This window comes from Methylosinus trichosporium OB3b, assembly GCF_002752655.1.
GTDB classification, from domain to species: Bacteria; Pseudomonadota; Alphaproteobacteria; order Rhizobiales; family Beijerinckiaceae; genus Methylosinus; species Methylosinus trichosporium.
In genome coordinates this window covers 2,567,213-2,624,883 of the sequence record NZ_CP023737.1, presented here as the reverse complement: position 1 = coordinate 2,624,883, position 57,671 = coordinate 2,567,213, and the positions used below count along the sequence as shown (strand labels likewise).

The 57,671-nt window shown below is 67.2% G+C and carries 47 protein-coding genes and 1 tRNA gene (2 of these 48 running past the window's edge); 29 read left to right on the top strand and 19 right to left on the bottom strand.

Annotation, left to right across the window (positions count from 1 at the left end):
• A protein-coding gene (locus CQW49_RS12625) for an apolipoprotein A-IV repeat region-like domain-containing protein (protein WP_244441311.1) crosses the window boundary here: on the top strand, positions 1–5,674 show its 3' portion. Its footprint begins 1,940 nt before the window's first position; the window shows 5,674 of its 7,614 coding nt (coding positions 1,941–7,614); the start codon falls outside the window, past its left edge; it ends in the stop codon at positions 5,672–5,674.
• Positions 5,675–5,973: 299 nt separating this feature from the next.
• Entirely contained in the window at positions 5,974–7,338 is a 1,365-nt protein-coding gene (locus CQW49_RS12620) for an outer membrane beta-barrel protein (RefSeq protein WP_099831790.1), read from the top strand.
• Positions 7,339–7,567: 229 nt separating this feature from the next.
• Here CQW49_RS12620 and CQW49_RS12615 read toward each other — a convergent pair whose 3' ends face one another.
• From CQW49_RS12615 to CQW49_RS12605, 3 genes are all read right to left on the bottom strand, one after another.
• A complete protein-coding gene (locus tag CQW49_RS12615; protein ID WP_003609306.1) occupies positions 7,568–8,467 on the bottom strand; it encodes a hypothetical protein in 900 nt (299 codons plus the stop codon).
• 132 nt (positions 8,468–8,599) lie between these two features.
• Positions 8,600–11,041 (bottom strand): YfhO family protein, encoded by a 2,442-nt coding sequence (locus CQW49_RS12610; protein WP_003609307.1) that lies wholly within the window; start codon positions 11,039–11,041, stop codon positions 8,600–8,602.
• 135 nt (positions 11,042–11,176) lie between these two features.
• Positions 11,177–11,893 (bottom strand): aldolase/citrate lyase family protein, encoded by a 717-nt coding sequence (locus tag CQW49_RS12605; RefSeq protein ID WP_003609309.1) that lies wholly within the window; start codon positions 11,891–11,893, stop codon positions 11,177–11,179.
• A 149-nt stretch (positions 11,894–12,042) separates the two neighbouring features.
• On the opposite strand from CQW49_RS12605, the gene CQW49_RS12600 reads away from it, so the two are divergent.
• The 8 genes from CQW49_RS12600 (at position 12,043) to rplQ (ending at position 21,310) form a co-directional block, all read left to right on the top strand.
• Complete coding sequence (locus CQW49_RS12600) at positions 12,043–13,248, top strand: DUF2336 domain-containing protein (RefSeq protein WP_024749725.1); 1,206 nt, start codon at positions 12,043–12,045, stop codon at positions 13,246–13,248.
• Between the two features lie 97 nt (positions 13,249–13,345).
• Entirely contained in the window at positions 13,346–14,506 is a 1,161-nt protein-coding gene (locus tag CQW49_RS12595) for a patatin-like phospholipase family protein (protein ID WP_003609312.1), read from the top strand.
• On the top strand, positions 14,503–16,275 hold the full coding sequence (locus tag CQW49_RS12590) for a pyrroloquinoline quinone-dependent dehydrogenase (protein ID WP_003609313.1): 1,773 nt from the start codon (positions 14,503–14,505) through the stop codon (positions 16,273–16,275). The genes CQW49_RS12595 and CQW49_RS12590 overlap by 4 nt, the downstream gene beginning before the upstream one ends.
• A 104-nt stretch (positions 16,276–16,379) precedes the next feature.
• On the top strand, positions 16,380–18,539 hold the full coding sequence (scpA, locus tag CQW49_RS12585) for a methylmalonyl-CoA mutase (protein ID WP_003609314.1): 2,160 nt from the start codon (positions 16,380–16,382) through the stop codon (positions 18,537–18,539).
• A gap of 232 nt (positions 18,540–18,771) precedes the next feature.
• Entirely contained in the window at positions 18,772–19,140 is a 369-nt protein-coding gene (gene rpsM / locus CQW49_RS12580) for a 30S ribosomal protein S13 (protein ID WP_003609315.1), read from the top strand.
• A gap of 123 nt (positions 19,141–19,263) precedes the next feature.
• A complete protein-coding gene (rpsK, locus tag CQW49_RS12575; RefSeq protein WP_003609316.1) occupies positions 19,264–19,653 on the top strand; it encodes a 30S ribosomal protein S11 in 390 nt (129 codons plus the stop codon).
• Positions 19,654–19,759: 106 nt separating this feature from the next.
• On the top strand, positions 19,760–20,779 hold the full coding sequence (locus CQW49_RS12570; RefSeq protein WP_099831789.1) for a DNA-directed RNA polymerase subunit alpha: 1,020 nt from the start codon (positions 19,760–19,762) through the stop codon (positions 20,777–20,779).
• 117 nt (positions 20,780–20,896) lie between these two features.
• Positions 20,897–21,310, top strand: coding sequence for a 50S ribosomal protein L17 (gene rplQ / locus CQW49_RS12565; RefSeq protein ID WP_003609318.1), 414 nt, complete (start codon positions 20,897–20,899; stop codon positions 21,308–21,310).
• Positions 21,311–21,372: 62 nt separating this feature from the next.
• On the opposite strand, the gene CQW49_RS12560 is transcribed toward rplQ, so the two are convergent.
• Positions 21,373–22,146, bottom strand: a complete 774-nt coding sequence (locus CQW49_RS12560) for an FkbM family methyltransferase (RefSeq protein ID WP_003609319.1) — start codon at positions 22,144–22,146, stop codon at positions 21,373–21,375.
• A 242-nt stretch (positions 22,147–22,388) separates the two neighbouring features.
• Between CQW49_RS12560 and CQW49_RS12555 the strand changes: the two genes are divergently transcribed.
• The gene (locus tag CQW49_RS12555; RefSeq protein ID WP_003609320.1) at positions 22,389–23,531 is read left to right on the top strand and encodes a DNA cytosine methyltransferase; all 1,143 of its coding nucleotides are present in this window, start codon (positions 22,389–22,391) and stop codon (positions 23,529–23,531) included.
• 2 nt (positions 23,532–23,533) lie between these two features.
• Here CQW49_RS12555 and CQW49_RS12550 read toward each other — a convergent pair whose 3' ends face one another.
• Positions 23,534–23,950: a copper chaperone PCu(A)C gene (locus CQW49_RS12550; RefSeq protein ID WP_003609322.1), complete on the bottom strand. Its 417-nt coding sequence runs from the start codon at positions 23,948–23,950 to the stop codon at positions 23,534–23,536.
• A 76-nt stretch (positions 23,951–24,026) separates the two neighbouring features.
• On the opposite strand from CQW49_RS12550, the gene CQW49_RS24600 reads away from it, so the two are divergent.
• The 13 genes from CQW49_RS24600 to mmoC all read left to right on the top strand — a co-directional run bounded on the left by CQW49_RS24600 (position 24,027) and on the right by mmoC (position 36,697).
• A complete protein-coding gene (locus tag CQW49_RS24600; RefSeq protein WP_156747721.1) occupies positions 24,027–24,260 on the top strand; it encodes a hypothetical protein in 234 nt (77 codons plus the stop codon).
• Positions 24,261–24,382: 122 nt separating this feature from the next.
• A complete protein-coding gene (locus tag CQW49_RS12545; protein WP_003609323.1) occupies positions 24,383–25,483 on the top strand; it encodes an SCO family protein in 1,101 nt (366 codons plus the stop codon).
• Positions 25,484–25,669: 186 nt separating this feature from the next.
• On the top strand, positions 25,670–26,044 hold the full coding sequence (locus CQW49_RS12540; protein ID WP_003609325.1) for a hypothetical protein: 375 nt from the start codon (positions 25,670–25,672) through the stop codon (positions 26,042–26,044).
• Between the two features lie 111 nt (positions 26,045–26,155).
• The gene (locus tag CQW49_RS12535; protein ID WP_003609327.1) at positions 26,156–26,710 is read left to right on the top strand and encodes a DUF1097 family protein; all 555 of its coding nucleotides are present in this window, start codon (positions 26,156–26,158) and stop codon (positions 26,708–26,710) included.
• 132 nt (positions 26,711–26,842) lie between these two features.
• A complete protein-coding gene (locus tag CQW49_RS12530; RefSeq protein ID WP_051418895.1) occupies positions 26,843–28,897 on the top strand; it encodes a sigma-54-dependent Fis family transcriptional regulator in 2,055 nt (684 codons plus the stop codon).
• Between the two features lie 21 nt (positions 28,898–28,918).
• Entirely contained in the window at positions 28,919–29,254 is a 336-nt protein-coding gene (locus CQW49_RS12525; protein ID WP_003609331.1) for a hypothetical protein, read from the top strand.
• A 40-nt stretch (positions 29,255–29,294) separates the two neighbouring features.
• The gene (locus CQW49_RS12520) at positions 29,295–30,977 is read left to right on the top strand and encodes an Hsp60 family chaperonin (RefSeq protein ID WP_024749729.1); all 1,683 of its coding nucleotides are present in this window, start codon (positions 29,295–29,297) and stop codon (positions 30,975–30,977) included.
• 408 nt (positions 30,978–31,385) lie between these two features.
• On the top strand, positions 31,386–32,966 hold the full coding sequence (gene mmoX / locus CQW49_RS12515) for an aromatic/alkene monooxygenase hydroxylase subunit alpha (RefSeq protein ID WP_003609337.1): 1,581 nt from the start codon (positions 31,386–31,388) through the stop codon (positions 32,964–32,966).
• A 129-nt stretch (positions 32,967–33,095) separates the two neighbouring features.
• Positions 33,096–34,283 carry an aromatic/alkene monooxygenase hydroxylase subunit beta gene (gene mmoY, locus CQW49_RS12510; protein WP_003609340.1) on the top strand — a complete coding sequence of 396 codons (1,188 nt, stop codon included), beginning with the start codon at positions 33,096–33,098 and terminating at the stop codon, positions 34,281–34,283.
• A 15-nt stretch (positions 34,284–34,298) separates the two neighbouring features.
• Complete coding sequence (gene mmoB / locus CQW49_RS12505; RefSeq protein WP_003609343.1) at positions 34,299–34,715, top strand: methane monooxygenase regulator MmoB; 417 nt, start codon at positions 34,299–34,301, stop codon at positions 34,713–34,715.
• Between the two features lie 25 nt (positions 34,716–34,740).
• Positions 34,741–35,250: an aromatic/alkene monooxygenase hydroxylase subunit gamma gene (mmoZ, locus tag CQW49_RS12500; RefSeq protein WP_003609345.1), complete on the top strand. Its 510-nt coding sequence runs from the start codon at positions 34,741–34,743 to the stop codon at positions 35,248–35,250.
• A gap of 76 nt (positions 35,251–35,326) precedes the next feature.
• Positions 35,327–35,650, top strand: coding sequence for a soluble methane monooxygenase-binding protein MmoD (gene mmoD, locus CQW49_RS12495; RefSeq protein ID WP_003609346.1), 324 nt, complete (start codon positions 35,327–35,329; stop codon positions 35,648–35,650).
• Between the two features lie 12 nt (positions 35,651–35,662).
• A complete protein-coding gene (mmoC, locus tag CQW49_RS12490; RefSeq protein ID WP_003609349.1) occupies positions 35,663–36,697 on the top strand; it encodes an aromatic/alkene monooxygenase hydroxylase FAD-binding subunit MmoC in 1,035 nt (344 codons plus the stop codon).
• A 107-nt stretch (positions 36,698–36,804) separates the two neighbouring features.
• Here mmoC and CQW49_RS12485 read toward each other — a convergent pair whose 3' ends face one another.
• Positions 36,805–38,361, bottom strand: coding sequence for a L,D-transpeptidase family protein (locus tag CQW49_RS12485; RefSeq protein ID WP_003609351.1), 1,557 nt, complete (start codon positions 38,359–38,361; stop codon positions 36,805–36,807).
• Positions 38,362–38,488: 127 nt separating this feature from the next.
• Between CQW49_RS12485 and CQW49_RS24595 the strand changes: the two genes are divergently transcribed.
• Complete coding sequence (locus CQW49_RS24595) at positions 38,489–38,674, top strand: hypothetical protein (RefSeq protein WP_155931271.1); 186 nt, start codon at positions 38,489–38,491, stop codon at positions 38,672–38,674.
• Between the two features lie 297 nt (positions 38,675–38,971).
• Here CQW49_RS24595 and CQW49_RS12480 read toward each other — a convergent pair whose 3' ends face one another.
• The 7 genes from CQW49_RS12480 to CQW49_RS12450 form a co-directional block, all read right to left on the bottom strand.
• Entirely contained in the window at positions 38,972–39,577 is a 606-nt protein-coding gene (locus CQW49_RS12480; RefSeq protein WP_003609355.1) for a TPM domain-containing protein, read from the bottom strand.
• Positions 39,577–40,392 carry a TPM domain-containing protein gene (locus tag CQW49_RS12475; RefSeq protein WP_003609358.1) on the bottom strand — a complete coding sequence of 272 codons (816 nt, stop codon included), beginning with the start codon at positions 40,390–40,392 and terminating at the stop codon, positions 39,577–39,579. The genes CQW49_RS12480 and CQW49_RS12475 overlap by 1 nt, the downstream gene beginning before the upstream one ends.
• 49 nt (positions 40,393–40,441) lie before the next feature.
• A complete protein-coding gene (locus tag CQW49_RS12470) occupies positions 40,442–41,050 on the bottom strand; it encodes a LemA family protein (RefSeq protein WP_003609360.1) in 609 nt (202 codons plus the stop codon).
• A 203-nt stretch (positions 41,051–41,253) separates the two neighbouring features.
• Positions 41,254–43,026, bottom strand: a complete 1,773-nt coding sequence (locus CQW49_RS12465; RefSeq protein WP_003609362.1) for a phospholipase C — start codon at positions 43,024–43,026, stop codon at positions 41,254–41,256.
• A 207-nt stretch (positions 43,027–43,233) separates the two neighbouring features.
• Complete coding sequence (locus CQW49_RS12460) at positions 43,234–43,698, bottom strand: GNAT family N-acetyltransferase (RefSeq protein ID WP_003609364.1); 465 nt, start codon at positions 43,696–43,698, stop codon at positions 43,234–43,236.
• An 18-nt stretch (positions 43,699–43,716) separates the two neighbouring features.
• Complete coding sequence (locus tag CQW49_RS12455; RefSeq protein WP_003609366.1) at positions 43,717–44,766, bottom strand: NADP(H)-dependent aldo-keto reductase; 1,050 nt, start codon at positions 44,764–44,766, stop codon at positions 43,717–43,719.
• A 72-nt stretch (positions 44,767–44,838) separates the two neighbouring features.
• Positions 44,839–48,303 carry an acyl-[ACP]--phospholipid O-acyltransferase gene (locus tag CQW49_RS12450; protein ID WP_003609368.1) on the bottom strand — a complete coding sequence of 1,155 codons (3,465 nt, stop codon included), beginning with the start codon at positions 48,301–48,303 and terminating at the stop codon, positions 44,839–44,841.
• 254 nt (positions 48,304–48,557) lie between these two features.
• Between CQW49_RS12450 and CQW49_RS12445 the strand changes: the two genes are divergently transcribed.
• Positions 48,558–49,223, top strand: coding sequence for a TetR/AcrR family transcriptional regulator (locus tag CQW49_RS12445; protein ID WP_003609370.1), 666 nt, complete (start codon positions 48,558–48,560; stop codon positions 49,221–49,223).
• Here CQW49_RS12445 and cysE read toward each other — a convergent pair.
• Positions 49,184–50,035, bottom strand: coding sequence for a serine O-acetyltransferase (gene cysE, locus CQW49_RS12440; protein ID WP_003609373.1), 852 nt, complete (start codon positions 50,033–50,035; stop codon positions 49,184–49,186). The genes CQW49_RS12445 and cysE overlap by 40 nt on opposite strands.
• A 29-nt stretch (positions 50,036–50,064) precedes the next feature.
• Complete coding sequence (locus CQW49_RS12435) at positions 50,065–50,829, bottom strand: alpha/beta fold hydrolase (RefSeq protein WP_024749730.1); 765 nt, start codon at positions 50,827–50,829, stop codon at positions 50,065–50,067.
• Positions 50,830–51,019: 190 nt separating this feature from the next.
• On the opposite strand from CQW49_RS12435, the gene CQW49_RS12430 reads away from it, so the two are divergent.
• Both CQW49_RS12430 and CQW49_RS12420 read left to right on the top strand, forming a co-directional pair.
• Positions 51,020–51,096 (top strand) — tRNA-Arg (locus tag CQW49_RS12430).
• A gap of 550 nt (positions 51,097–51,646) precedes the next feature.
• Entirely contained in the window at positions 51,647–51,943 is a 297-nt protein-coding gene (locus CQW49_RS12420; RefSeq protein ID WP_003609377.1) for a hypothetical protein, read from the top strand.
• Between the two features lie 100 nt (positions 51,944–52,043).
• Here CQW49_RS12420 and CQW49_RS12415 read toward each other — a convergent pair whose 3' ends face one another.
• The 3 genes from CQW49_RS12415 to CQW49_RS12405 all read right to left on the bottom strand — a co-directional run bounded on the left by CQW49_RS12415 (position 52,044) and on the right by CQW49_RS12405 (position 54,385).
• Positions 52,044–52,865, bottom strand: coding sequence for a hypothetical protein (locus CQW49_RS12415; protein WP_003609379.1), 822 nt, complete (start codon positions 52,863–52,865; stop codon positions 52,044–52,046).
• 220 nt (positions 52,866–53,085) lie between these two features.
• On the bottom strand, positions 53,086–53,412 hold the full coding sequence (locus tag CQW49_RS12410; protein WP_003609381.1) for a hypothetical protein: 327 nt from the start codon (positions 53,410–53,412) through the stop codon (positions 53,086–53,088).
• 94 nt (positions 53,413–53,506) lie between these two features.
• Positions 53,507–54,385 carry a hypothetical protein gene (locus CQW49_RS12405; protein WP_003609383.1) on the bottom strand — a complete coding sequence of 293 codons (879 nt, stop codon included), beginning with the start codon at positions 54,383–54,385 and terminating at the stop codon, positions 53,507–53,509.
• Positions 54,386–54,566: 181 nt separating this feature from the next.
• On the opposite strand from CQW49_RS12405, the gene CQW49_RS12400 reads away from it, so the two are divergent.
• Positions 54,567–57,371, top strand: coding sequence for an AMP-binding protein (locus tag CQW49_RS12400; RefSeq protein WP_003609385.1), 2,805 nt, complete (start codon positions 54,567–54,569; stop codon positions 57,369–57,371).
• A gap of 15 nt (positions 57,372–57,386) precedes the next feature.
• Here CQW49_RS12400 and CQW49_RS12395 read toward each other — a convergent pair whose 3' ends face one another.
• On the bottom strand, positions 57,387–57,671 hold the final stretch of the coding sequence (locus CQW49_RS12395) for a homocysteine S-methyltransferase family protein (RefSeq protein WP_003609387.1). 663 nt of this gene lie beyond the right edge of the window; only the last 285 of its 948 coding nucleotides appear in the window; its start codon lies off the right edge, out of view; its stop codon occupies positions 57,387–57,389.

The following is a 57,671-nucleotide window of genomic DNA, read 5'->3' as shown; positions in this document are numbered from 1 at the left end:
CGAGGATATCGTGCTGCGTCTCGGCGAGGACGCCGCGGCGCGGCTCATCGAGCAGGGCGAGCGCATCGGCGCGGCGGTCTCCGACGGCGTCGCGAGCTTCGAGGAGCGCGTGGTCGCCCCGAGCGAGGAGGCCGCGAGCCGCCTTCGCCTCCAGGGTGAGGCGGTCGGCGCGGCGCTGGCGGATGGGCTCGCGGCTTTCGAGGAGCGCGTGGTCGGCCACAGCGACGAGGTGGCGAGTCGTCTCGTCGCCCATGGCGACGCCATCGGCGCCGGGCTCACGGATGGTTTCGTGGATTTCGAGAAGAATGTGATCGACCGCGGCGAGAAGGCGGTCTCCCGCCTCGTCGCTCAGGGCGAGGCGATCGGCGCGGCGGTGGCGAAAGGGCTCGAGAGCTTCGAGCGGCGCGTCCACGCCGAGGGCGAGCAGCTCGCCGCACGACTCGCGACGCAGGGCGAGACGGTCGGCGAAGCGGTCTCCGGCGGGCTCGCGGCTTTCGAGGAGCGCGTCGCGGGCCAGAGCGAGGAGGCGGCCAACCGTCTCGTCGCCCATGGCGAGGCGATCGGCGCGATGGTCGCCGAGGGGCTTTCGACATTCGAGGAGCGGGTCCTCGGCGAGAGCGAGGCCGCGGCCTCGCGGCTGCTCAAGCACGGCCAGACGATCGGCGCCTCGGTGGCCGAGGGGCTCGCGGCCTTCGAGCGGCGCGTCGTCTCGCAGAGCGAGCAGGTCTCCGCCCGGCTCACCGCCCATGGCGACGCCATCGGCGCGGCGCTGTCGGACGGGCTCGGCGCTTTCGAGGAGCGGGTGGTCGGCCACAGCGACGAGGTGGCCAATCGCCTCGTCGCCCATGGCGACGCCATCGGCTCCCTGGTCACGGACGGGTTCGTCGCCTTCGAGGAGCGCGTCGTCGCCCATAGCGAGGATATTGCGACGCGGATCGCCGCCCAGGCCGAATCGCTGGGCTCTCTCGTCGAGAACGGCTTCGCCAAATTCGAGGAGCGCGTCGCCGGCCGCGGCGAAGAGGCGACGGCGCGGCTCGCCGCGCAGGGAGAGGCGATCGGCGAGGCGGTGGCGCAAGGCCTCGCCGCCTTCCAGAGCCGCGTCTCCGACCAGAGCGAGGATATCGCCGAGAAGCTCGCCGCCCATGGCGAGATCATCGGCAAGGTCGTCTCGGAAGGCTTCGCCAAATTCGAGTCCCGCGTCTCCGAAAGCAGCGGCGAGGCGGCGGCCCGCCTCGCGGCGCGGGGCGATGCGATCGGCGCGCTGCTCTCGGACGGCCTCGCGGCCTTCGAGGAGCGCGTCGTCGTCCATGGCGACGAGGTGGCGGCGCGGCTCGTCGAGCATGGCGACGCGATCGGCTCCGCCGTGTCCGAGGGCCTCGCGGCATTCGAGACGCGCGTGCTCGACCACAGCGAGCGCGTCGTCGGGCAGATCGTCGCCCATGGCGATGCGCTCGGCGCGGCGGTGTCGGACGGCCTCGCCGCTTTCGAGGATCAAGTTCTGCGCCGCGGCGAGGATCTCGCGACGCGCCTCGTCGACGAGGGCGAGCGCGTCGGCGCCGCCGTCTCCGACGGGGTCGCGACTTTCGAGCGGCGGGTCGCGCAGCAGAGCGAGGCCGCGGTGGCGCGGCTCGCCGAGCATGGCGCGCGCCTCACCGTCTCGGTGGCCGGCGAGTTCGCGGCGCTCGGCGAGCAGATTTCCCGCCAGGGCGAGGAGACCGCTCAGCGGCTCGCCGAAGGCGGAGACCGGATCGGCGCCGCCATGTCCGAGGGCCTCACGGCCTTCGAGGAGCGCGTCGTGGCGCGCAGCGACGAGACCGTCACGCGCCTCGTCGAGCGCGGCGACGAGATCGGCGCCTTTCTCTCGCAGGGCCTCGCCGCTTTCGAGACGACGGTGGTGCGCCATGGCGACGAGGTGGCGACCCGCGTCGCCGAGCATTCGGACAAGATCGCCTCTGTGCTGTCCGAGCGGCTGACCGCCTTCGAGGAGCAGGTGTCGCGCCAGACCGGCGAGGTCACGGCGGCGGTGGCCGAGCAGGCCGAGAAGGTCGACGGCGCGCTGACCGTGCGGCTCGACGCGCTGGAGCGCGCCACCCAGGAGGCGTCGCGGTCGCTCTCCGAGGCGCAGAAGCGGGCGGAAGAGGTGTTCGCCTCGGGCGGCGCGGAGCTGCGCGCCGGCCTCGGCCAGGGCGTCGCCGATGTGGCGGATGCGCTCGCCGAGCAGTCCTCTGCTCTGCAGGAGCGGTTCGCCCTCACGGCCGGCGAGGCGGTGCTGGCCATCTCGACGCAGGGCGAACGGATCGAGGAGGCGCTCGCCGAGCGCATCGCCGCTTTCGAGAGCACGGTGATCGGGCATGGCGGGGAGGTCGCCGCGGCGCTGGCCGCCGGCGGCGATCAGATCGCGCGCGGCGTCTCCGATCAGATCGCGGCGTTCGAGACGGCCCTGCAGCAGGAGGGCGAGCAGATCGCCGCCCGCATCGGCGCGGAGTCGCAGCGGCTCACCGAGCAGCTCGGCAACAAGCTCATCGCGGTGGATCGCACCATCGTCGAAGGCGGCGGCGCGCTGGTGAGCCGTCTCGACGAGCGCTCGGAAGCGCTCGGCGCGCGGCTCGTCGAGCAGGCGCAGCGGCTTTCGGAAGATATTGAGCGGCAGCTCTCCGAGGTGGATCGGATGATCGTCGAAGGCGGCGGCGCGCTGGTGGCGCGTCTCGCCGAGCAATCGGAGACGCTGGCGGCGCGCCTCGTGGAACAGGCGCAGCGGCTCTCGGAAGAAATGGAGCGGCAGCTCGCCACGGCGGATCGGACGATCGGCGAGGGCGGCGGCGAGCTGGTCGCGCGCCTCGCCGAACAGTCGGAGGCGCTGGCGGCGCGCCTCGGCGAGCAGGCGCAGCGGCTCTCGGAAGAAGTGGAGCGGCAGCTCGCCACGGCGGATCGGACGATCGGCGAGGGCGGCGGCGCGCTGGTGGCGCGTCTCGCCGAGCAGTCGGAGGCGCTGGCGGCGCGGCTCGGCGAGCAGTCGCAGCGCCTCTCCGAGGATATCGAGCGACAGCTCGGCGCCGTGGAGCGGGCGGTGGGCGAGGGCGGCGGCGAGCTGGTCGCGCGTCTCGCCGAACAGTCCGAGACGCTCGCCGGACGGCTCGGCGAGCAGTCGCAGCGCCTCTCCGAAGAGGTGGAGCAGCGGTTCGCAACAGTGGAGCGGGCGCTCGGCGAAGGCGGCGGCGAGCTGGTCGGGCGCATCGCCGAGCAGGCCGATGCGGTCGCAGGGCGTCTCGCCGAACAGTCGAAGACCCTCACGGACCATGTCAAGCGGCAGCTCGTCGCCATCGATAAATCCGTGTCGAAGGACGGCGCTGCGCTCGTCGATCTCCTCGGCGCGCGCGCCGAGGAGATCGCCGGCGCCATGGCGTCCAAGATCGAGACCTTCGAAGCGGTGTCGAACGAGCGCACGCGCGAGGCGGTCGACCGCATGGACGGGCTGGTGGAGCGCATCGACGCCGGGCTCGGCTCGGCCAGCCAGAGCTTCCAGGAAACGCTCTCGCGCCATGCCGTCGAGGTCGCGCGCTCGATGGGCGACGGCGGCCGCGAGGTCATCCGCTCGCTCGACGAGAAGGTGAAGGAGATCGACGCTGTGCTGCTCGAGCGTTCGAGCCAGCTCTCCGAGACGCTGTCGACCAAGGCCGAGGAGATCAACGCCACGCTCGGCGGGCGGGCGGAAGAAATCGCCGGCACGCTCGACAATCGCATCGGCGTGTTCGAGAACAATGTGGTCGGCCGTCTCGACGCCGTCTCGAACGAGATCGGCGAGCGCTCGCGCCTCGTCGTCGAGACGATCGGCGCGCGCATCTCCGAGATCAACGCCACGCTCTCTTCCGCCAAACGCGAGCTCGACGCCACTCTGCATGCGCGCACCGGCGATCTCGGCGAGGCGCTGACGAAGCGCGTCGACGAGATCAGCGCGACGCTCGACGAGCGGCTGACGCAAATCGGGACGACGCTCGGCGAGCGCGGCGGCGAGGTGACGCGCGAGCTCGCCGATGTCGGCGAGCTCGTCGCCAAGACGATCGAGAGCCGCGGCTCCTCCATCGTCCAGCACCTCGGCGAGAAGCGCGCCGAGATCGCCGCCTCCATTGCAGAATCGGCGCAGGAGCTGAAGACCGCGCTGGAGTCGGGGTCGGAGGGATCGGTGCGCGCGCTGCTCTCGGTCAATGAGAAGCTGCGCAAGGAGCTGCCCGACGTGCTCGATCGGCTCGGCGCGACCAACGCCTCGCTGCAGACCATCATCGAGCATGCGGGCGCCAATCTCGAGGGGCTCGAAACGCAGCTCACCGGCCGGCTGCACGAGTTCCAGGGCGCGATTTCCGACGTGTCGTCGCAGATCGCCGAGCTCGGCAAATTGTCGGACGGAACCATCGGCGAGGCGCAGGAGATCGTCGGGGCGATGGAGAGCCATCGGCAGACGCTGACGCAGAGCGTCGACCGGCTCGCCGAAACTCAGGAGCAGCTCGATTCCGCGCTGGATGCGCGTCGGCGCTCGCTCGAGGGCCTCGTCGGCCTCGTCGAGGGCAAGCGCAAGGATTTCGAGGGCGCGGTCGCGGCCTTCTCGGGTCTGGTCGAGGACAGCTTCCGCCGCGTCGAGGAGCGGGCGCGCGCCGTCGGCGGACTGCTCGCCGAATCGACGCGGGACACCGCCGATCTCGTGGACGAGCGCTTCGCCGCCGTTCGCGGCGCCGCGCTGCGCGAAAGCGAGCAGACCTCGGCGGCGCTGCGCGCCGCCTGCGATCAGGCCAGCGGCGATCTCGACCGGATCTTCGGCGAGGCGACCGAGAAGTTCAACGCCGCCGCCGCCGAGATGCGCGGCATGTCGCTCGAGATCCAGCGCGAGCTGGAGGCGACGCGCGTCGAGGTGCGCCGCGGCGCTCAGGAGCTGCCGCGCGAGACCGCCGAGCAGGCCGCCGCGCTGCGGCGGGTCATCGGCGAGCAGGTGAAGGCGCTGAACGAGCTGACCGACATCGTCGCGCGCTCGGGCCGCGTCTATGACATCGCCGAGCCGGCCGCCGTCGCCGCGCCGCCTCCGCCCGCGCCGCCCCGCCGGACATTCGAGCCGGCGCCCGCGCCCACGCCGGCGCGTTCGCTCGAGCCGTCCTGGTCGGCTCCGCAGCGCCCGCGCGAGGAGCCGCGCGCGCGGGCGCCGCAGCAGCCCCCGGCCATGCCACCGCAGCCGGCGCCCTCCGCCCGCGATCCCGGCGAGAGCGGCTGGCTCTCCGATCTCCTGGCGCGCGCCTCGCGCGACGAGCCGCCGGCGCCGCGCGCCAACAATGTCCCCGGCCGCAACAAGCCGAGCGGCGCGCTGGACAGCCTGACGCTCGACATCGCCCGCATGGTCGATCAGGCGGCGGTGACGGATCTGTGGGAGCGGTTCCAACGCGGCGAGAAGGCGCCGTTCGGCCGCCGGCTCTACACGCAGCAAGGGCAGCAGACCTTCGAGGAGATCCGCCGGCGCTGCCGCGTCGACGCGGAATTCCGCGCGACCGTCGACCATTACATTCAGGAGTTCGAACGGCTGCTGATGGAGACGGGCCGCAACGATCGCGACGGCGCGCTGACGCGCGGCTATCTGATCTCCGATGCGGGCAAGGTGTACACCATGCTCGGACATGCTTCGGGCCGCTTCGAGTAGGGCGGCCCCGCGAGCTCATTGTCGGCGGGCGCCGCCGACAACCGATTGATTGCATGTGGCCGCCCGGGCGACTCCTCGAGAGCTGTCCGACAATTGTCGCGTTTCTGCGCCCGCTCTCCTGTCGAGATTGTCCGGAAGCCGCCAAGAATGTGACATTTTAGCCACTGTTTGGAAGAAAACACATTCGGAGCCCCGCTTTGCATACTCGATAGGCATTTGCTCCTCTGTTCGGCTTGAACTGCTCCGCTGGCGTCTGACACAATTCCTGTGAAGAATGATTCCACTTCGGGAGCCGAAACATGAAGTTGACACTTTTGACGGGAGTGGCGGCCGCCGCCCTGCTCGCCAATGTTGCATACGCGGCCGACGTCGCATCGATGAAGGCCGCGCCCGCCGCCCCGCCGCCGGATTGGTTCGACACGCTGACGATCGATGGATTTCTCGACGGCGGCATCGTGGTGACTCCGGCGTCGCCCTACAACGGGCTCAACTGGGGCCATCTGTTCACCGACCGCGCCAACACGCCGATCTTCAACCAGGCATTGTTCACGGTTCAGCGGCCTCTCGACCCGAAAGCCACGGGCATCGATTACGGCTTCAAATTCCAGACCTTTGTCGGCGAAGACGCGAGATATAGCCACTATCTCGGCCAGTTCGACTATCTGATGCACGACCGCACGCAATTCACGATCCTCGAGGCGCACGGCCTCGTTCATCTGCCGATCCTCACGGAAGGCGGCGTGGACGTGAAATTCGGCCAGTTCGTCACCTATAACGGCTTCGAGGTGATCCCGGCCAAGGATAATCTGTTCTACACCCACTCATACAACTTCAACTTCGGACCCTTCAAACACACCGGCGTGATGACCGTTACTCACGCGACCGAGTGGCTCGACATCTACGCCGGCGTCACCAGCGGCTTGAACACGAGCCTCGGCTGGGCGGGCGACAACAATAATTCGGCTTCCGCCTACGGCGGCTTCGGGTTGAATCTGCTCGATGGCGAGCTGACCATTTTGGGCTTCTCCCACTCCGGTCCCGAGAATCCCCGGCAGCTCGACCCGAATTACGTCGGCTGGCCTTGGGGCACGGTCGGAGGGATTCCGGCGCAATGCGCCTGCAATCCGAATAACACGTGGCGCTACTACAATAATCTCACGACGACGTGGAAGCCCACTGAAAACCTCATGTTCGTGACCGACATCTCCTATATGCGAGAGGACGGCTGGAACCCGGTCACCAACGCCGCGGGCGTTTCCCGGCCCCAGGGCGCGGACGCCTATGGCGTTTCGCAGAATGTGTCCTACAAGGTCAATGACGCGATCAAGATCAATGGCCGCCTCGAATATTTCCGCGACAACAAGAACTTCTTCGTGGTCGGCTATCCTGGCTATTTCGACACGGTGAACGTTGCTCACGGCTATCCGAACCAGTCGATCGCGCAGCCGGCCGGCCAAGGCACGAGCTATCTCGCTCTGACCCTCGGCGCGACCATCGCCCCGGAGTTCCCGAAGATGCCCTTTATCAACGGCATCATCTTCCGCCCCGAAGTTCGTTGGGACACGACGCTGAACGGCGCCGCGCCGTTCTTCGGCTGGAACGGCAACAAGAGAACGCAGGGAATGATCGCGATGGACGTCATCGTGCCGTTCACGATCCGCTGACCTCGTTCTCGCGAATGGCTCCTCGGTGTTCATGAGGGGAGCCGTGCCGCCAATGCCTCGACGCCGGTGACGATCTCTGGTCGGCCGGCGTCGATGGTTTTCGCCAAATCACAGAGCGGCCGATCTTTGCGGCAAACGCTCACATTCTGCGATTTCGAGCCGCACCCTCTCCTTTCCGGCCGTCTCTCGAGGCGCTGTCATGCGTCCGCGCGACACCCGCGGAGATTTCTCACGGATCGCGCGACGCTTCCGCACGCGCTGAAATCTCCACTTCGCGATCCTGCGTGCTCTGCACGCGAAACGTCTCCTGATAGGTCTTTCCGTCGTGCCGGGCGATGACGACATATTCGCCCTCCGCGAGCACGAGCGAGGGAAAGGCGCCGATCAATTCGCGAATGACGTCGCCGCCCGGGGTCAGCACCGAGAAGGACGTGTTGGCGAGCGCCTCGCCGCCTCGCTGATTGACGAGCTTCAGCGTCATGGTCGCGGCGCGATGGCGCAGCGTCGCCTCGATCAACTTGCCCGCGGCGACGCGCAGATCGGCGGTGATCACGGAATTGGTGGCGTTGTTGTCGCCCTGCGAGCCCTGCGTCGTGTCGAGCAGCGTCGAGACGATGTGATAGGCGCCCTCCGGCAGGCACAGGATCTCGCCCCCCTGCGCATTGGCCAGCACCAGCTTCGCCTCGGAGTTCCCGCGCTCCGGGACATAGATCGAGATCGCGAGGCGCTGGGCGGGGATGGGCGTGTCGCCCAGCATGTCGATGAGCTTCAGCCCGCCGGCGTTGAGCACCAGCCGCTCGCTGACATTGCCGCCCTCGATCACCACCCGCCGCGTCGCGCCGGCGAGGCCGAAGGCGGCGTGGACGATATAGACGCCGTCGGGCAGCTCCTGCGCCGGCGCCGCATCCTTCGTCTCGGCGACGAGACGGCGCGCGCCGTCGTCGCCCGGCGTCTCCTCGAAGATCCGCCAACGGATCCCGCCACGCACGGGCGCGGCGTCGGCGGGGGTGAGAACGGCGCTGAGGCGCAGAATCGCCGAAGAACGGGGCGTCCGCAGCGGCGTCTCGGCGAGCGCTAAGCCGGCGCCGGCGAGGAGCAGAGCGAAACCAGCGGGAATGGATTTGTTCATCGATTGCAAAAGCTCGCGTGACATGTCGCGGAGGGTTTCGCGCCTTTCCAGAGCGAGCCTGAAGGCTCGCGGCCCAAACCCGGCTTCTGGATCGCGAGTCCTTTGTCATATCCAATTGCGCCAGGAAGACCACTAATCTGCATCGCGCTCCACCAGCCCGACGGCGGCCGAGGTCAGATTGGTCGGCGAAAACGGCCGAAATAGGAATTCGACGCGATGTCGCCCCGCCGGCGTCGGCACGCCGCGGAACAGAATATTGGCCTTGACGATCGGCGCCGGCCGGCCGTCGATCCGCGCCTCCCAGCCGGGATAATAGAGATCGTGCAGCACCAGCAGCCCGTCGCGATCGCTCTCGACGTCGAGCGCGATCCGCTCGCCTTCATAGGAGACGATCGCGACCTTCGAACGGGCGGCAGGGCCCGGCGCGGTCAGCGCCGCATCGAGATGCGCATGGTCGGCCGCATCGACGAGAGCCTCCTGGGCGCCGTCGAAATCGGGGATCTCGTCCTCGGCGATGGCGTTGTCGGAATCGACCTCCTTCACCCGTGACGCGAAATAGGCGCGCGGCGCGGCGGTCCGGCCGAGCCGATAGATATAAAGTCGGTCGGAGACGAAGATCGGCGTCGCGCTGGGCCGCGGCATATGCCGCGGCATCGCCGCCAGCGGGCGTCCGAGCACGAGATAATCGAGCCCCAGCAGCCGCGCGAGCTTGCAGCGATAGCCGCGGAAGGTCGCCGGATAATGGCGCAGATCGGGATCGACGGCGTTGTCGCCGGGGCCGATCGCGCGCTCATATTCGGAGATGCGCAGCGGATTATAGCCGAGCGTGTCCTCGAGGCCGAGCATCATGGAGGCGTTCTGCCAGCCGCCCGCCAGCCCCAATATCTCCACACGCGGATGCTCGCCCCTGGCGGCGCGTTCGGAAATTTCCCGGCCGAGGGCGGCGACGCCGGCGCGCTCGGCCGCCGAAGGCTCGCCGAGGATCGAATAGCGCGCCGCCGGCTCGGCGTTGAGCGGATCGGCGGCGTTGCGCCACAGCAGCTCGCCGCAAGTGGCGGCGACGATGAGCGCCGCCGCGAGCGCGCGCTGGTTCCGCCTTTCACCGAAGACGAGGACGAGCGCGGCGCCGGCGCCGGCGGCGAGCGCGAGGCCGATGGCGTCGAGCGCCTCGCGTCCGTGGCGCGTCTCCATCGAGAAGGCGAGGCCGCCGAGCAGCAGCGCCAGCGCGACGCCGAAGGCGCAGGCCTGCAGCGCATGAGCGAGCGGGCGCGGCAGGGCCTCGAACGGCCGCGGCGAGCCGTGAACGATATAGCGGTGCAAGAGATAGCCGGCCGAGAGCGCGAAGCCGGCGTTGAGCAGAAAGGCGGCGTCCGCCGGCCGGCGATAGAGCGAGACGCCGGGGAAGAGGTCGTAGATCGGCTCGAACAGAGGCGTCCAGCGGCCGAGCGTGTAGATCAGCGCGCCAGCGAGCAGATAGAGGACGAAACGCGTCTCGCGCGCGAAGATGCGCCCCCCGGCGAGTCCGTGCCAGAGCCCGAGCGCCATGGGCGCCGTGCCGATGAAGAGATAGTCGATGGCGCGGTCGGTCCAGTCCGGCTCGCTCATCGTGTCATAGCCGGGGCCCCAATAGGAATAGCTCTTGGCCAGCGAGCCGAAAATATCGGGCGCGAGCATGGTGGCGAAATTGACCGGCGCCAGCGAGCCGGCGGCGGCGACCCCGAAGGCGATGGCCGGCCGGTTGGAGCTTGCCAGAAATTGCAGGGTGAGCAGCACGGGCGCCGCCAGAATGGCGCCGCCGGCGCCGCCGGCCGCCAGCAGCGCCGGCCAGCGCTCGTAGAGAAACGCCAGCGGCCGGCGCGAGGCCAGCGCCGCATGCGCCACGCGGCCGACCAGAGTGACGCAGAAGAGATAGGCGACCTGATCGCGCCCGAGCGCCATGAGGCTCGCGAGGAGGCCGAACAGCAGCCCGTTGCGCAGGCGTGGACGCTCCAGCAGGATCTCCAGCAGCCACCAGGCCAGCGGGAAGAAGCTGTAGGAGATAATCATTCCCGTATGCTGCAGCCGCGAGGCGGCGACCCCGCCGAACATGAAGATCGCGCCCGCGAGCACCGCCGCGACCGGGGCGAAGCCGAGGCGCCGGCACAGCGCCAGCACGCCGACGCCGCCCATCAGGAGATGCAGGAACACGAACAGATCGAAGCTCTGCATCGAGGCGGAGGGGAACAGCAGCGCCAGGATGAAGAAGGTCGGGGTGAAGATCAGCGACTGCGGGTCGGCGACCGCCGGATGTCCGGCGAAATGATAAGGATTCCAGAGCGGCAGCTCGCCTTTTTGCAGCGCTTGGCCGAGAAAGCGGAACATCGGATAGAAATGATTCTTCGAGTCCCAGGGCACGACCGCGCCGCTCGCCGCCCAGCATAGGACCGCGAGCCCCATGAAGCCGGCGAGCGCCGCAAGCGCCGCGAGCGTCTCGCGCCGCGTCCAGTCCTGCGCCTGCGCCTGCGATGCGCGCGTCGCGGCTTCGATCGCGTCCGCGCTCGCCGATTCGCCGGACAGGCAATCGCTGATCGTCATCTCGACTGTCTCTTTGAACGCTGCATGGCGGCCGGCGCGAGCGGATGGCCCGAGCCTTCGCCGCCGGGGGCTCCGATGGGACGCCCAAGCTGCGACCGCGTTCATGAACTCATGATGAACGTTTGGGCGCCATGACTATACCGTGGCCTTCGCCCCGTCGAAAGCCGCGTTTATCTCCCGAACTTGCCAGGAAGCTGCGGCCAGCTTGCCGGCAAATCCATCCCGCCGCGCGGCCCGGCATTCGGCGGCGAGGCCTGCCGGATCGCCCTGCGCGGGAAAAGGCCGGTCGATCGCCGCCACTTTCGCGGCCGCCGCCGCCAGCCGCAGGCCGGCGCGCGCATGGGCGAAGGGGGAGCCCGGCTCGCGCAGCGACGCATCGTCGGGCGCGGCGCCGAGCGCGCGGCGCAACTCCTCGGTGTCGAAGGCGAGCGCGTCGAGCCGCGTCGAGGCGCCGGCGTAATCGCCGAGCGCGAAGATCGCCGCCGGGGTCTGCGTGGCGAGCGCCAATATGCGCGTCGCCCCGTCGTCGCGGCCGGCCATGGCTTCGGCGACGGCGAGCTTGGCGGAGAGATGCTGCAGGCTCGCCCCGCCGCAGGCGCGCGGCAGCGCCACGCCATGCGCGGCGGCGGCGACGATCGCCGCGAGATCGTCGTCGATCTCGGCCCCGCCGAGCGCCGCGACCTTCACGAAGAGCGCCGGACCCGGCCGGCCCCGCGCACGAGCGAGAAAAGCGGCCGCGGCCGCCCGCGCGTCGCCGCGCCCGCCGAGGTCGAGGACGAGGGCGTCGGCTTCGCTCTCGAGGGCGGCGTCGAGCGCATCGGACTGGGCGGTGACGAGCAGAAAGGATCGCATGCGCGCGGTCTCCTCGGGGCGAGCGGTCGGGCGTTCATGCTTCGCGCGATCGTCCTGCCGTGATCTTAAGCGGGAATTTACCATAAATGGAGATTCTACCACCGCGGCAGCGCCGATCCGTTCCAGAACATAGGGCGTCGATGAGTCAAATGATCGCCAGAGATTTTCTGCACTGGGCGCAGACCGCCCCGACCGCGCGCCGTATCGACGGGGCCGAAGCCCTCGCGAAGGCCTATCTCCATTCCGATCTCGACGTCGCCGCGCGGCGCGAGACCGAGACCGCGCTGGCCTCCCTGCTCGACGATCCCTCGCCGCTGGTGCGGCGCAAGCTCGCCGAAGTCTTCGCCAATTCTCATGACGCGCCGCACGCCATCGTGGCGGCGCTCGCCAATGACCAGTCCGACATCGCCGCGCTGGTGCTGTCGCGCTCGCCGCTGCTCACCGAGAGCGAGCTCATCGATTGCGCTGCGATCGGCGACGTCTTTGCGCAGACGTCGATCGCGCTGCGCGCCCATGTGCCCAGCGGTCTCGCCGCGGCTCTCGCCGAAGTCGGCGCCTGCGAGGCCTCGATCGCTCTCGCCGTCAATCCGGGCGCCGAGGTCCCGGTGTTCTCGCTGCGCCGCATGATCGAGCGCTTCGGCGACGACTCCCAATTGCGCGAGGCTTTGCTGTCACGGCCGTTCCTGCCGGCGGCAGTGCGCAGCGATCTCGTCGACGCCACGGCGGCGAGCCTCGCCTCTTTCGTCATCGGTCGCGAATGGCTGTCACGCGAGCGCGCGGAGCGCGTCGTCGGCGAGGCGCGCGAGAAAGCCAATGTCGTCATCGTCGCCGAGGCGAATGAGACGGGCGGGAGCAATGGCGTGCGCGCGCTCGTCGCGCATCTGCGCCGGCGCGGGCGGCTGACGCCGAGCCTGGCGTTGCGCGCGTTGCTCTCGGGAAATTGCGGGCTGCTCGAGGCCGCGCTCGGCGAATTGTCGGGCGTCGACGCGCAGCGGGTCGCCGGGATGGTGCGCGATTTCCGCGGCCCGGGCTTCGCCGCGCTCTATGCGCGCGCCAAGATGCCGGCCAATCTGCTGCCGGCCTTCCGCGCCGCGCTCGAAGCGCAACAGGCCTTCGGCTATCGCGGCGGCGTCGGCGGCGGGGCGCGCCTGTCGCTGCTGATGGTGCAGCGCGCGCTCACCGCCTGCGAGCAGCTGAACGGCGGCGAGCTCGACCGCCTGTTGGCGCTGCTGCGCCGCTTCGAGGCCGAAGCGCTGCGCGAGGACGCGCGCGACGCCGCCGCGGCGCTGGAGCGTGATCTCGCGCCGGCGATCGACATGGCGGCGCTGGAGGCGGATGTGCTGCAGGCGGCGTGAGCCGGCTGCGATGACGAACGAGGGCTGTTCATTGGCCTCGATGTTCCCATCGCCCTAGTTACCTCGCCAACCGAACCGGTCGGTGGCGGGAGGCGATATGAGCGAAAGCGACGCCGAGCTCTCGGGGCTCGTGCTTCAGGGCGGCGGCGCGTTGGGCTCCTATCAGGCGGGAGCCTATGAGGCGCTGCACGCCGCCGGCCAGACGATCGACTGGGTCGCCGCCATCTCGATCGGCGCGATCAATGGCGCGATCATCTGCGGCAATCCGCCCGAGCGCCGGGTGGAGCGGCTGGCCCGGTTCTGGCGCGAGGCCTCCAGCCTGATCACGGCGGCGCCGATCAATGACGAGGAGCTGTTCGTCCAGCTCTTCGACGAGACCAGCGCGGCGATCACCGCGGGATGCGGCGCGCCGGGATTTTTTCGGCCGCGCGTGCCGCCGCCGCTTCCGGGCTTCCGCCACGCGCCGGAGAGCCTCAGCGTCTATGACACGGCGCCCCTGCGCGAGACGCTGCTGTCGCTCGTCGATTTCGACCTCCTCAACTCCGGCGCGACCCGCTACAGCATCGGCTCGGTCAATGTGCGGACCGGCAATTTTCATTATTTCGACACGGCGCGCGAGCGCATCGGCCCCGAGCATGTGATGGCGAGCGGCGCGCTGCCGCCGGGCCTGCCGATGATCGAGATCGCGGGCGAGCGCTATTGGGACGGCGGTCTCGTCTCGAACACGCCGCTGCAATATGTGCTCGACTATGAGCGGCCGCGGCGGGACCTGCTGCTGTTTCAGCTCGACCTCTTCAGCGCGCGCGGCGAGCTGCCGCGCACGATGCTCGAGGTCGCCAGCCGCGAGAAGGATATTCGCTATTCCTCGCGCACGCGCATGAACACCGATCTGATGCGCCGATTGCACGAGCTCTCCGCCGCCATCGCCCGGCTCGGCCCCAAAGCGCCGAAGGAGCTGCGAGAGGACCCGGACTGGCGCATTCTGCACGAGGCCGCCCGCGAATATACGACGACGATCGTGCATCTGATCCACCGCCCCGCGCCGAGCGAAGGGCCGGCGAAGGATTTCGAGTTCTCGCGCTATACGATGGAGCGCCATTGGGAGGACGGAAGGCGCGACGTGGAGACGACGCTGAGCCATCCCGATTGGCTCGGCCGCCCGCACCCGCCCGGAGGCATGGTGACGCTGGACTTGACCAAGGACGGAGTGCCGCGGTCGCGAGCCGATGTCGTCTCGGCGAGAGGAGCGGGCGCATGAGGAAGGCGACGATGATCGCGCTCGGCCTCGCCGCTGTCGTCGGGGTCGCGGTCGCAGGGGCGATTTATGTGAATTGGAACGCTTTCGTTCCGATCGTGGCCATGGGAATCAATTATTGGCGCTATCTCGACGCGCCGAAGGGCGAGCTGACGGTCGAGACCGCCGAGGGCTTCGACGCCGCGAGCACGGGAGACGCGCCTCGCTCGCCGCCGCCGGACGACGGCCAGTGGCCGAGCTACAACAAGACGCTGACCTCCGACCGCTTCTCCTCCCTGAAGGAGATCGACCGCGCCAATGTGGGCCGGCTTCGCGTCCTCTGCACCTATGACACGGGGCAATATACGGGCTTCAACTCGGGCCTCCTGATGGTGGATGGCGCGCTGCTGTTTTCCACCCAATACGACACTTTCTCCGTCGACCCGCTCACCTGCCGCGAGAACTGGCGCAAGCACGAGCGCTATGCGCCGGCCACGCCGCAGGACGTGAACCGCGGCGTCGCTTTTCTCGACGGGCGCGTGTTCCGCGGCACGCAGGACGGGCGCGTGCTCGCCTATGATTTCAAGACCGGCGAGCGCCTGTGGGAGACTGCGATCGCCGATCCGAAGAAGAGCGAGAGCGCGCCGGCGGCGCCGATCGCCTGGAACGGCCTCGTTTTCATCGGCAACGCCGGCGGCGATTTCAAAGGCGTGAAGGGCCGCATGTATGCGCTCGACGCCGCCACCGGCCGGATCGTCTGGGAGTTTTATCTCGTTCCGAGACAAGAGGGCGATCCGACCCGCGGACCGCAGGGCGAGACGCCGCTCGACGCATCGAGCTGGAAAATGGCCGCCGACGCGGCGATCTCGGGCGGCGCGACCTGGACGTCCTACACGCTCGATCCGCAAGCCGGGCTGCTCTATGTGCCGGGCGGCAATCCGGCCCCCGATTTCGACGTGATGCTGCGGGGCGGCGACAATCTCTATTCGAATTCGGTGATCGCGCTCGACGCGAGGACCGGAGCCTATCGGACCCATTTCAAAATCCTGGACAAGGATTGGCACGATTGGGACGTCTCCGCCGCGCCGGCGCTCGTCACCACCGCGGCGGGCCGGCGCATGATGCTCGTCGCGCCCAAGGACGGCCACCTCTACGGCTTCGACCTCGAGACGAAGGAGCGGCTCTATCGAGTCCCGATGACGAAGATCGAGAACGCCGATGTTCCGTTCTCGGCGGACAGGAGCGTGCATTTCTGCCCCGGCTCGGTCGGCGGCGCCGAATGGAACGGGCCCGCCTTCGATCCGCAGAACAATCTGGTGATGGTCGGCGAGGTGCAATGGTGTACGACCGTCCGAATCGAGCCCGAGAAGGAGATCGAGGGCGCCGCGAAGTTCACGCCCTGGTCCGGGGAGGATTCCATCAATCCCTTCAACATGTGGGGCCGGGCCGATCCGGTGTTCCAATGGGCGGGCTGGCTCCAGGCGGTGGATGCGGACAGCGGCCGCTGGCGCTGGCGCGCCAGGACCAATTATCCCGTGCAGAGCGGCGTGGCGCCGACGGCGGGCGGCCTCGTCTTCTTCGGCGACATGGGCGGCAATTTCTACGCGCTGGACGCGGACACGGGCGCAAAGCTCTGGGGCGCGAAGATCGGCGGCGCGGTCGGCGGCGGCGTCATCACTTTCTCGACCTCGAAAGGTCAGCGCGTCGCCGCCGCCACCGGCCTCACCGAGGTGCTGTGGCCGACCGAGATCACGACGGCCAAGGTCTCGATTCTCGGCCTCGGCGACGACTGACCGAGGAGGCTCGCCGGGGCGGCGCCGAAGTTGGCGGCGCGTCCCCCTTTGCTCCCCCGGCTCCTTTTGGCTATGACTCGACGAAAGCCATCAGAGAGCGCCAGATGTCCCGTATTCCCGATTTCGCGTCGATCCCCTTCGCTCCGACCGCGGTCGCCGCCCCCGAGGCCGACCGCCGCTGGCTGACGCCGGAAGGGATCGAGGTCAAGAATTCCTATGGGCCGCAGGACATAGAAGGCCTCTCCTTCATCGACGGCTTCCCCGGCGTCGCGCCCTATGTGCGCGGGCCGTACCCGACCATGTATGTCGCCCAGCCCTGGACCATCCGCCAATATGCCGGCTTCTCCACGGCGGAGGACAGCAACGCCTTCTATCGCCGCAATCTCGCCGCCGGGCAGAAGGGCCTCTCGGTCGCCTTCGATCTCGCCACCCATCGCGGCTATGACAGCGATCATCCGCGCGTCTCCGGCGATGTCGGCATGGCGGGCGTCGCCATCGACTCCATCTACGACATGCGCACTTTGTTCGACGGCATTCCGCTCGAGCAGATGAGCGTCTCCATGACGATGAACGGCGCCGTGCTGCCGGTGCTGGCGCTCTTCATCGTCGCCGGCGAGGAGCAGGGCTGTCCGCCCGAGAAGCTGACGGGCACGATCCAGAACGACATCCTCAAAGAATTCATGGTGCGCAACACCTATATCTATCCGCCGCTGCCCTCGATGCGCATCGTCTCGGATATTTTCGCCTATACCAGCAAGCATATGCCGAAGTTCAACTCGATCTCGATCTCCGGCTATCACATGCAGGAGGCGGGCGCCTCGGCCGATCTCGAATTGGGCTACACGCTCGCCGATGGCGTCGAATATGTGCGCGCCGGCGTCGCCGCGGGCCTCGATATCGACGCTTTCGCGCCGCGCCTCTCCTTCTTCTTCGCCATCGGCATGAATTTCTTCATGGAGGTGGCCAAGCTCCGCGCCGCGCGCCTGTTGTGGGCGCGCTTGATGAAGGATCTCGGCGCCAAATCCGAGAAGAGCCTGACTTTGCGCACCCATTGCCAGACCTCCGGCTGGTCGCTCACCGCGCAGGACGTCTATGTGAATTCGATCCGCACCAGCATCGAGGCGATGGCGGCGACGCAGGGCCATACGCAATCGCTGCACACCAATGCGCTCGACGAGGCGCTGGCGCTGCCGACCGACTTCTCCGCCCGCATCGCCCGTAATACGCAAATTGTCTTGCAGCAGGAGAGCGGCACGACGCGCATCATCGATCCCTGGGGCGGCTCCTATTATGTCGAGAAGCTGACCGCCGAGCTCGCGGAAGCGGCCTGGGCGCATATTCAGGAGATCGAGAGCATGGGCGGCATGGCCGCGGCGATCGCGAAGGGCCTGCCCAAGCAGCGCATCGAGGAGGTCGCCGCCAAGACGCAGGCGCGCATCGACACCGGCCAGCAGGTGGTGGTCGGCGTCAACAAATATCGGCCGGCCAATGACGTCGCGCCGGATGTTCTCAAGGTCGACAATTCCGCCGTGCGCGCCGCGCAGATCGAGAAGCTGAAGCGTCTGCGCGCCGAGCGCGACGAGGCGGCGACGCAAGCGGCGCTCGACGCGCTGACCGAAGGCGCGACCAGCGGCGCCAATCTGCTCGACCTCGCCGTGAAGGCGGCGCGGGCCAAGGCGAGCGTCGGCGAAATCTCCTTCGCGCTCGAAAAAGTGTTCGACCGCCATAAGCCCAAGGCCAATGTGATCTCCGGCGTCTATGCGCGGGAAGCGGGCGAGAATTTCGACAAGGTGGCGCGAGCGCGCGGCATGACCGCGGCCTTCGCCGAGAATGAGGGGCGCCGGCCGAAGATCCTCGTCGCCAAGCTCGGCCAGGACGGTCATGACCGCGGCCAGAAGGTGATCGCCTCGGCCTTCGCCGATCTCGGCTTCGAGGTCGTCATCGGCGATCTTTTCGCGACGCCGGAGGAGGTGGCCAAGCGCGCCGCCGAGGAGAAGGTGCATATCGTCGGCGTCAACACCATGACCGCGGGCCATCTGGCGCTGACGCCCGAGCTGCGCGACGCGCTGAAGGCGGAAGGGCGCGAGGACATCATGATGGTGGTCGGCGGCGTCATCCCCGAGCAGGATTTCCAGGCGCTCTACGACGCCGGCGCGGCGGCGATCTTCCCGCCCGGCACCAATATTCCCGAGGCGGCGGCGCAGGTGCTGGACGAGCTCAATGTGCGGCTCGGTTATGCGCAGCGGGAGCGCGCGAAAGCGTGAGGGCTGCGCAGGGGAGCGCTCACGATCGAAATTCGCGACGTTTGTGACTTGACGCGGCGCTTTCTTTCGCCTAGGAAGCGCGACTTCACGATCACGGCAGTGGGCTCCGTTTCGCGCCAGCGGGAACGGAGCCGTTGTCGTATCACGACCCGCAAGGGCCGGCCTCCACCGGACGCGGGCGCATCAACCGGGCGAGCTCCCCGCTCGCCCTCGACATGGAGAGACGAGAACCATGGCCCGTATTGCCGGCGTCAACATACCGACCAACAAGCGCGTCGTCATCGCGCTTCAATATATTCACGGGATCGGGGCCAAAAAGGCGCAGGAGATCATCGAGAAGGTGAACATCCCGCCGGAGCGCCGCGTCGCCCAGCTGACCGACGCCGAAGTCCTGCAGATCCGCGAGACGATCGACCGCGACTATCTCGTCGAAGGCGATCTGCGCCGCGAGGTGGCGATCAACATCAAGCGCCTGATGGATCTCGGCTGCTATCGCGGCCTGCGCCATCGCCGCCAGCTGCCGGTGCGCGGCCAGCGCACCCACACCAACGCCCGCACCCGCAAGGGCAAGGCGAAGCCGATCGCCGGCAAGAAGAAGTAACGCCTTTTCCGTGTCGCGGGCCTCGGCCCGCGACGATCACCTGGGCGAGGAGCGAGCCGCGCTCCCGCCCACATCGAGCCCTAGCGCCCGGCATTACGGGCGCGTTCGAAGGACGAGAGACCAATGGCAAAAGAGACCACGCGCGTTCGCCGCAGGGAGCGCAAGAACATCGTTTCCGGCGTCGCGCATGTGAATTCGACGTTCAACAACACGATGATCACCATCACCGACGCGCAGGGCAACACTGTGTCCTGGTCGTCCGCCGGCTCGATGGGCTTCAAGGGGTCGCGCAAATCGACGCCCTACGCCGCGCAGATGGCCGCCGAGGACGCGGCGCGCAAGGCCGGCGAGCATGGCGTGCGCACGCTCGAGGTCGAGGTCTCCGGCCCGGGCTCAGGTCGTGAGTCGGCGCTGCGCGCGCTGCAGGCGGCGGGCTTCACCGTCACCTCGATCCGCGATGTGACGCCCATTCCGCACAATGGCTGCCGTCCGCGCAAGCGTCGCCGCGTCTGACGCGTCTCGAGGCGACTTGTCGCCCGAGAGTTTTATCGGGACGAATTGCTAAGGGGCGTCGCGCGATGCGTGCGGAGCCCGGCCGAGCTGAAGGAAAGGCGCCACAGTGAGCATCCAGAAGAACTGGCAGGAACTCATCAAGCCCAGCAAGCTCGAGGTGACGGCCGGCGACGATCCGCGCCGCGTCGCCGTCGCGGTCGCCGAGCCGCTCGAGCGCGGCTTCGGCGTGACGCTCGGCAATGCGCTGCGCCGCATTCTGCTCTCCTCGCTGCAGGGCTCGGCCATCACCTCGATCCATATCGACGGCGTGCTGCACGAGTTCTCCTCGATCCCCGGCGTGCGTGAGGACGTGACCGACATCGTCCTCAACATCAAGGACATCGCGATCAAGAACCACGCCGAGGGCGTCAAGCGCATGACGCTGAAGAAGACCGGCCCCGGCCCGGTCACCGCCGGCGACATCCAGACGCCCGGCGACGTGCAGATCCTGAACCCCGACCTCGTCATCTGCACGCTCGACGAGGGCGCGGAGATCCGTGTCGAGTTCACGGTGGCGACCGGCAAGGGCTATGTGCCGGCCGACCGCAACCGCGCCGAGGATGCGCCGATCGGCCTCATCCCGATCGACAGCCTCTATTCGCCGGTCAAGAAGGTCAGCTACCGCGTCGAGAACACGCGCGCCGGCCAGGTGCTCGACTATGACAAGCTGACGCTGACCATCGAGACCAATGGCGCGATCTCGCCCGAGGACTCGCTCGCCTATGCGGCGCGCATCCTGCAGGATCAGCTCAGCGTCTTCGTGAACTTCGAGGAGCTGCGCCGCGAGGAGACCGCGCCGTCGATCCCGCAGCTCGCCTTCAATCCGGCGCTGCTCAAGAAGGTCGACGAGCTCGAGCTCTCGGTGCGCTCGGCCAACTGCCTGAAGAACGACAATATCGTCTATATCGGCGACCTCATCCAGAAGTCGGAGGCGGAGATGCTGCGCACCCCGAACTTCGGCCGCAAGTCGCTGAACGAGATCAAAGAGGTGCTCGCTCAGATGGGCCTGCATCTCGGCATGGAAGTCCCCGGCTGGCCGCCGGAGAATATCGACGATCTCGCCAAGAGATTCGAAGAGCATTATTGAGCGAATAGCGAAATAGCGAGTAGCGAATAGAAAATCTCTACTCGCTATTCGCTATGCCCTATTCGCTCTGGACGGCCGTTCCTTGGCACGGCGGCCGCATAAAACGGAGACCGCCAAATGTATCATGGTCGCGCGAAGCGCAGGTTCAACCGCACGCATGAGCACCGCAAGGCGATGTTCATGAATCTTTCTCAGGCGCTCATCAAGCATGAGCAGATCGTCACCACCCTGCCGAAGGCCAAGGATCTGCGTCCTGTGGTCGAGAAGCTGGTGACGCTCGGCAAGCGCGGCGACCTGCACGCCCGCCGTCAGGCGATCGCGCAGCTGCGTGACGTCGACCTCGTCAAGAAGCTCTTCGACGTGCTCGGCCCGCGCTACAAGGAGCGCAACGGCGGCTATACGCGCGTGCTCAAGGCGGGCTTCCGCTATGGCGACAACGCCGCGCTCGCCGTCATCGAATTCGTCGATCGCGACGTCGACGCCAAGGGCAAGGATTCAGGCCCCGTGCAGACGAAGGAAGAGGCCGCCTGAGGCCGCTTCGTCCGGGAGAATGCGAGGGCGGCGCCTTTCGGGCGGCCGCCCTTTTGTTGCCCTCACGCGCAGAGCCGCGCCTGCCGGTCGCGCTCCGCCGCGAGAACCGCAGCGTCGCGGCAGAACAGCGCATTGGCGTAGCGTAGCCGCGGCTCTCCGCTCCATTCGAGATTCTGCTCGTAAAAGCCGAGCAGGCGGAAACCATGCGGCGTCAGCTCGGCGCGCATATCGTCGAACAGAGGATGGCGCGGGTCGCCGGGGTTGAACCCGACCTCGACCAGAATGAAGCGAACGCGCCCGGCCGCGAGCGTGCGCGCGCCGCTGCGAATGACATCGAGATCGAAGCCCTCGGCGTCGATCTTCAGCAGATCGATCGCTTCGAGGCCATTGCGGACGACGAAGCCGTCGAGCGTCTCCACCTCGATCTCCTCGGCGCCGCGCAGTTCCTCCGCCGCAGGGCGCTTCAGCGAATTGGTGACCGACAGCTCGGTAAGATAGATGGTGGCGCGGCCCGCCTCCGGGCCGAGCGCCAGGCGCCGGCAATCCACGTCGAGATCGGCGGTGCGCCGTTGCAGCTCGGAGAAAGTCCCTGAGACCGGCTCGAGGCTGATGATGCGCGCCTTCGGGAAAGCGAGGCGAAAGCGCAACGCCGACTGGCCGATATTGGCGCCGACATCGAGGATCGTCCCCGGCTCGTCGCCGAAGCTCGCGATATCGGCGAGGTCATCGACGCCATGGCGAGGCGTCTGGAATAAAAACAGCTTGCGATTGCTGGCGCGGCCGACGCCGCCGAGCAGCCGACGCTTCACATGTTTCAATCGATCGATCAGAGTCATGAATTCAATTCCCGGATGAAAAAACGCAACAGCGCCGTTGAAATTCGCCGCGCTCGGCAATGACGAGGGGCGCGGCTCAGTATAGGCGCGGCCGAGCGCCGGGCAAGCGGAGCCGCCCTGCGGTCCCGCGTCCCGCGCGGCCCTCGTCCCGATCTTATCCTTCTCCCGACCCCCGATGTCCCGCCCGCTTCGACATGGCCATCCGCCGCCGAATCGACGATAGTGGCACGGCTGGAGCGGAAATGACGCCGACCTATTATGAATTCTTCGCTGGCGGCGGCATGGTCCGCGCCGGCCTGGGCGCCGGTTGGCGTTGCCTCCTCGCCAATGATTTCGACGCGCGCAAATGCGCGAGCTATCGCGCCAATTGGGGCGGGGAGACGCTCGTCGAGCGCGACGTGCGCGATTTGCAGGCGTCGCAGCTCCCCGGACTCGCCGATCTCGTCTGGGCCTCCTTTCCTTGCCAGGATCTCTCGCTCGCCGGCGTCGGCGCCGGCCTCGCGGGGGCGCGCTCCGGGGCCTTCTGGCCGTTCTGCGGCCTGATTGCGTCACTGCGCATGGAAGGGCGGCATCCGCCGCTGCTCGCGCTGGAAAATGTCTGCGGCGCGTTGACCTCGCATGGCGGACGCGACTTCGCGGCCATTTGCGCCGCGCTCGCCGAGCAAGGCTATCGCTTCGGCGCGCTCGTCGTCGATGCGGCGCTGTTCGCGCCGCAATCGCGGCCGCGGCTGTTCATCGTCGCGGCGCGCGCCGATCTGCCGCTCGCGCCCGCCCTGCTCGGCGATGCGCCGGCGCCGCTGTTTGGCACGCCGGCGCTGGACGCCGCCTTCGCCGCTCTGCCGGAGAGCCTGCGGTCGCAATGGCTGTGGTGGAAGCTGCCGGCGCCGCCGGCGCGCAATGCGACGCTCGCCGATCTCATCGAGGAGGCGCCGACCGGCGTCGATTGGCACGAGCCGGCCAAGACGCGCGCGCTGCTCGAGATGATGAGCCCCGTCAATCGCGCCAAGGTCGAGGCGGCGATGGCGACCGGCCGCCGGATGGTGGGCGCGCTCTACCGGCGCACGCGTTATGGAGCCGGCGGCGAGAAGCTCCAGCGCGCCGAGGCGCGCTTCGACGACATCGCCGGCTGTCTGCGCACGCCGGCCGGCGGCTCGAGCCGCCAGATCGTGCTCCTCATCGAGCAGGGGCGGCTACGCTCGCGGCTGATCTCCGCGCGCGAGACGGCGCGGCTGATGGGGTTGCCGGAGGATTATGCGCTGCCGCCCCGCTACGCCGACGCCTATCATCTCACCGGCGACGGCGTCGTCGTCGGCGTCGTGCGCCATCTCGCCGCGCATCTCTTCGAGCCGGCGCTGGCGGCGATGCGGGCGCGTCGCGCCGCCTGACCTCAGCGCTCCATGTCTTCGACGCGGAAGGCGACAGGCAGCGCCCCGGCGCGCTCGAAGAACAGATCGGCGTCGATGCTCCCTCCCGCCGTGAGCGGCTCTTTCAGATCGAGCAGCATCAAATGATAGCCGCGATCGTGGAAATCGACCGTCGCTCCGGCCGCGATCTCGACGCCCTGCGGGAGGCGACGCATCTGCATGACGCCATCCGCGACGCTCATCGAGTGAATCTCGACGCGATCGGCCGCGTCGGTCGCAATGGCGACGAGCCGATCCGCGCTGCGGCCCGGATTGCGCAGGACGAGCGTGCAGGACCCGACCTTGGCTCCCGCGAAGGTCGGAGCGCATCGGGCCGCTGCGACGACGATCGGCGAAGACGCTTCGCCGCGCGTGAGCGCCGCCGCGGCGATACAGATCATGCAAGCGAGGAGAAGCAGGAGAAGCCGATCGCGTCGCGACAGACGGAGCGCGGGCAAAAGCGAAAGCGAGCGATGCATGTTGTTCGAGCCGCAGCGAAGACGAGACCATGCAGCCACGGCAACTTCGGCGCCACGCGAGAAAAATGCGTTGCACGCAATGAAATCGCCCTATGCGCAGGCGCTCGCCATCTTGCGTCCAATTGTCGCTGCGGCTCGTTATCATACGTGTGACGAGATCGATGCGCTGCCGCTACGTTCGATTATTGGACGCGACGACCAGTCGCATGTGAAAGTGCAATGGTTCGATTGACGACGTCTCACTCACGTTCCTATCCTATGTGCAGATGTGGCGCGCATGTTCCTGCGACCGTCTTCCTGCGACCGACGCAGCAGCTCGACATGTTCGGCTCGACACATGTTCAAGGATAGCACGTGGCCGTTTCCCGCTCCTCTCATTCGACCGGAACCGACGCCCGCGCCGCGGATCATTGCGCGCCCATATCGAGCGAAGCGAGAGGCTCGCGCGCGCGTCGCGGCGTCGCCGCATTGCTGCGGCCGCTCGCCAGCGCATTGGAGCGGCTCGTCGCGCTGTTCGTGCGGCCGCCCGTCGTCGAGAGTGTGAAGATCGAGGATGGTATCGTCTGCGTCTCGCGTTATGTCGCGGAGAGATTGGTGGACCGGCGCAGGCTCAAGGCCGGCGGCCTCGGCATCGACAGGCATGTCGACAGGGCGGGACAATGCGCGCGCGTCGAGCTCGTCGGCGCCGACCGCGTCGTGCAGATCGCCGGTCACGCCAGTCCGAGCGAGCGCGACAAGCTCATCGAGACTCTGATCGCCGCGCTGCGCGCCGACGGCTCGACAGTCGAGGTGCGCACCATCGCCGAGCGAGGACGCGGCGAGACCGATGATGTGGCGCGCCGTCGTCGCAGCGCCGCCTTGCGGCGCTTCTCGATCGTCGCGCTCGCTGCGGCGGGGCTGCAGGCGAGCGTGATGTGGCGCTGGTCGCAGCAATCGAGCGACGCGAGCCCCGCGCCTCTGCGAGAGCCTTCGTTTCATTTGACCTCCTCGAGCGGCGCCGCGGTCGACGAGACGACATTGCGCGGGCGGCCCTATGCGGCCTTCTTCGGCTTCACGCAATGTCCGCAGGTCTGCCCGACGACTCTCGTCGAGCTGACGCGCGCCGTGGAATCGCTCGGCGCGAGCGCGTCGAATCTCGCCATTCTATTCGTCAGCCTCGATCCCGAGCGCGATACGCCGGAGACGCTGTCCGATTTCATCGCCTCCTTCGGCGGACGTGTGACGGCGCTCACCGGAACGGAGACGGAGATCGCTCGCGCGGCGCGCGCCTTTCGCGTCTATCACCGAAAATCCGCGCTCGACGGCGGCGGCTATACGATCGATCACACCGCTCTCGTCTATCTCGTCGACCGCCACGGCCGTGCGCGAGACGCGCTCTCTTTCACCGATCATCGCGACATCGCCAAGCGAAAGCTGGAGGCCTTCGTGCGCGAAGAGTGCGCGGATGCGACATGACCAATGCGCGGCGAAACCACGGCGACGGCGCTGCGCGGAGCCACAGGATTCCCAAGTAAATTCAACGCGCGACAACATGCCGCATGACGCCGCGTCCGGCTTTGCTTGACCCTCCTCGACGCCGCTCCTAGCGTTATGGCTGGCGAAAGCGCAGAGTATGCGACCTTGAGACCATCCAGCCGCAACATGACTAGCGTCGAACGAGCGGTCGTCAGTGCGACCGTGGCGCTCTTCTTTCTGCTGCAGATGTTCTCGATCGGCGTCGCCACCGGCGCGACGGCGAATGACGCCTCGACTGTGGCCGCCGGTCTCTGCGAGCAGGCTCGCGCTTCGACGCCCCAGAACGGCGACGCGCCGAGCAAGGCGCAGCATGTCGGCCCCTGCTGCCTGCTTCATTGCAGCTCGCTCATAGAATCCGCGGTCGAGCGCGCGGTCGTCGTCGTTCTGTCGGTCGAAATGTTCAGCGCGCCTATGGCGCTCGAATATCGCATCGACGCCGTTGTCGCCGCGCCCGAGCTGCGGCCCTTGTCTCCACGCGCGCCGCCCGCGCGTCTCGTCTGATCCCCGACCACTTCGACTATCGGCAGATCCGCTCGACCGAGACGGACTCCGATCGGGCTTCATACGACATGCGGCGATCTTCGATCGCGCGCAAAGGCGGAGATTTATTCCATGCGACTTTCGATCACGCGCGCCGTGAGCATCGGCGCTGTCGGCGGCCTCGCCGCTTTTCTCTCCTCGGGTCCCGCGGCGCCTCATGGGGCGCAGCTCTTCATCCTGCTGATCGGCTGGGCCGGCTATTCCCGCTTCGGCGACAAGCTCGCCGGATTGAAGCCGGCGCTCGCTCATTTGCTGCTCGGCGCCGCATTCGCCGCTCTCGCCCTCGTTCTCGTCACGCAGCTGCCCTATGGCGAGACGCTCGGCGCGGCGGCGTGGACGGCGATCGTCGCGGCGCTCACGCTCGGCGCGCTCGCTTATGCGGCGAGCCTTCCGGGCCTCGGCGCTTTCGCGGCGGCTCTGCTCGGCTATGTCGCGCTGCTCGCCGCTGCGGCGATCGGCGGCGCTGACAAGATCGTCGCGCTCGCGCCGGATAATGCGGCGCTGATCGGAGTTCTGTCGCTCGTCGCCGGCGCGCTCTCGGGCTGCTTCGCCGACGCGCTCGCCGAGACCGCGCAAAAATATCTGCCGCTGCGCCGTTCGCCGACCCGATCGGCGACGAGCGCCTGAGGCGAAGCTTCTCGCACGAAAGCCTGCCACGCCTCGCCGCTCTTCGCGACGAGCGGCGAGCACGAGCGCGCCCGCGCCGCCGCGGCGCGACGACGTTAGGATTCGGGAGGATCGCCTTTGAGCGAGATCGCAGTGAGAAAGCCCGTCCTCGAGCGCCCGCAATCGTCGGGGCCGCGGCCCTGCGGCGAGGACGCCGGCCTCCATGGCGTGGACCGTCCCGGCGTCGCCTGGGATTGGATGCGCCAGACCGGCCAGGCGCCGAGCGGCGCCGATTGGGTGCGTCCGCAAGTGGCGGAGGCATGGGCCCGCTGCATCGACGAGCACGCGCTGACGCCGGGCGTGGAGCTCGCGCCGCGGCTCCGTGAGGCCGATGCGCCGGCGATGGAGGCGACGATCTCTCCGGCCGCCGCTCATCTCGCGGAGGCGGCCTATGACCTGCGCGCGCTGCTCGGCGACGCCGAGGTCGCGCTGCTGCTCACCGATCCCGATGCGACGCTGATTCAATTCTTCGACCACGGCCTCGAGATGTCGGCCGGTTGGCCGATGACGCGCGTCGGCGCCGATTGGAGCGAGGCGGCGATCGGCAACACCGGCGTCGGCGCCGCCTGTCTCCTGCGCGAGCCGGCCGCTTTCGACGGCAAGGAGCATTTCAACCGCGCGCTGCATCGCTTCGCCACCGCGGGCTGTCCGATCCTCGGGCCCGACGGACGCATCTGCGCGATCATCGGCCTCATCTCGGCGCGCCGCGACAGCGCAAGGCTGATGCTCGGCTGTCTCAAGATCGCCCGGCGCGTGATGGAGGCGAGCCTGTTCGAGCATCTCGTCTCGGACGGCTATCTGCTGCGCCTGCGCGCGAGCGCCTTCGGCGATCCCGGCGGACGCTACGCCGCCGGCGGCCGTGTGTTCGTCGCCGCCGATGGTCGCATTCAGGGCGTCGACCGCATCGGCCGCGAGCTGCTCGAAGCCGCCGCCGCCGGCGCGCTGATCGGAGAGGACGTCGGCGCCGCGATCGGCGTCGAGCTCTCGGCTCTGAAGGCCGCGAGCGACGATGCGCGCGCGGTTCCGGTGAAGGGCCGCGGCGCGCGTCTCCTCATCGCCGACGTTCATCGCGCGCCGCGCCGCGACGCCTCATCCGCGGCGGCGAGCAGCGCGGGCTGCGGCGCCGAGCTGGCGGAGCTGCGCGCCTGCGACGCCGAATGGCGCGACGGCGTGCTGGAGACCGCTCTGCGCAAAGCCTCGGGGCTGCAGGAGCGCAATATTCCGATCCTGATCACCGGCGAATCCGGCGTCGGCAAGGATCATCTCGTGCGCCGGCTCCACGCCATCGGCCCGCGCAAGGATCGCCCGCTCGTCGCCATCAATTGCGCCGCCATTCCGCGCGAGCTGATCGAGAGCGAATTGTTCGGCTATGAGGGCGGCAGCTTCACCGGCGCGCGCGCCAAGGGCAAGCCGGGCAAGTTCGTCGAAGCCGACAAGGGAATCTTGTTCCTCGACGAGATCGGCGACATGGCCGCCGATCTGCAGGCGACGTTGCTGCGCGTGCTCGATTCGAGCGAGGTCGTGCCGATCGGCTCGTCGAAGCCGATCCGCGTCGATGTGCGCGTCGTCGCCGCGACCAATCGCAGCTTGCCGGAAATGGTGCAGAAGGGAACGTTTCGCCGCGATCTCTACTATCGCCTCAACGGCGTGCAGCTGTGGCTGCCGCCCTTGCGCGAGCGTCCCGATCGGCTGCGCTTGCTCGCGCATCTCTTTCGCATCGAGCAGGAGCAGCTCGGCGTCGCCGAGGCGCACAGCTTTGCCGACGAGGTGTGGCGCGTGTTTCTCCAGCATCCCTGGCCGGGCAACATCAGAGAAGCGCGCAATGTGCTGCGCTCGTCGATCGCCGTCGCGCGCGAGCGCATCATTCGCATCGAGGATTTGCCGGTCGACTTCATGCAGGAGCTGAACGTCGACTCGCGTCGCCAACTCGACGCCTCGCTGCTGGGCGAGCATAGGCTCGAGGAGAGCGGCGAGACGTCGCTCGACCTCTCCGATTGGGAGGCGCGCGCGGTGCGCTTCGCGCTCGCCTCCAGCAACGGCAATATCGCCAAGGCGGCGCGCAGCCTCGGCATCACCCGCGCCACCCTCTATCACAAGATGGCGCGCTATGGCCTGCAGAGCGACAGGCGCATCATTTCCAAGAGGTGATGCAGTTCTGAGAGGTGATGAATGGGACCGGACGATCGATCCTTTCTAGAGCAGATGGCGACGACGCTCGACGCGTCGATTCGCGAGCTCGAATCCGACGCGGAGCATCTTTCCGCGGACATCGGCGAGGAGCGCGTCGCCGAGCTGCGCGCCTTCTTCCGCAGAGAGCTCGAGCCGATCGATCTCGAGGAGATTCGCGGCACGCTCGATTTCGACGATCGCCGTCTGCTGTCGCTGTGGGTGCGGCTCGAGCGCAATCGCGCGCGGCGCGTCGCTGCGGGCCGCAAGACCATGGCGCTCGACGCGGGACGCGAGGACATCGACGTCTCCGCCTATGACAAATCCAAGAAAACGTGAGCGGCGACGACCGGCGTTCGACGTGACGAGGGAGAAATTCGTGGCTAGAAATATTCGATTCGGAGACGTCGTGCGTCGTGATCTGCTCGCCGGCGTCGATGCGCTCGCCGACGCCGTCGCCGTCACGCTCGGCCCGCGCGGTCGCAATGTGGTGATCGAGCATCGCGCCGCGGGGCTTCCGCCCGTCGCCACCAAGGATGGCGTGACCGTCGCGCAGGCGGTCGAGCTCGCGGGCCGCACGCAGAGCGTCGGCGTGTCGCTGGTGCGGCAGATGGCGACGGCCGTCGCCAAGGAGGCCGGCGACGGCACGACCACATCCGTCGTGCTGGCGCGGCGCCTCGCCGCCGAGACGCGCAAGGCGCTCGCCGCCGGCATGAATCCGCGCGACATCGTGCTCGGCATGGAGAAAGCGGCGCGCATCGTCGATCGTGATCTCGCCGCGCGCGCACGGCGCTGCGACGATACACGCGCGCTCGCGCATGTCGCGACGCTGGCGGCGGGCGGCGACGAGTCGATCGGCGCAATCGTCGCAGACGCCTTGACGCGCGCCGGCGAAGGCGGCGTCGTCGATGTCGAGCTCGGCGCCGCTCTTTGCGACGAGATCGACATCGTCGAAGGCATGCGTTGGGAGCAGGGCTATCGATCGCCTTATTTCATGACCGACAGCGCACGCAAGATCGCCGAGCTCGAGAATCCCTATATTCTGATCTATGACCGCGTCATCAATCAATTCTCCGAGCTGGTGCCGGCGCTGGAGCTGGTGCGCCGTCAGCGCGGCAGCCTGCTGATCGTCGCCGAGAACATCGTCGAGGAGGCTCTGCCCGGCCTCTTGCTCAATCATATCCGCAAGAATCTCTGCTCGATCGCGGTGAAGGGTCCTGGTTATGGCGACAGCCGCTATGAGTTCCTGCACGATCTCGCGGCGCTGACCGGCGGACGCGCGATCATGGAAGCCTGCGGAGAAGAATTGTCCAATGTGACGATGGCGCATCTCGGCCGCGCGAAACGCGTCGTCGTGCGCGAGGATGATACGGTGGTGATCGGCGGCGAGGGCGACGGCGCGGCGATCACTGAGCGTCTCGCCGCGGCGCGGCAGCAGGCGGATTGGATCACCGATGGCGATCCGTCGAAGGGCTCGCCCAGCGGCAAGCGTCATGATCTCGAAAATCTGCAGACGCGCATCAAGGCGCTCTCGGGCAAGGTCGTCACCATCAAGGCCGGCGGACTCTCGGATATTCTGATCAAGGAACGCATGCAACGCATCGAGAATGCCCTCGCCTCGGCGCGCGCCGCGCGCAGCGACGGCGTCGTCGCCGGCGGCGGCGTCGGGCTCTATCGCGCGCGCGCCGCTCTCACCGAAGCGACGGGCGACACTCTCGATCAGACCTATGGAATCGCTATTGTGCGCGCGGCGCTCGACGAGCCGATCCGTCGCATCGCCGCCAATGCGGGGCGCGATGCGCATGAGTTTTTATTCGAGCTCAAACGTTCGAACGATGATTTCTGGGGCATGGACATGCGCAGCGGCGAATGCGGCGATCTCTATGCGGCGGGCGTCATCGATCCGGCGCGCGTCACGCGTCTCGCATTGCGCAACGCCGTCGCCACCGCATCGTCATTGATGACCGTCGAATGCGCGGTCACTCATATTCCGCCGAGCGATCCGACATACGGCTTCGATCCGCATCTCGCCGCTGCGACGCGTGAAGATCCGCGCAGCTGAAGCAGCGAATGGCGAAAGAATGAAAGCGCTGCGGCGATGCTTCGCCGCAGCGTTTTTTTATGCGCGGATGCGCCCGTGATTTCATCGAATGCAGTCATCATCACGATACGTATGGTTCTTTGACATGTGTATCGCGCATCGCCATAGCACGATCATTTTTACGCGTCGCACGTAGTTGCGAATGCGACGAATCCCAACAAATACCGATGAAATCTATTATCCGCAGCGAGTGGCACAGGCCTTGCCAAATAAGAAGCGTCGACGCTTCCGCGCAGATGCGCAAGGACGAGAGACGTTTCGAAAACCCGAGGTTTGGAAAGCGGCGACGCGGTTCGGATGATCGACGCGCGCAATGAGCGCGAGCACGACGGTCCGAAACAAAAGAAAACTCTGTCAGGAGGAACAAGCATGGCGATCAGTCTCGCTACGAAAGCGGCGACCGATGCTCTGAAGGTCAACCGCGCTCCGGTCGGCGTGGAGCCTCAGGAGGTCCACAAATGGCTGCAGAGCTTCAACTGGGACTTCAAAGAGAACCGGACGAAGTATCCGACCAAATATCACATGGCGAATGAGACCAAGGAGCAGTTCAAGGTCATCGCCAAGGAATACGCCCGCATGGAGGCGGCCAAGGACGAGCGCCAGTTCGGCACTCTTCTCGACGGCCTCACCCGCCTCGGCGCCGGCAACAAGGTCCATCCCCGCTGGGGCGAGACGATGAAGGTGATCTCGAACTTCCTCGAGGTCGGCGAATATAACGCGATCGCCGCTTCGGCCATGCTTTGGGACAGCGCCACCGCCGCCGAGCAGAAGAACGGCTATCTCGCGCAGGTGCTCGACGAGATTCGTCACACGCATCAATGCGCCTTCATCAATCACTATTACTCCAAGCATTATCACGATCCGGCCGGCCACAATGACGCCCGTCGCACGCGCGCGATCGGTCCGCTGTGGAAGGGCATGAAGCGCGTCTTCGCCGACGGCTTCATCTCCGGCGACGCCGTGGAGTGCTCGGTCAATCTGCAGCTGGTCGGCGAAGCCTGCTTCACCAATCCGCTCATCGTCGCCGTCACCGAATGGGCTTCGGCCAATGGCGACGAGATCACGCCGACCGTGTTCCTCTCGGTGGAGACCGACGAGCTGCGTCATATGGCGAACGGCTACCAGACCGTGGTGTCGATCGCCAATGATCCGGCTTCGGCGAAGTTCCTCAACACCGATCTGAACAACGCCTTCTGGACGCAGCAGAAATATTTCACGCCCGTCCTCGGCTATCTGTTCGAGTATGGCTCCAAGTTCAAGGTCGAGCCCTGGGTGAAGACCTGGAACCGCTGGGTCTACGAGGATTGGGGTGGAATCTGGATCGGCCGTCTCGGCAAATATGGCGTCGAGAGCCCGGCGTCGCTGCGCGACGCCAAGCGCGACGCTTACTGGGCGCATCACGATCTGGCGCTCGCCGCCTATGCGATGTGGCCGCTCGGCTTCGCGCGTCTCGCTCTTCCCGACGAGGAAGATCAGGCGTGGTTCGAGGCGAATTATCCGGGCTGGGCCGATCACTACGGCAAGATCTTCAACGAGTGGAAGAAGCTCGGCTATGAAGATCCCAAGAGCGGCTTCATCCCCTATCAGTGGCTCCTCGCGAACGGTCACGACGTCTATATCGACCGTGTCTCGCAGGTTCCGTTCATTCCGTCGCTGGCCAAGGGCACGGGCTCGCTGCGCGTGCACGAGTTCAACGGCAAGAAGCATTCGCTGACGGATGATTGGGGTGAGCGCCAGTGGCTGATCGAGCCGGAGCGCTACGAGTGCCACAACGTCTTCGAGCAGTATGAGGGACGCGAATTGTCCGAGGTGATCGCCGAGGGCCATGGCGTTCGCTCCGACGGCAAGACGCTGATCGCTCAGCCGCACACGCGCGGCGACAATCTGTGGACGCTCGAGGACATCAAGCGGGCCGGCTGCGTGTTCCCCGATCCGCTCGCCAAATTCTGATCTCACGAGATTCCGGCGCGCGTCGCTCGCAACGCGCGTCGGATGAACCGCCGGGCCTCCCGCGTCCGGCGGTCTCCTTCGACGCGAGCACGAAGCACCAAAAATCCTTCTGTGGAGGAAGAACTCACCATGTCACAGCCTCAGAGCTCCCAAGTCACCAAGCGGGGTCTCACCGATCCCGAGCGTGCGGCCATCATCGCCGCCGCTGTGCCGGATCATGCGCTCGACACGCAGCGCAAATATCACTACTTCATCCAGCCGCGCTGGAAGCGCTTGTCGGAATATGAGCAGCTCTCCTGCTATGCGCAGCCCAATCCCGACTGGATCGCCGGCGGCCTCGATTGGGGCGATTGGACGCAGAAGTTCCATGGCGGCCGTCCGTCCTGGGGCAATGAGAGCACCGAGCTGCGCACGACCGACTGGTATCGTCATCGCGATCCGGCCCGTCGCTGGCATCACCCCTATGTGAAGGACAAGTCGGAAGAGGCGCGCTACACCCAGCGCTTTCTCGCCGCTTATTCGTCCGAAGGCTCGATCCGCACCATCGACCCCTATTGGCGCGACGAGATCCTGAACAAATATTTCGGCGCTCTACTCTACAGCGAATACGGCTTGTTCAACGCGCATTCGTCGGTCGGCCGCGACTGCCTGTCGGACACGATCCGTCAGACGGCGGTGTTCGCGGCGCTCGACAAGGTCGACAATGCGCAGATGATCCAGATGGAGCGTCTGTTCATCGCCAAGCTGGTGCCGGGCTTCGACGCTTCGACCGACGTGCCGAAGAAGATCTGGACCACCGATCCGATCTATTCTGGCGCCCGCGCGACGGTGCAGGAGATCTGGCAGGGCGTTCAGGATTGGAACGAGATCCTCTGGGCGGGCCACGCCGTCTATGACGCGACCTTCGGCCAATTCGCCCGTCGCGAGTTCTTCCAGCGCCTCGCCACCGTCTATGGCGACACGCTGACGCCCTTCTTCACGGCGCAGTCGCAGACCTATTTCCAGACCACGCGCGGCGCGATCGACGATCTCTTCGTCTATTGCCTCGCCAATGATTCGGAATTCGGCGCGCACAACCGCACCTTCCTCAACGCTTGGACCGAGCATTATCTCGCGAGCTCGGTTGCCGCGCTGAAGGACTTCGTCGGTCTCTACGCCAAGGTCGAGAAGGTCGCGGGCGCGACCGATCGCGCCGGCGTCTCCGAGGCGCTGCAGCGCGTCTTCGGCGATTGGAAGATCGATTACGCCGACAAGATCGGCTTCAGGGTCGACGTGGACCAGAAGGTCGACGCCGTTCTCGCCGGCTACAAGAACTGAAAAGGAAACGCTTCAATGTCCAGCGCTCATAACGCTTACAACGCCGGCATCATGCAGAAGACCGGCAAGGCCTTCGCGGACGAGTTCTTCGCCGAGGAGAACCAGGTCGTCCACGAGTCCAACGCCGTGGTTCTGGTGCTGATGAAGAGCGACGAGATCGACGCCATCATCGAGGACATCGTCCTCAAGGGCGGCAAGGCGAAGAATCCGTCGATCGTCGTCGAGGACAAGGCGGGCTTCTGGTGGATCAAGGCCGATGGCGCGATCGAGATCGACGCGGCGGAAGCCGGCGAGCTGCTCGGCAAGCCGTTCTCGGTCTACGACCTTCTCATCAATGTGTCGTCGACGGTCGGCCGCGCCTACACGCTCGGCACCAAATTCACCATCACCTCGGAACTCATGGGCCTCGATCGCGCCCTGACCGACATCTGATCGGTCGTCGACAAGGAACGCCACAATGGCCAAGAGAGAACCCATCCACGACAATTCCATTCGCACCGAATGGGAAGCGAAGATCGCCAAGCTGACGAGCGTCGATCAGGCGACGAAGTTCATCCAGGACTTCCGCCTCGCCTACACGTCGCCCTTCCGCAAGAGCTACGATATCGACGTCGATTATCAGTATATCGAGCGCAAGATCGAGGAGAAGCTCTCGGTGCTGAAGACCGAGAAGCTTCCCGTCGCCGACCTCATCACCAAGGCGACGACCGGCGAGGACGCCGCCGCGGTGGAGGCGACCTGGATCGCCAAGATCAAGGCCGCCAAGAGCAAATATGAGGCGGAGCGCATCCACATCGAGTTCCGGCAGCTCTACAAGCCGCCGGTTCTGCCGGTGAATGTGTTCCTGCGCACGGATGCGGCGCTCGGCACGGTGCTGATGGAGATCCGCAACACCGATTATTACGGCACTCCGCTCGAAGGGCTGCGCAAGGAGCGCGGCGTCAAGGTCCTGCATCTGCAGGCGTGACGCGCTACGCATTGCGAAAGACATGCGTTCGGGCGGCCGCGTCGCCCGAACGACAAAGAAAAGCGGGAGGACGAAAATGGACCAACAGACGGCGCAGCCGGAAGTCCGGCAAACCTTGATTCACGCCGACGAGCGCTATCAAGCCTATACGATGGACCTCGAATATATGTTGCGATGGGAGATTCTGCGCGACGGCGAGTTCGTGCAGGAGGGCTGCTCTCTGTCGCAGGAGTCGGCGCGCGAGGCGGTCGCTCATGTGCTGAGCCACTTTCGCCGACAGGATGCTACGTCGCAGAACGACGGCGGGAAAAGCGAAGCGATCCGCGCGCTGCTGCGCGAGATCGGAACGCCCGAGCCCCTGAAGGACGAGAACGGCGCGGCGAAGCCGGCGCATATTTAGGGTTCGAGACTTATGTACCAGATCGTCATCGAGACCGAGGACGGAGAAACCTGTTCGTTCGAATGCGGCCCCAGCGAGGATGTGATCTCCGCGGGGCTGAGGCAGAGCGTAATTCTGCTCGCCTCCTGCCGAGCCGGCGGCTGCGCCACCTGCAAGGCCGATTGCACGGACGGCGATTATGAGCTGATCGATGTGAAGGTCCAGGCGCTGCCGCCGGACGAGGAGGAGGACGGCAAGGTTCTGCTGTGCCGCACCTTTCCGCGCAGCGATCTGCATCTCCTCGTGCCTTACACCTATGATCGCATCTCCTTCGAGGCGATTCAGACCAATTGGCTCGCCGAGATCCTCGCCTGTGATCGCGTGTCGTCCAATGTCGTGCGTCTCGTGCTGCAGCCGCTCACGGCCGATGGCGCGGCGCGCATCTCGCTCAATTTCGTTCCCGGCCAATTCGTCGACATCGAGATACCGGGCACGCATACACGGCGCTCCTACTCCATGGCCTCGGTCGCGGAGGATGGGCAGCTCGAATTCTTCATCCGTCTGCTGCCGGACGGCGCCTTCTCGAAATTCCTGCAAACGGAAGCGAAGGTCGGCATGCGCGTCGATCTGCGCGGACCGGCGGGCTCGTTCTTCCTGCATGATCACGGCGGCAGATCGCGCGTGTTCGTCGCCGGCGGCACGGGATTGTCGCCGGTGCTGTCGATGATCCGCCAGCTCGGCAAGGCGAGCGATCCGTCGCCGGCGACGCTTCTGTTCGGCGTCACCAATCGCGAGGAATTGTTCTATGTCGACGAGCTGAAGACTCTCGCGCAATCCATGCCGACCCTCGGCGTGCGCATAGCGGTGGTCAATGACGACGGCGGCAATGGCGTCGACAAGGGAACGGTGATTGATCTTCTGCGGGCCGAGCTCGAGAAGTCCGACGCCAAGCCGGACATCTATCTCTGTGGTCCTCCCGGCATGATCGAGGCCGCTTTCGCGGCGGCGGCGACGGCGGGCGTGCCCAAGGAGCAAGTCTATCTCGAGAAATTCCTGGCGAGCGGCTGATCCGTCGCCGCCTTCCTTCTTCGCTCCGACTCTTCTCTTCGGTCGAGCGGGGGCTCCCCAACTTCTCCTGCCCGGGCTCGCTCGGGCAGTTTTTCTTTGACGATCGCCTATCCTTCGAGCCCCAGCGCCGCGCGCACTTTCGCGGAATAGCCGTAGAGATCGCCGCGCAATTGCAGGCGTCCGCTCTCGTCCACATAAGCGGTGAAATATTCGATATGAATCGGCAGTGGACGCGCGAGATTGATATAGCGCTCCTGGTCGCCGATCAGTCTCTTCACCCGCTCCTCGCGCCAGCCGCTGCCGAGCACGGCCTCGGCGAAGCGGAAGGGCTGGTCGACGCGCACACAGCCATGGCTGAAGGCGCGATGCGTCGAAGCAAACAGAGCGCGGCTCGGCGTATCGTGCAGATAGACGGAGAAGTCGTTCGGGAACATGAATTTGATGCGCCCGAGCGCATTGCCTTCGCCGGGTCGCTGACGCACGCGCGCGTGGCCGTTGCGATAGACAACCTCATAGCCGCGCGCGGCGATCGCCTGCAGATCGCCGCCGAATTTCGGCAGCATCTCCTTGTTGAGGATCGACGGCGGCACGTTCCAATAGGGATTGACGATGATGAACTGCATCGCATTGGAGAACACCGGCGTCGGCGTGCCCTCCTTGCCGACGATCACGCGGGCGCGATGTGTCACCTCGCCGTCGCGGATCACGGCGAGCTCGAAATCGGGGATGTTGACCTCGATGCGATTCTCGCCGAGATCGCGCGGCATCCAGCGCCAGCGCTCCATATTGGCGATGATTTCCGCCCGCAGGCGCGTGTCGCGCACAGCGGCGGGGGCCGCGCGTCGCTTGCGCGCGGGCGTGTCGTCGCGCGCCACCGTGCGCGATTCGGCGTAGCGGGTAGGCGCGTCCGGCGCGCGCGCGTTGCGCAGCTCCGCGAGCTTTTCCTTCAGCGCGCGATAGCCGGGATGCGGCGGATTATAATCTTGAAGAGCCTCGGCCGCTTGCGCGCCGGCGCCGGCCGTCGCGGCGAGCACGGCGCCGGGCTCCGGCAGTGACGGACGGGCGCCGATGAGACGCGAGAGACGTTGCGGATCGATGCGGCCGCCGGCGGCCTGCGTCGCATAGGCGACGACGGCTTCCGACAAGGCGATCTCGTCTGCCGCCTCCGCCGGCTGCGCGCCTGGATCGGGAAGCGGATAGGCGCGTAGATCGAGACCATCCTCGCCGGCGCAGCGCAGGCGCTCGAGGACGGCGGCGGCCTCGGCTCGCCAGCCCACGCCCTCGCGCCACAGCGGCCGGTAGAAGCGCGCGGCGTAGAAGTCGGCGATGGCCCGGCGCAGCGCTCGCCGCTCGCCGCGCGCGCCATGGACGAAGGCGTCGAGCGCCTCGGCGAAAGCCCATCCCTCGGCGGGAACGAGGGCGGCGGCAATGTCGAAATCCGCATCGGCCGCGCGCGGCGGCGAGAGATCGATCGTGAAAGCTTCGGGCGCCGGCGACGCAGCCGTCGGCGCGGCGGCGAGCTGTCTCACGAGCGGCGGCGGCTCGGGTAGCGCGGCGCGAAACGGCGCGCGTGGCGCGGCGATGGCGGTCGACGCGCAGGAGCAAGCGAGAACGACGAGGAACGCCTTTGCGGACGCTCCCGCGAGAAAGCCGCGGGTCACCATGGTCTTGCCTCACGCCTACTGAACCGACGACCCACCGGCGGATGCGGCAGGTTCTCGAACGGAGAACGACGCGCCCGCGACACGGCAATCGAGGTTACGAGATCGAATAGGGTTAACGCAGAACCAGGTGAACGAACAGAGTGTTTCGCTGTCGAGCGAAGCCGCGCTCATTATGGCCGGCGCCGCCGCGCTGTCGACCCGTGCGAGCCCCTACGCGCAAAGCGCAGAATCGCGCGACGATCGCCCCGCGACTTTTTGTAGCACGCTGGCGCGGGGAAAAATCAAGAAGATAATTCAACGAGCTGAGCGGTGATGCGCCATTGTGACGCGCAGGCGCTCGATTGTCGGACAAAGAATTACTGCGCAATCTATTAGTCGACGCGCACGCACTTAATGAAGAGACGGCGTGTCGAACAATAAAATATGAGACTGAGAGGGGAAACGTCATGCATAGCTCTGCCGAACTCGCCAAAGCTATTGCCGGCATCATCGGCGCTCTGGCCTTCTTCATCGTCGTCATTCATCAGATCACGCGCTTTCTCGGCTGAACGACTCGCCCTCCTGCGAGCGACTGTCCCGGCGCGCCCGCGCGCAGCCGGGACCTTTTGCGTCAGATCACATAAATGCGGTCGGGCAGCTCTTCCGCGCCGCCCGGCGGCACATGCTGCGCGAGCAGCCGCGCGCATTCCTCTATTCCCGCGACGAAGCCGTCGGCGATGCGCCCGCGGCGGACCTCGGCGAGCAGCAGATCCAGCGCGCAGCGCCATTGCTCGTCGGAGATTTTGACGGCGATCCCCTCGTCGGCGACGACCCGCGCATAGCGCTCCCCCAGTGAGACGAAGATCAGCACGCCGGTTCGCTCTCTCGTGCCCGCGACTCCGCGCGTGAAGAATTGCTCGATCGAGGCGCGATGGGCGCGCGCCCGCTTGACCGCGCGCGGCGTCGCCGCGAGCCGGAAGCGCGGGTAGGACAGGATGAGCGTGATCACCACGAAGATCAGCGTCTGGATGACGAGGATGGTGCGAATGTCGAGCCGCGTGAAGATCACCAGCGGCCAGGGCGCGATCAGCGCCATCAGCGCGGCCCAGAGCGGCGCCACATAGAGGTAATCGGAGGAGCGCCGCGCCAGCACGCAGACGATCTCCGCCGCGGTCTTCTGCTCGGCCGCGTGAATCGCCGCCGATATGCGCGCCTGATCGGCGTTGGAAATGGGCATCACCAATCCCCCGAAGCGCCGCCGCCGCCGGACGACCCGCCCCCGCCCGAAAAGCCGCCGTCGCCGCCGCCCCAGGAGCTTCCCGAGCCCCAGGAGCCTCCCGACGAGCCCCCGGACCAGGGATCGTTCGAGGGCGGCAGATAGACGATCGGCCCGCGCCCGCCGCGATAGGCCCGCCGCCCGCCGCGGGCGTTGGACAACATGGACAAGAACACGAACAGGAACAGCGCGATCATGATGAGCGGGACGATGTCGTCGAATTCGTCGCGGCCTTCGGCGCGCAGCTTCACGCGCTTCTGCCATTCGGCCGCGTCGCCGCTCAGCACCTCGATGATCGCGTCGACGCCGCGCTCGACGCCGGCGCCATAATCGCCGGTCTTGAATTTCGGCGTGACCGCCGTCGCGATGATGACCTTGGAGAGCGCGTCGGTCAGCGTGCCCTCGAGCCCATAGCCGACCTCTATGCGCATCTTGCGCTCGGTCGGCGCGATCAGGAACAAGACGCCATTGTTCTTCTTCGCCTCGCCGAGCTTCCAGAAGCGGAACAGTTCGTTGGCGTAGCTCTCTATGTCGGTTCCCTGCAGCGAGGGGATGGTGGCGACGACGAGCTGAATGCCCGACTTGTCCTCGAGCGCGCTCGACTTCGTCTCCACCGCGAGCCGCGCCTGCTGCGGCAGAATATGCGCGTCGTCGACGACGCGGCCGGTGAGGGCCGGAAAAGTGAGCGCGGCGAAAGCGAGGACGGGCAGCAGAGCGAACGCCAGCGCGGCCGCGCCGCGCAGCGCAATCAAGATGACGACCGTTCTCGCCGACACGCGCGCTCCCTCGCTCGTCTCCCGCGCTCGCGCTCCCCGCGGCGCGGCGTCAGAACGTCACCTCGGGGGCCTTCTCGGCGCCGGCGACGGCGGTGAACTCCGGGAGCGGCTTGGTTCCGGAAAAGAAGGTCTTGGCCCAGAGCAGGGTCGGGAAGGTGCGCAGCGACGTGTTGAACTCCCGCGCCGCCTCTATGTAGTCGCGGCGCGCCACATTGATGCGATTCTCCGTGCCCTCGAGCTGCGATTGCAGCGCCAGGAAGTTGGCGTTGGACTTCAGGTCCGGATAGGCCTCGCTGACTGCGAGCAGACGCCCGAGCGCGCCGGAGAGCTGCGCCTGCGCCTCCTGGAACTGCTTGACCTTCTGCGGATCGGTGAGCTGCGATGGATCGAGCGTGACCTGCGTCGCCTTGGCGCGCGCCTCGGTGACCGAGGTGAGCACGTCCTTCTCCTGCTTGGCGTAGCCTTTGACGGTGGCGACGAGATTGGGGATGAGGTCGGCGCGGCGCTGATATTGCGCTTCGACCGTGGCCCATTTGGCCTTGGCCTCCTCCTCGAGCGTCGGAATCGTATTATAGCCGCAGCCCGAGAGCGGGACCGCGAGCGTCAGAACAGAGAAGAGGAGAAGCCAGCGCGAGGGCCAGCGGGAGAGAATGCGCATCGTCGAAATTCTCCGGTCCGGCGCAGCACCCGCCGCGTCCGGCGGAGCGCCTGTGCAAACTTAGGCGCGCCCTGCGGCGATGGGAAGGGCGATGCGTATTTTTCGCAGGGCGATCGGGCGGAGGAGTTGCGCGAAAGAAAAAGGGCGGCGCTGAAGGCCGCCCTTCGTTCTGCTCGTCTATCCCCGTCTCACTTGGGGAAGTCTCACTTGGGGAAGTTGAACATGTTCATCATGTCGCCGATCGCCGGAATATTGGTCGGGACATAGGGATCGGCGGCGGTGTGAACCGGATTGGGCAGATTGTCGCGGCTGCGCGAGGAGATCTTGCCCAGCTTCCAGTTGTGCTCGATGAATTTCAGCATCGAGACATGGTCGTAATAGGTGTGATCGACATAGCCCTTCTTCGCATAAGGCGACACGACGATCAGCGGAATGCGCGTGCCGTCGCCGAAGAAGTCGACCGGCTGCACATAGCCCGAGTCGTAGTAGCCGCCGCCTTCGTCATAGGTGACGAAGATCGCGGTGTCGTCCCAGATCGCCCGATTGCTCTTCACGCGCTTGATGAGCGAGTCGACGAACTGCTCATAGAGCTCGTTGTTGGAGTTGGCCGGATGGCCGGCGAGATATTCGAAGGGCCGCACGAAAGAGACGGCGGGCAGCGTGCCGTCCTTGATGTCCTGCAGGAAGTTCCCGTAGTTCTGGAGCTTCGCCTCCTGCAGCTTGCGGGTCATGATCTGCTTATAGCCGGTGAGCGGATCGCAGATGCCGCAATAGGAGTGATAGAGCAGCGGCACGCCGTCGACCGAGTCGGCGAACTTCGTCGCGTCGTCGCCGCGGTCGGAGCTGTAATATTTCCAGGACACGCCGGCCCGCGTCAGAACGTCGGCGATGGTCGGAGCCGTCTGCGGCGGCAGCACGAACTTGCTGGAGCCGAGATCGCGATGCTGGTCGCTGGTCTGGTTCCAATACATGTTGTAGTTGTTGACCAGATAATAGTGGCCGCTCGCACAGTTGGTCTTGACCTTGTTCTTCTTGAGCTGCGCGACCACCGCGGAGACGCCCGGCTGCGTGGAGTCGGCGCACTTCACATAGGAGCCGCCGCTGTAGCCGTCCTGGGTGTAGTAGTTGTTCGTGCCCTGCAGCGGGTCCGGGTTCTCGATCTGATTCTGCCACGGGACCGCCGCGGAGCCGTCGAGCTTGGTGGGATTGGTGAAGAAGGCGGCATGGCCGCTGACGATCGCCTGGAAGTTGGCGCCCGTGCCGCCCATGATCGACTGATGGAAGTTGTCGCTGATCGCATAGCGGTCGGCCAGCGCCTTGAAGATCTGCGCGTCGCCGGGCTGATCGACGCCGGCCGCGTCCTGATAGGGGTTCATATTATAGAACCCCATGGAGATCGCGCCCTCCTTGGGGTTGAAGCCCTTGGCGGGAACGGGATTGCCATTCGTGCCGGTGCCGATCGACTTCTCGACCCAGACGAACTTGTCGTGCTTGCCGCCGTCGATCTGCTGCCACATCTGGAAGAAGCGATGGACGGGGTCGCCCGTGAACGAGCTGTACGGCGCATATTTGGTGATCTGATACGGGCCGTTCGGCAGATCGATCGGGAAGCGCGAGTCGCGCACGCCGGCCGGCTGGAACAGAGCATAAGTGGTCCAGGGCTGCGGCAGAACGCTATAGGCGCTCGGCGAGGGCGTCTCGACGAGATACTTGCTCTCGTCCGAGCCGATGCGCTGGCGGGCGAGCTTGAAATTCGGGCCGGGCGTGCCGTCGGCGTTGACGATGCCCTGGCTGAGCAGGTTGTGGACCGTCTGGCCGCCAGTCGGCTGATAGGTGCCGAACACATTGTCGAAGGTGTGGTTCTCACCGACGATGATGATGACGTGGCGGATCGGCGTCACCGTCGAACCGGCGAAGGCGGGAGCCGCGCACAGCGCAGTCGTCGCAAGGCATATCGATCTGAGTACCGAACGCATATCGCCCCTCCAAAGCGTCTCATCGGTCGCGGACATCGCGCCGAGGAAGACGCGCCCCATTGGGTTGCGGCGCGGAAACTGCCCCGGTCTCATTGCCGCCGCATGTCGAACACAATGCGTTCTCGTGACGGGCCGAAGGCGTGACGATTCATTTTTATATAGCAACGCTTTAGCTGGAAAAATAAAGCTGTTGTGACACTGCTTCGCTCATCGCGCCATGCGAAAACGCAAAATGCGGCTTTCGCCGACGTCATAAAACTGCAGACGTTTGGCGCCGGCGCGCTCGGCTGCGGACGGCCAGAACACGCGCGCTGCGGCGTTGTCGCGATGGAAGGACAATTCCCACCAGCCGGGCCGCGCCCGAAAGGCGAGCGCGGCCGCGAAGGCGCCGCAGCCGCGGCGGCGAAACGCCGGCAGCACATAGAATTCCGCGATCGAGGCGTCGACCGCATAGCCGGAGATCGACAGCGCGTTCACCAGCGTGAAGCCGGCGAGCGCGCCGCCCGACTCGATCAGGAAAGGGCTGCGCCGCTCCTCGCGCCAATAGGAATCGAGAAACGGATAGTCCGGCTCGCCATAGCCCCAGGGGCCGAGCTCGACGAGATAGTCGCGCAGCAGCGCGGCGATCTTCGGCTTCTCATCCAGCGGCGCCAGCCGCAGCGTCACATCCATGCTGATCGCCTTCGCCGGTCACGGCGCCGGATTGCTGTGGAGCTGGTGAATCTCGTCGATGCGCGCTTCGATCTGAGGCGTGATCGTCACATCGAGCGAGGCGAGATCCTCCTCGAGCTGAGTCATGGTCGTCGCGCCGATGATGTTCGAGGTCACGAACGGCCGCGAGGTGACGAAGGCGAGAGAAAGCTTCGCCGGCGAGACGCCGACCTCCTTCGCCAGCGCCAGATAGGCGTCGATCGCCTGCGCGACGCCCGGTTTCTCATAGCGCTGGCCGCGCTCGAACAAAGTGGTGCGCGCGCCGGGCGGCCGCGCGCCGTTCTGATATTTGCCGGTGAGATAGCCCTGCGCCAGCGGCGAATAGGCGAGCAGGCCGACATCCTCGCGCATCGCCGTCTCGGCGAGCCCGATCTCGAAGGTGCGGTTGAGGAGATTATAGGCGTTCTGGATCGAGACGATGCGCGGCCCGGCGCCGCGCTCGCTCGCGCTCAGAAAGCGCGCGACGCCCCAGGAGGTCTCGTTGGAGAGCGCGACATGCCGCACCTTGCCGGCCGCGACCAGCTCACCGAGCGCCTCGAGCGTCTCCTCGATTGGAATTTCGGGGAGCGGCGGCGGCGCCTTGTAGATCGTGCCGCCGGCGCCGAACAGCGGCAGCGGGCGATCCGGCCAGTGCAGCTGATAGAGATCGACGTAATCGGTCTGGAGACGCTTCAGCGATTGGTCGATCGCATAATGAATATTGGCGCGGTCGAGCCGCGTGGCCTCGCCATCGGGGCGCATGTAGGGGCTCTGGCTGCGGCCCGAGACCTTGGTCGCGAGAATCACCTTGTCGCGGTTCTTGCGCGCCGCCAGCCAGCTGCCGATGATGCGCTCGGTCGAGCCCTGCGTCTCGGCGCGCGGCGGGATCGAATACATCTCCGCCGTGTCGATGAAATTGACGCCGCGATCCAGCGCATGATCGAGCTGCGCATGGCCTTCGGCCTCGCTGTTCTGCTCGCCGAAGGTCATGGTGCCGAGCATGATCGCCGAGACGCGAAGGTCGGTTCGGCCCAGTCGTCTGTAGTCCATATTCTATAAGCTCCGTCGCCCGCGGGCGTTCGGCGAATCCTAACCGTCGGGCGACGGCTTGCAAACTGCCGTTCACGCGCCTCGCGTTCCGCCGCCGTCGATGCGGCCGAACACGCCGTTGGGCACGCGCGGATTGGGCAATATGTAGCGGTCGCGGTCGCGGACCATCGTGGCGACCCCGGCGAAGTCGATCTTGCCGGAGCCGAGCAGCGGCAGGCGCTCGACGATCATGATCTCGGCGGGGACCATCAGCTCCGCCGCGCCCTTCGCCTTGGCGAAGGCGAGGAAGTCGGCGCGCGCCGCGTCGCGCCGCTCGGTGACCAGCACGATGCGCTCACCTTTGCGCGGATCGAGCTCGCGCGCCGCCGCGGACGGGGCGTTCGGCCACAGATCGGCGGCGAGCGCCTCCACCGCGGCGAGCGAGATCATCTCGCCGCCGATCTTGGCGAAGCGCTTGGCGCGGCCCTTGATCGTGATGAAGCCCTCGGCGTCGATCGCGACGATGTCGCCGGTGTCGTGCCAGCCTTCGTGCGGCGGCTTCAGCCGCCCCGGCGCGTCGGCGGTCAGATAGCCGAGCATCACATTGGGGCCGCGCACGAACAGGCGCCCGCCCTGCGCCACGCCGGGCACGGCGTCGAGCCGCGCCTCCATGCCGGGCAGCAGCCGTCCCACCGTGCCGAAGCGGTTGAACATCGGCGTGTTGAGCGCGAGCGCCGGCGCCGTCTCGGTGACGCCATAGCCCTCGAGAATGCGAATGCCGAATTTCTCGAGATAGATGTCGCGCGTCTTCTGCTTCACCGGCTCGGCGCCGGCGATCACATAGCGCAAGGAGCGGAAGTCATAAGAATGGGCGACGCGCGCATAGCCGGCGAGAAAAGTGTCGGTGCCGAGCAGGACGGTGGCGTTGACGCCATAGACGAGCTCCGGCACCAGCTTGTAGTGCAGCGGCGAGGGATAGAAATAGATCGGCACGCCGGAGACGAGCGGCAGCACGAAGCCGACATTGAGCCCGAAGCAGTGGAACACCGGGAGCACGCTGAAGATCTTGTCGGTGCGGCCGAAATCGATGCGCGCCGCCGCTTGCGCGGCATTGGCCAACAGATTCTTGTGTGAGAGCGCGACGCCCTTGGGCGCGCCTTCCGAGCCCGAGGTGAAGAGAATGGCGGCCATATCGTCCGGGCTGCGCGGGCAAAGCGGGCGGCGATGGCCGAGCATGGCGCGCAGCCTGTCGCCCTGCGCAATCTCCGTGCGCAGATCCTCGAGGTAGAGGATGCGGAAATCCGTCTCCAGCGCGGCGACGAGCCTGTCGAGCTTGCCCTTCTCGACGAAGGCGCGCGAGGTGAGCAGCGTCTTCGCCTGCGCCGCCGTGAGGCCGGCGCGGATATTGGCGGCGCCGGCGGTGAAATTCACCATGGCCGCGACGCGCCCGGCGCCGACGACGGCGAAGAAAGTCACGGCCGCGGCGTTGGAATTGGGCAGCATGACGCCAATGGCTTCGCCGAGCTCGGATTTCTGCATCAGCCTGCGGCCGAGCGCATGAGCGCCGATCAGCAGCCGCCGATAGGTGAGCGTCCCTGCGATCGGGTCCTCGAGCGCGATGCGGCCGGGCCCGTGCACGCGCGCCGCTTCGACGAGCGCGCGATGCAATGTGCGGTCGATCGGGCTGGTGCGGAACACGAGATCGGACATTATCTCATAGAGCGCCGCGCCCGAGGCGATGCGCCGCGCCTTGCCCTTCAGCGCCGGATCGACGGCGAGCTTCACCGGCTCCTGCAGGGAGAGCGTCAATTTGGGGAAGAAGCGCCGCCGCGCCTGCGCGCGCGAGAGGCGCGAGAACATGGTCGCCTCGGCGCCTTCGATGCGCACGGGGACCACCAGAGCGCCGCTCTTCTCGGCGATGAGGCCGGCGCCGTCATAGACCTTCATCAGGCTGCCGGTGACGGTGAGCCGCCCTTCCGGGAAGATGATCAGCGGATCGCCGTTCTTGACCGCATTGACCAGCGTGCGCGCGCCGAGTGGGCGTGTCGGATCGAGCGGAATGGCGCGCACGAATTTCAGGAACGGCCGCACCCACCATTTTTTCGCGATGCCCGAATCGATGGCGAAGACCGGATCGATCGGCAGCACGCAGAGGATCGCCGCCGCATCGAGGAAGCTCACATGATTGAGCGCGATGATCGGATTTTTGCCGGCCCTGTCGAGATTGGAGAGACCCTTCGCCTCGAGCCGGTAGAAGGCGCGAAAGACGATCGACAGGGCGTCACGAAAAGGGGAGACGACGACGGCCTTGTAGATCCAGAGAGCGGCGAGCGCCATCAGCGCGCCCATGCCGAGGAAGAGGCTGGGCACGGTGACGCCCTGCGCCTGCAGCAGAGCGACGGCGAGCGTGCCGCCGGCCATGAAGGCGGCGTTGAGCACATTGACGGCGGCGATGATGCGTGAACGCTCGAAGCTCGGCGCGAAGGCCTGAATGGCGGCGAAGGAGGGCACGATCATCAGCCCGCCGGCCATGGCGAGCAGAGCGAGGTCCACGGTGACCCGCCAGGCGCCCGGCTGGGCGAGGAACTCGGCGGTTTCGAGCGCCTCGCTCGCTTCGACCGGCGACAGAGACGAGAGCGTCAGCCAAAGATCGATCGACGCGCCGGCGATGATCGCCGCGCCGATCGCCGCCGGCAGCAGCACGATGCGCCCGGCGAGCAGGAAGGAGGCGAGGCCCGAGCCGGCGGCGATGGCGATGGCGAAGACGGCGAGATAGAGGGTCACGACCAGTTCCGAGCCGTGCATCGTGCGCGTGACCAGCGGCGCGAGCAGCGACAGAGCGATGGCGCCGACGAGCCAGAAGATGCTGGTGACGACGCCGACGCGCCACAGCCGCGTGTCCCGCCACAATTCGCGCAGCAGCGCGAAGGTGGAGCGCAGGACGTTGGGGTCGAGCTTCAGATCGGGCGCCGCGCGTTCCGTGGAGGGAATGAAGCGGGCCGAGCCCCAGGCGGCGAGCGCCGCGGCGCCGACGCCGATGGCCGTGAGCAGCGGCTCGCCGCCGCCGCGCATGGCGAGGCCGCCGGCGATCGTGCCGGCGAGAATGGCGAGGAAGGTCGCGCCCTCGATGAGCGCATTGCCGCCGGGCAGCTCCGATTCGCGCAGATGGTCGGGCAGAATCCCGTATTTCACCGGGCCGAACAGCGCGCCGAGCGCGCCGAAGGCGACGAGCGCGGCGAACAGGACCGGCACGGAGGCGAGCAGAAAGCCGGTCGCCGCGATCGCCGCCGCGCCGATCTCGACGAGCTTCAGCCGGCGGGCGACGAGCGACTTGTCGAATTTGTCGGCGATCTGCCCGCCGAGCGCCGAGAGAATGAAATAGGGCGCGATGAACACGGCTCCGGCCAAAGTGACGAGCGATTCGCCTTCCGCCCCGCCGATCTTGAACAGGATGAGCAGCACCAGCGCGTTCTTGAGGAAATTATCGTTGAAGGCGGCGAAGAACTGGCACCAGAACAAAGGCGCGAAGCGCCTGGCGAGGAGGAGATGATCGGACATCGTCGATGTTCCGTTTGCGCGCGGCGAGAAGGAAGCTTGTCGCCGATTCGGGTTTAAGGGCGGGTTTTCGGTCGGGGCTCGAGGCCATGGCGAGGCGCGGATGCAGCTCTTGATCATTCGGCGGCTCCTGCTATGAACGCCGTTCAACGCGGATCATAGCACGAGCTGAACGCCGTTCAAGCAAATCTTGGAACGTCGTTCACGCCAGTCGGAAAAGGGGCGCGACCGCCTCTCGTCGCGCGGGAGACCCGATCATGACCCAACAAGAGCGTCCTGTCTCGGCCGCCGTCGCCCGCCGCGCCGAGCTGCGCGAGCGTCTGCTCGTCGCCGGCCGCGCCGCGATCGAGGCGGGCGGCCTCTCCAGCCTCAAGGCTCGCGATCTCGCCGCGGCCGCCGGCTGCGCAGTCGGGGCCATCTACACGGTCTTCGCCGATCTCGACGAACTGATCCTCGCGATCGGCGCCGGCACCCTGAGCGCGCTCGAGGGCGCGCTCGAATCGGCGACCGGGGACGCGGGCGCCGCGGCCGACGAGCTGTCGCGCCTCGCGCGCGGCTATCTGCAATTCGCCCGCGCCCATGAGACGCTGTGGCGGGCGCTGTTCGAGCATCGCCTCGGCGGCCGCGCCGTTCCGGCCTGGTTCCTCGAGGATCAGAACCGGCTGTTCGCGCTGATCGAGGCGCCTTTGGCCCGCCTGCTGCCGCAGGAGCCGCCCGCCGCCCGCGCGCGGCTCGCGCGCAGCCTGTTCTCGGCCGTCCATGGGGTCGTCTTCCTCGGCCTCGAGGAGAAGATCGCGCCGACGCCGGCCGCGACGCTCGACGCCGAGCTCGAGCGGCTCGTGCGCGCCTTCGCTGCGGGTCTTGCCGCTGAGAGCCCCGCCGCTCAGAGCCCCGGATCGTGCGCCGGCTCGTCGAGCAGCTGATCCATCGTCAGCGACGGCTCGGCGGCGCCGACGTCGCCGATGATGCGGGCCGGCACGCCGGCCACGGTCTTGTGCGCCGGCACGGATTCCATCACCACCGAGCCGGCGGCGATGCGGGCGCATTCGCCGATTTCGATGTCGCCGAGAATTTTCGCGCCGGCGCCGATCAGCACGCCGCGGCGCACCTTGGGGTGGCGGGCGCCCGCCGCCGTGCCGGTGCCGCCGAGCGTCACGCCATGCAGCATCGACACCTCGTCCTCGATCACGCTGGTCGAGCCGATGACGACGCCGGTCGCGTGATCGAGAAAGAACCCCTTGCCGATGCGCGCCTGCGGATGAATGTCGGTCTGAAACCGAGCCGAGGACGCGCTCTGCAGCCACAGCGCGAGATCGCTGCGCCCCGATCGCCACAGCCCATGCGCCAGACGATGCGTCTCGATCGCATGGAAGCCTTTGAAGTAGAGCGTCGGCTCGAGGATGCGCGCGCAGGCCGGATCGCGATCGAAGACGGCGACGAGATCGGCGCGCAGCGCCTCGCCGAAGCCTTGGTCGCGCGCCATTGCGTCGAGCAGCAGGCGCGCGAGCACGGCGCCCGGCATGTCCGGCGCCTCGAGCCGCTGGGCGAGCCGATAGGCGACGACGCTCTCGAGCGAATCATGCGAGAGCACGGCCGCATAGAGGAAGCTCGCCATGTTCGGGTCGCGCTCGGCGGCGTCGCGCGCCTCGGCATGGGCGCGCGCGAACAGGGGATCGGCGCCGGCGAGCGCATGGATTTGCGCCGCGCCGGTCTTTTCCTGTGGAGCCGTAGCCATGGCGGACCTCCTGCAGGGAGCGCCTCTCGCTATTCGCGATGGGCGAGAAAGTCGAGCACCGCCTGCTTATACACGCGATCGCCGACGGCGCGATTATGGTCGCGTCCCGGTATGTCGACGATATGCGCGTCCCGAAACAGCGGCTGCAGCGGATGCGGATCGCCCGCGACTTCGTCGCGCGTGCCGACGCAGATCAGCACCGGCGCGGTGATATGCGCGAGCGCGGCCCGATCGATGATCTGATTCGCGCCTCTGGCGCAGGCGGCGAGCGCGGCGAGATCGGAGCGCGACGCTTCGGCGAAGCCGCGGAACATCTTGAGCAACGGATCGTCGATGTCCTCGATGCGCTCGGCCTCCATCGCCTCGGACAGGCCGCGCGGCAGAGCGGAGGTGACGAGATTGGCGCCGATGCCGCCGAGAATCAGCGAGCGAACGCGCGCTGGATGGTCGATGGCGAGGCGCGTCGCGATTCGCCCGCCCATCGAATAGCCCATGACGTCGGCGCGTTCGACGCCGAGATGGTCGAGAAAGCGGGCGACGTCCGCAGCCATCAGCGCGACGTCATAGGCCGCAGGATCGTAAATCTTTTCTGATTTGCCATGGCCGCGATTGTCGAGCACGAGAACGCGCCGACCATCTTCCGTCAGTGTCTTGACCCATTGGGGAAAGAGCCAGTTGACGGCATGCGTCGAGGCGAAGCCATGAACGAGAACGATCGGCTCTCCACGATCCTCCGCGAGCGGAGGAAAATCGACATAGGCGAGCTGCACACCGTTCGACTCGAACTGCTCCATCATGAATTTCCATTTCTATTACATCGAACGCGCGCGGGCTTTCAGGATCGCCGGTACTTATCGCACCCGTGAAGCCCCGCAAGCCGATCAAGACATGAAATATCGTCTATTGCCAAGAGCCTTGCGAGACGCTAAACGACGCCAACGTGACGAAGCCGGCGGGCCGCGAGCCCGCCCCGCCGACACGAGGGCGCCCGTAGCTCAGCTGGATAGAGCACCAGACTACGAATCTGGGGGTCAGGAGTTCGAATCTCTTCGGGCGCGCCACTTTTTCCATCCGATGATCGACATAACGTCGCCGCGTCAATGTGACGTGGGCGCGGCGTTTCGCAACGCCAGCTTCATGTCTGAAGCGTCGCAATCATGTCTCGATTGTTTCGCGGCGACCCTCGAGCCTCCGGTCGGCCTCGGCGCCTGCGGCTCGCACGGCGACACGATCCGCGATGCGCATGCGGGAACGATGTTCGCTCCGGTCTTTCCCGTCTTCGCCGATGCGACGCATCGCCGCGGCGGGAAGTTTTACCGATCGAGACAGATGAGAACTGCCATGCAGAAAATCTCCCGGCAGGATAGCGACGACGGAAGATCATTTCACTGCGCGTGACGCTCGCTGAATGAAGAAGATCGATCAATTTCGAATGACAGAGATGGGCGCGCGCGCTCATTCGAGGACCCGCGGCGCCCGGCCGGGGCTCTCACAGCGCTCGAGCTCGAGACGATTTGGAACTCCAGCGGCGATCGGGCGTTCCTTCCAATCGGACCGGGATGCTTGGCGGCTCGGCTCGGCGGCCTGGCTTCGATCGAGAGGACAGCCGGCATGGAACGAGAAACGACACGCGGCTCGCTCGCGGCCCCCGCCGCGCCGGCGACGCGCCAGCTCAGCATCTCTCTGGAAGCAGGATCGGCGGTGTTGAGAGGAGTTGTCGACACCTCCGCTGCCGCGCGCGAGGCCGAGACCCTGGCGAAGAAAGTTTCGCAAAACGGGAAGGTCATCGATCTCCTGTCGATCGGCGAGCAGGATCAGGACGCGGTCTATGAATCGAGCGTCGAATCATTTCCGGCGAGCGATCCCCCGTCCTGGAATCCCGGCCGCGCGGCCGGCGGCAAGCGCTGAGTCGGCGCGGATCAGCGCCAAAAGAGCGCCAGCAGGATGATGATCGGAAGCGGAACGCCGATCATCCAGAGCAGAATGCTGCGTCCCATGATGTCCGCTCCTATCGTCGCGATGGCTTCACGAAGCCGCGAAGATCGATATTCTCATCCTGATGGCGTCCGCCGACCCTCGCCGCGGCCCAGGCGGTCGCCGCGCCGATGGCGAGCGTCGCCGCGGTCAGGAAGCCGAAATACACTGCGAGCTTGCGCGCCTTGTCGGCGTCGGACTTCATATCCGTCGAGACGCGCTCGACGCGCTCGTCGGCGGAAGCCGGCGGCAGATTGGTTCGCGATGCGATGACATTGACGAGATAGCCCCGGTCCTCCGACGAAAAATTGCCCATCGGACTCGCGATCACGAGCCGCGACACCACTTCCCGCATCGGTTCGGGAACCGGCGCGGCGCGGGCGACGTCGCCGTCGCCGCGCAGCAGACGATCGACATAACGATCGGTGAGGGCGGCGTTGCTCTGCGCCGATCCCGTCGGCGTCGATCTCGAGATCGAGTCGAGCGTCGCCGCCGTGAGCAGCGCGCCGAGGACCACCGCGACGGCCCATGTGGTCAAGCCGCTCACGCCGTCACGCAGATCCGTCTCTGGCTGCGACGCGAAGTCGGCGCGTCGCCTCAGACGTCCCGTGATATAGCCGCCCGCCGCGAAGCTCGACACGGCGATGAAGATCATCCACAGCCCGACCGCGATATAGAAGAACGCGGGGCTCGCGCCGCCGTAGGGAGAGGTCGCCGTCAGGCCGAGCGACGCGCCGAACGCCGTCGCGATGAAGGAGACGGCGAGCGCGACGAGCGCGCCGGCGATGATCGCCGGCCAATCGATCGAATAGGCCCGCGTGGTCGAGCGCGCGGCGTCCGCGGCGACATCGGTCATGACGGCGTCCTTTCCTTCAGCGAAGGCCCAGAAACGACAAGATCGCCAGAATGACGACGACCAGGCCGACAAGATAGATGATCCCGTCCATGTCCCTCTTCCCTCGTTCCGGCTGACTTTCCGGGGCTGTCGCGCAATCGACGGGCCCGTGCGAGAAACCCGTGAGCCGCGGAGTGGGTTCCGGCGCTCTTTTCGGTTTTGCTCGCTCTGTCCAGAACCGTCAGCGACCGAGCCGGCTGCCGACGAGCGCGCCGACGCCGACGGCGATCGCCAGAGCGGCGAAGGGGTGCTCCCGCATCGAGCTTTCGATCGCGCCGCCGACATTCTCAGGGGACATTTTGCGTGCGACCTGCTGGCCCTTGGAGCTCGCGTCCGAGATGGCGCGGTCGATGTCGCCGCCGAGCTTTTGCATGCGGCTGCGCACATCGCCGCGGACTTCGGCGCTCACCGCGCCGAGCGCTTCCGTCAAATGACCCGCGAGCCCGCTGAACCCCTCGCGCAGAGTCTCGAGATCGGCCTGAAGCTCATTGCCGTGTTGCGATTCCATGGCGCTCGCTCCTCTTTCCGTTGCCGCGCGGACAACGCCGAGGCGAGACTCTGGTTCCGATCCGCGAGCGTCGATTCTCGAGGATTCTGCGGGCTCAGGGGCGCAGACGTATGGCGAGCGCGGCGGCGCCGAGGCCGACGGCGGCGAGCGCGAGGGCCGCGAAGGGCCGTTCGGCGACGAGCGCGACGGCGACCCCGAGCAGAGTGGCGCAGGCCAGAGTGATCGCCAGGGCGATCGCCAGCAGGGACGGCCGCTCCTTGCCCGCCGCGAAGGGCGCCGGCGCAGCGACGCCGGCGGCGGCGGCGATCAGAGCGGCGGCCGTCGGATCGAGCAGCAATCGATCGATCGACACGGGCGGCGCCGAATAGGGAAAGCTCCCCGAGCTCGCGGCGAAATCGCGATCATAGACCACGGCCTCGAACGCGCGTGGCCCCGTCTTGGCGAGATAGACGTCGAGCGTCGCTGTGTCGCGTCCGCCGTCGCGGGCGAGCAGCGAGAGGCGCAGCGTCGCCTCTGCGTCGGCGGCGTTGCGCGACGGCCGCTTCATCTCCGCGACGATGGGCGCCGCGTCGAGAAATTCTCGCAGCGTCTCGCCGCGCGCCTCGGCGCGGGCCAGCGCAGCGGCCTGGGACTCGCGCAATATGGTCCGGGTCGGCAGGCGCGCGCCGACGAGGCGCGGCAGCGCCGCGAGCTCCGCCGCATTCGGCCCATAGGCGGCGAGCAGCGAATCGGCTCCCGCCGGCGCGACGGGAGGCTGCGTCCGCGCATCCGCGGCGCCGACCGGTAGATTGAGGTTGCGATAGCCGGCCGGCAAGGCGTCGCGAAGGCCGGGGCCGGGCGACGCCGTCGTCGGCGCGGAAGCGACGGCGCCGGGGGCCGGCGCTGGATCGGCCTTGGCGGCGACCGCGGCGACGCGCGAAAGCGCCCGAACGCCGGGGGAGCTGGAGGTCAGAGCGGAGATCGGGGAAACCATCTTCGGCAATTCCACAGTCATAGCGCATCTAATCTGCAACGCTAGGCAGAGTCGGCTTGCGCGAGGCTTGCGGCGTGCCGATCGGGCCGCGCTATCTATGCGTGCAGAAGGGCGGCGGGCCGGTCGACCGCTCTGTCGCGACGGGACCGCCGCCGCGCCTGCTGTCGCCTGAGGTGGCGCCATGACGCATTGCCGGGAGTCCGGAACGGCGCAACGCGAGCTCCTCGGGATCGTCGCCGGCTTCGCTCGAGAGTTGCATCCGAGCCGCGCTCAGCCGGTCGAGGCCAGCCTCGCCAGCCGGCTCGAGCAGGACCTCGGCGTCGACAGTCTCGCGCGCGCCGAGCTGATCCTGCGACTCGAGCGCAGCTTCCACCGGCGCCTGCCGATCGAGGCCATAGGACGGGCGGAAACCGTCGGCGACGTGCTGGCGGCGCTCGAGGCCTCGGCCTCCGAGCCGCTGCGCGTCGAGGGCGCGCCCGCTCCCCTGCCGCCGACGGCGGCGGCGGCAGAGGCGCGCACGCTGATCGAGGCGCTGGAATGGCATGTGGCCCGCCATCCCCAGCGGCTGCACCTCACCGTTCTTCAGGATGCGACGACGCCGGCCGGCGCGCTCACCTATGGCGGCCTCGCGGCGCAGGCGCGGCGTGCGGCGGCGGGGCTCGCGGCGCTCGACATAGAGGCAGGCGACCGCATTGCTCTGATGCTGCCGACGGGGCTCGATTTCTTCGTCGCCTTTTTCGCCGTCCTCTACGCCGGAGCCGTTCCCGTGCCGATCTATCCGCCGATGCGGCTCTCGCAGATCGAGGATCACCTGCGCCGCCAGATCGGCATATTGCGCAACGCCGGCGTCAAAATGCTGATCACCGCGCCGGAGGCGGCGCGCCTCGCCGGCTTCGCGCGGAGCGGCGCCCCGACGCTGGAGCGGATCGTCGTCGTCGCGGATCTGGAGGCGACCGGCGAGCTCGCCGCGACGCCCGCGGGCGCGGCGACCGCCATGCTGCAATATACGTCGGGCAGCACCGGCGATCCCAAGGGCGTGGTGCTGAGCCACGCCAATCTCCTCGCCAATATCAGGGCGATGGGCGCGGCGCTCGCCGCCTCCTCCGCTGATGTCTTCGTGAGCTGGCTGCCGCTCTATCACGACATGGGGCTGATCGGCGCCTGGTTCGGCTGCCTCTATTTCGGCGCGCCGCTCTATGTGATGTCGCCGCTCACCTTTCTCGCGCGGCCCTCCGCCTGGCTGTCCGCGATCCATGCGCATCGCGGGACGCTGAGCGCCGCGCCGAATTTCGCCTTCGAGCTCTGCCTCGACAAGATCGACGCGAGCGAGCTCGAGGGGCTCGATCTGTCCTCGCTGCGTTTCGTCGCCAATGGCGCCGAGCCGGTCGGCGCGCGCACGATCCGACGCTTCACGCAGAGATTCGGGCCTCATGGATTTCGCCCGGAGGCAATGGCCTCGGTCTATGGGCTCGCGGAAAATGCGGTCGGCCTCGCCTTTCCGCCGCTCGCCCGCGCGCCTCTCATCGACCGTGTCGATCGCGACGCTCTGACGCTCCGCGGGGAGGCCGCGCCGGCCGCGCCCGGCGACGCCGGCGCGCTGGAGATCGTCGCCTGCGGCCAGCCGCTGCCGGGCCACGAGATCCGCATCGTCGACGCGGCGGGGCGCGAGCTCGGCGAGCGGCGCGAGGGGCGCCTCGAATTTCGTGGGCCGTCGGCGACCGCCGGCTATTTCCGCAATGAAGCCAAGACGCGCGAGCTGATTCGCGATGGCTGGCTCGACAGCGGCGACCGCGCCTATATGGCCGGCGGCGACGTCTTCGTGACCGGGCGCGTCAAGGATATTCTGATCCGCGCCGGCCGCCATCTCTATCCGCAGGAGATCGAGGCGGCGATCGGCGACATCGACGGGATTCGCAAGGGCTGCGTCGCCGTGTTCGGCGTTCCAGATCCGCGCTCGGGCACGGAGCGGATCGTCGTCGTGGCGGAAACCTACGCGACCGAGACCGGCGCTCGCGCCGCGCTGGAGGCGAAGGCGCAGGAGGCGATGAGCGCGATCGGCGGAACGCCGGCCGACGAGATCGTGCTGGTTCCACCGCGCACCACGCCGAAGACCTCAAGCGGCAAGATCCGGCGCAGCGCCGCCCGCGACCTTTATCTTCGAGGGCGGCTCGGCGCCGCGCCGCGGGCCGTCTGGCTGCAGCTCGTCCGACTCGCGCTCGCCGGGTTGCGGCCCGGGCTCGCCCGTCTCGCCGCCCGCGCGGGCGATCGGGCCTATGCGTCGTGGTGGTGGCTGGTCGTCTGTTGCAGCTATGCGACCGCCTTCATCGCGGCGATGGCGACGCCTGGGCTCGAGCGGCGCTGGAGCGTCGTTCGGCGCATCGCCCGGGCGATGCTCGGCGCGCTCGGCGTCCCCGTCTCGGTCGAAGGAGTCGAGCGCCTGCCTGTAGGCGGGGCCGTGCTCGTGTTCAATCATTCGAGCTATATGGATGTGGCGATGCTCGCAGCCTTTCTGCCCGGCGCGCCGGCCTTCGTGGCCAAGCGCGAGCTCGCCGGGCAGATCTTCGCCGGGCCGTTCCTGCGGCGGCTCGGCGTCCTTTTCGTCGAGCGATTCGACGCCGCCGCCGGGGTCGCCGACGCGGAACGGCTCGCCGCCGCCGCGCGCGGGCGCAATCTCGTCTTCTTTCCAGAAGGGACGTTTTCACGCCGGCCGGGTCTCGCCGGCTTCTATCTGGGCGCGTTCAAGATCGCCGCCGAGGCGGGCCTGCCGGTTTATCCCGGCATTCTGCGCGGGACGCGCTCTATGTTGAGGAGCGACCAGTGGTTCCCGCGCCGCGCCGCGCTCGCCCTGCGCATCGCGCCGCCGATCCGGGCGGAGGGGGCGGATTTTTCCGCCGCGCTGCAGCTGCGCGACGCCGTTCGCGGCGTCATTCTGAAAGGATGCGGGGAGCCGGATCTAAACGAGCTGGCGAAGCCGGGCCGAGCGTAGACCCGCGCGAGGGTTCTACCCTGAGACCTCCTCACAGGTCAGCTTGCGTGCGAGGGCCTCGATATGGCCGGTTTCGGTCCCGCAGCAGCCGCCGACGACGCGGAGGCCGAAGCGCTCTCGCACGCGCGCCAAATTCGCGGCGAAGACGGCGGCCGGCTCGGTGCGCAGCTCCTCGCTGCCGTCGAGCTCCTCGACCTCATTGTCGGCGGTGTTGGCTTGAAAGGCGAGAATGCGGCGGCAGACGTCGGGATCGGCGGTCGCGACCGCGTCCAAGGCCGTCTCGAGAGCACAAGCATGAAC

Coding starts and splice junctions, on each gene's coding strand:
- CQW49_RS12620 (WP_099831790.1), top strand. CDS start 5,974: ATGAAGTTGACACTTTTGACGGGAGTGGCGGCCGCCGCCCTGCTCGCC.
- CQW49_RS12615 (WP_003609306.1), bottom strand. CDS start 8,467: ATGAACAAATCCATTCCCGCTGGTTTCGCTCTGCTCCTCGCCGGCGCC.
- CQW49_RS12610 (WP_003609307.1), bottom strand. CDS start 11,041: ATGACGATCAGCGATTGCCTGTCCGGCGAATCGGCGAGCGCGGACGCG.
- CQW49_RS12605 (WP_003609309.1), bottom strand. CDS start 11,893: ATGCGATCCTTTCTGCTCGTCACCGCCCAGTCCGATGCGCTCGACGCC.
- CQW49_RS12600 (WP_024749725.1), top strand. CDS start 12,043: ATGATCGCCAGAGATTTTCTGCACTGGGCGCAGACCGCCCCGACCGCG.
- CQW49_RS12595 (WP_003609312.1), top strand. CDS start 13,346: ATGAGCGAAAGCGACGCCGAGCTCTCGGGGCTCGTGCTTCAGGGCGGC.
- CQW49_RS12590 (WP_003609313.1), top strand. CDS start 14,503: ATGAGGAAGGCGACGATGATCGCGCTCGGCCTCGCCGCTGTCGTCGGG.
- scpA (WP_003609314.1), top strand. CDS start 16,380: ATGTCCCGTATTCCCGATTTCGCGTCGATCCCCTTCGCTCCGACCGCG.
- rpsM (WP_003609315.1), top strand. CDS start 18,772: ATGGCCCGTATTGCCGGCGTCAACATACCGACCAACAAGCGCGTCGTC.
- rpsK (WP_003609316.1), top strand. CDS start 19,264: ATGGCAAAAGAGACCACGCGCGTTCGCCGCAGGGAGCGCAAGAACATC.
- rplQ (WP_003609318.1), top strand. CDS start 20,897: ATGTATCATGGTCGCGCGAAGCGCAGGTTCAACCGCACGCATGAGCAC.
- CQW49_RS12560 (WP_003609319.1), bottom strand. CDS start 22,146: ATGACTCTGATCGATCGATTGAAACATGTGAAGCGTCGGCTGCTCGGC.
- CQW49_RS12555 (WP_003609320.1), top strand. CDS start 22,389: ATGACGCCGACCTATTATGAATTCTTCGCTGGCGGCGGCATGGTCCGC.
- CQW49_RS12550 (WP_003609322.1), bottom strand. CDS start 23,950: ATGATCTGTATCGCCGCGGCGGCGCTCACGCGCGGCGAAGCGTCTTCG.
- CQW49_RS24600 (WP_156747721.1), top strand. CDS start 24,027: ATGTTGTTCGAGCCGCAGCGAAGACGAGACCATGCAGCCACGGCAACT.
- CQW49_RS12540 (WP_003609325.1), top strand. CDS start 25,670: ATGACTAGCGTCGAACGAGCGGTCGTCAGTGCGACCGTGGCGCTCTTC.
- CQW49_RS12535 (WP_003609327.1), top strand. CDS start 26,156: ATGCGACTTTCGATCACGCGCGCCGTGAGCATCGGCGCTGTCGGCGGC.
- CQW49_RS12525 (WP_003609331.1), top strand. CDS start 28,919: ATGGGACCGGACGATCGATCCTTTCTAGAGCAGATGGCGACGACGCTC.
- mmoX (WP_003609337.1), top strand. CDS start 31,386: ATGGCGATCAGTCTCGCTACGAAAGCGGCGACCGATGCTCTGAAGGTC.
- mmoY (WP_003609340.1), top strand. CDS start 33,096: ATGTCACAGCCTCAGAGCTCCCAAGTCACCAAGCGGGGTCTCACCGAT.
- mmoB (WP_003609343.1), top strand. CDS start 34,299: ATGTCCAGCGCTCATAACGCTTACAACGCCGGCATCATGCAGAAGACC.
- mmoZ (WP_003609345.1), top strand. CDS start 34,741: ATGGCCAAGAGAGAACCCATCCACGACAATTCCATTCGCACCGAATGG.
- mmoD (WP_003609346.1), top strand. CDS start 35,327: ATGGACCAACAGACGGCGCAGCCGGAAGTCCGGCAAACCTTGATTCAC.
- mmoC (WP_003609349.1), top strand. CDS start 35,663: ATGTACCAGATCGTCATCGAGACCGAGGACGGAGAAACCTGTTCGTTC.
- CQW49_RS12485 (WP_003609351.1), bottom strand. CDS start 38,361: ATGGTGACCCGCGGCTTTCTCGCGGGAGCGTCCGCAAAGGCGTTCCTC.
- CQW49_RS12480 (WP_003609355.1), bottom strand. CDS start 39,577: ATGCCCATTTCCAACGCCGATCAGGCGCGCATATCGGCGGCGATTCAC.
- CQW49_RS12470 (WP_003609360.1), bottom strand. CDS start 41,050: ATGCGCATTCTCTCCCGCTGGCCCTCGCGCTGGCTTCTCCTCTTCTCT.
- CQW49_RS12465 (WP_003609362.1), bottom strand. CDS start 43,026: ATGCGTTCGGTACTCAGATCGATATGCCTTGCGACGACTGCGCTGTGC.
- CQW49_RS12460 (WP_003609364.1), bottom strand. CDS start 43,698: ATGGATGTGACGCTGCGGCTGGCGCCGCTGGATGAGAAGCCGAAGATC.
- CQW49_RS12455 (WP_003609366.1), bottom strand. CDS start 44,766: ATGGACTACAGACGACTGGGCCGAACCGACCTTCGCGTCTCGGCGATC.
- CQW49_RS12450 (WP_003609368.1), bottom strand. CDS start 48,303: ATGTCCGATCATCTCCTCCTCGCCAGGCGCTTCGCGCCTTTGTTCTGG.
- CQW49_RS12445 (WP_003609370.1), top strand. CDS start 48,558: ATGACCCAACAAGAGCGTCCTGTCTCGGCCGCCGTCGCCCGCCGCGCC.
- cysE (WP_003609373.1), bottom strand. CDS start 50,035: ATGGCTACGGCTCCACAGGAAAAGACCGGCGCGGCGCAAATCCATGCG.
- CQW49_RS12435 (WP_024749730.1), bottom strand. CDS start 50,829: ATGGAGCAGTTCGAGTCGAACGGTGTGCAGCTCGCCTATGTCGATTTT.
- CQW49_RS12420 (WP_003609377.1), top strand. CDS start 51,647: ATGGAACGAGAAACGACACGCGGCTCGCTCGCGGCCCCCGCCGCGCCG.
- CQW49_RS12415 (WP_003609379.1), bottom strand. CDS start 52,865: ATGACCGATGTCGCCGCGGACGCCGCGCGCTCGACCACGCGGGCCTAT.
- CQW49_RS12410 (WP_003609381.1), bottom strand. CDS start 53,412: ATGGAATCGCAACACGGCAATGAGCTTCAGGCCGATCTCGAGACTCTG.
- CQW49_RS12405 (WP_003609383.1), bottom strand. CDS start 54,385: ATGGTTTCCCCGATCTCCGCTCTGACCTCCAGCTCCCCCGGCGTTCGG.
- CQW49_RS12400 (WP_003609385.1), top strand. CDS start 54,567: ATGACGCATTGCCGGGAGTCCGGAACGGCGCAACGCGAGCTCCTCGGG.